Here is a 45,019-nt window from a genome sequence, read left to right as displayed (position 1 = left end):
ACAATTAAGGGCTACGCGACACCAGACCAAAAGACCCCGAACATGGCGAGGCGCGCTGAGATGAAAGACCTGAACAAAACCGACGATGAACAGGGCGGCTATGACCTGATCGTTCTTGGGGCCGGATCGGCGGGGTTCTCCGCCGCAATTACCGGCGCGGATGCCGGAAAGCGTGTCGCCCTCGTAGGACATGGCACCATCGGCGGAACTTGCGTCAACGTGGGATGCGTGCCCTCCAAGGCGATGATCCGTGCGGCAGAGGCCGTGCACTGTGCGGGGGCTGCCAAGCGGTTCCCCGGCCTGTCGGGACGGGCACAAGTGGATGATTGGCAGACGCTCGTTCAGTCCAAGGACGATCTGGTCACGACCCTGCGCCAGAAGAAATACGCGGACCTTCTGCCGGAATATGAGGATGTCGATTACATCGACGCCGGTCCCGCGCGGCTGATCGAAGGTGGCGTGACAGTCGGTGAGCGAACCCTGAAAGCACCGAGGACCATCATCGCCACGGGCGGGCGTCCCGTTCTGCCGACCATCGACGGCATCGAGGAAATCGGCGCGCTCAACAGCACCAGTCTTCTGGAACTCGAAGTACTGCCGAAAAGCCTGATCTTCATCGGCGCGGGCTACATCGGCGCGGAGCTGGCCCAGATGATGAGCCGCATGGGCGTGAAGGTCACGCTTGTCGCCCGTTCGCATCTGTTGCCCGGCGCGGAACCAGAGGTCTCGGAGGCATTGGCGGCGGCGTTCGAGGCCGAAGGCATCACTCTTCTGACCGGGTTAAGCTACGACACTGTGCGCCGCGACGACGCGGGCGTGACACTGCGCGTGATCCAGAACGGAAAGCCTGTCGAAGTGACGGCGGATCACCTCGTTTCGACCGCTGGCAGGCGGGCCAATACCAAAGATATGGGCCTGGACGCAATCGGCGTGGAAACCGACGCGCGTGGGTCCATCGTCGTCGGCGAGGACATGCAGACATCGGTGCGCGGCATCTATGCCGCAGGCGATGTGACCGACCGCGACCAGTTCGTCTATATGGCGGCCTATGGTGCAAAGCTCGCGGCCAAAAATGCGGTTCTCGGCGAAGACCATCGCTACGACAACGCCGCGATGCCCTGGGTGGTGTTTTCCGACCCGCAGGTCGCGGGCGTCGGTCTCGGTGAAGCCCAGGCGCGGGACGCGGGCCTCGACGTCAAGACGTCCATCGTACCGCTCGATCAGGTGCCGCGCGCACTGGCCGCACGCGACACGCGCGGATTGATCAAGCTGGTGGCGGACAGAAAGTCCGACCGGCTGCTTGGCGGCCAGATCATCGCGCCCGAGGGGTCCGATACGATCCAGACCCTCGTTATGGCGCTGAAGTTTGGCATGACCACAAAGGCGCTCGGGGAGACGATCTTCCCCTATCTGACGACCGTGGAAGGGCTGAAGCTGGCGGCGCAAACCTTCGATATGGACGTGGCAAAGTTGAGCTGCTGCGCCGGATGAAGATCAGGACAAGGACCGGAGAATGAATGAAGACTACGACCTGATCGTCATCGGGGCGGGCATGGCGGGCGTGGCCGCGGCCAACAAATGTGGCGCGGCAGGATGGCGTGTCGCCATTGTCGATGCGCTGCCCTACGGCGGCACCTGCGCATTGCGCGGCTGCGATCCAAAGAAAATCCTGCGGCGCGGTGCGGAAATCATGGACGCGGCACGGCTCATGCAGGGCAAGGGGATCGATCCCGGTGATCTGTCGATCAACTGGGCCGATCTGATGGCACACAAGCGTGGCTTCACCGATCCCGTGCCGGACAAGATGGAAAAGGGCCTGTCGGGCAACGGCGTCGAAACCCTGCATGGAGCCGCGCGGTTCACGGGAAGCAACACGCTGGAGGTCGATGGAACGGCATATCAGTCGGAACGGTTCCTCGTGGCCGCCGGTGCCATGCCCAGGCCGCTGAGCTTCACAGGGGCCGATCTCGTGATCGACAGCACGGATTTCCTCAACCTGGAGGCCCTTCCCAATCGGGTTCTTTTTATCGGTGGCGGCTTCGTGTCCTTCGAGTTTGCGCATATCGCCGCACGGGCCGGAGCCAACCCGATCATCGTGGATCGTGGCGCCCGGCCCTTACGCGGCTTCGATCCCGATCTGGTCGAAATGCTGATCGACCGCAGCGGCGGTATCGGCGTGGACCTGATGCGCGAAACCGAAATCGTGTCGGTCTCGGAAGCCAGTAGAGCATTCACTGTCGAGGTGAAGTCGGGCGATGAAACCCGAACAATCGAAACCGATCTGGTCGTGCATGGCGCGGGCCGTGTGGCAGCCCTGGCCGATCTGAATCTTGAGGCGGCTGGTGTTGATTACAGCGACAAGGGCATCGTTGTAGCCCCGCATCTGCAAAGCACGACGAACAGCGCGGTCTTTGCCGCCGGAGATTGCGCCGACACCGATGGCATGCCGCTGACGCCAGTCGCAGTGATCGAAGGGAAGGTCGCGGCCTCCAACATGCTCAAAGACACTCAGACCGCACCGGATTATGCCGGTATTCCTACAGCCGTCTTCACAGTCCCGGAAGTGGCGCGTGTCGGTATGTTGGAAAGTGAGGCAAGGGACGCCGGGTATGATGTCGATGTTCGGTTCACCGACACTGGCGATTGGTATTCGAACTACCGGATCGGCGAGACCTCTGCTGCCGCGAAGGTCCTCGTGGACAAGTCGAACGGCAAGATCCTCGGCGCGCACCTGTTCGGCCCGGAATACGGCGAACTGATCAATTTCTTCGGGCTGGCAATCAAGCTGGGCCTGGCGGCCAAGCAACTTAAGTCGATGACGGCGGCCTATCCAAGTGTTGGATCGGATTTGGGCTCGCTTCTCTGAATTTGAAAGATTTTTCGCAATAGACCCGATCCTCCTCGGAACGTATGTCTGGCCCGATGAAGACGGTTCTTATCTACTTCGCCGCTGCGCTGGCCGAAATTGCCGGATGCTTTGCTTTCTGGGCCTGGTTTCGGCTGGACAAGAGCGTGTTTTGGTTGGCACCGGGCATGCTGTCCCTTGCCGCTTTCGCCTGGCTACTGGCGCTCAGCCCCGCCGATCAGGCGGGCCGCGCCTATGCAGTCTACGGTGGCGTTTACATCGTATCGTCCCTGCTGTGGCTATGGGGCGTAGAAGGGCATCGCCCGGATCAATGGGATGTAGTTGGAGCGGTCATTTGCCTTGTCGGTGCGGGTATTATTCTCTGGGCACCGCGCAGTATTTGAGAGGCAGCCGCAGACGGGGTGAAGCGCTGAATCGTTCGATTAGATCGCCTTTTGGTTCACGCGTTCCGACAACTCGGCGCTGCTTTCCCTCCGCATCGCGGCTGCGATCAAGCAGGTTTTCTACCGCCCTCGAAAGCAGCGATACATCCTTTACGCAGCATCGGTCAAAGTGGGCTCTTCAGTTACATTCGCCGCGAGGAGAATGAACGTCAACTCCTGCGAAACTCATCCGTGCTCCGCGATGATAGCTCTCGTTGTCTGAACTGCCGAAGCAAGCGTTGTCCGGTCTGTGTTCGTGATACCTAGGCCCTCAACATCAAGCGACAGTTGACCTTGGCCACCTCCGCTTGCAGCAGCACGAGCCGCGCGGCCGCGGGCCTTCGCTGCGCTGACAGGGTCAGTTTTCGATGCGTTAGGCACATTGTGGCCGACTTCCCGCGGTCCCGCAGCCGCCCGCACTTCCTGCAGTTCTTGCTTCAACCTCTCCACCGTTTCCCGGGTCTCAGACATCTGCCGATCCCGCCGCAGGCCGTCCTCGTCCGGATATGGGAAGCTTCCCGATTGACAGGCGTGCAGAACCTTCAACGCCGGGTCCTCGAAATACTTCACCCTTCTTGCCCGGATCGGCATCTGCGCGTCGATCACGAGGATGACCTCGTCGAGGTCCATGCGTCGGGCCTCATCCTCGGTCAGGAGCGGGGTATCTTCTGTCCTCTCCGAGACGCTGCGCCCTTCGAATGGATTGCGTCCAACAGCACGGGAGCGGGTCACCACACGCTTGGTGGTCTTGCCGACAGCCTGGCTCAATTCCTCGATGGTCTTCTGCTCGGACGGGGTGAGGTAGAGCTTTACCCCGGCGCCGCCCTGCAGCGACCTGCGGGTGTTTTCACCATAGATCTCGTCCAGCGCCGGGATCGTCTGGGTCACGATGGCGAGGTTGCCGCCGAAGGAGCGCAGCGTCTTTATGCTTTCGGCGACGATTGGCATTTTCCCGAGCCGGTCAAACTCGTCGAGCATGATCATCACCGGCCAGGGCTCGTCATCGCCGGGTTCCTGTGCTTGCAGCGAGGCGATCAGGTCCGAGAAGAAGAGGCGGATCAGCGGGGCAAGCGGGCGGATCATCTCGGATTCGACCGCAAGATAGATCGCATGTGGGCGACGGCGGATATCCCGGAAGGAAAAGTCAGAGGTCGCGGTGGCCGCGTCGATCGCGCGGTTGTCCCAGGTGTCGAGACCCGATGTCATGAGAAGCGAGAGGTAGGAGGTGAGGGTGTCGTTGTTGGTCGAGGCCATACGCTCGAAGATCAGTTTGGCCGAGGTGTTCTTCACCTCCTGCGAACGCTTCAGATATTCCTTCTGCTTGTCGCCCCCCGAGGCGGTGATGCGGTAGATCTCGCCGATGGTCGGCACGCCGCGCTCGAAGGCCAGAAGACCGGCCGCCACGAACAAGTCGATACCGCCTGCGAGAAGGCCGCTCAGCTTTTCGTTGTCGGTCTGCAGGAAGAGCTTCGCGGTGAGTTTAAGCTCCATCTGCTGCCGGTCGGGGTTGGTCATGGCAGCAATGCGCGCCAGCGGATTATAGCGATGTGTTGGTCGGTCCCAGTCGGTCGGCGCGAAGCGGAAAACCTTGTCCCCCATGCTGGCGCGGAAGCGCGAGGTCTCGCGGAAGTTCTCGCCTTTCACGTCGAGCACCACGGCGGAGCCCTTGTAGGTCAGCAGGTTCGGGATCACGAACCCCACGCCCTTGCCCCGGCCTGTAGGCGCCACGATCAGCGCGTGGGGGAAGGTTTTTGAGACTAGGAACGGGCGCTTGGATTTCGGGGAGCCGAGCTTGCCCAGAAGGAAGCCACCGTCGGGCTTGGCAAAGAAACCGTTCCTGTTCATCTCGCTGCGGGTCTGCCAATGCGTCGTCCCGAAGCGGGTCAATGCATCCCCCAGAAGCGTGACGCTCAGCATCAGCGATGCCAGGCCGAAGCTGCCAAGGATGAGGTTCACCCAGAGGAAGTCTTTCGGTGCAGACTGAGACAGACCCCGATATTCGCGGGCAAGCAGGGTGACGTCGAAACGGGTGGGAGAAAGCCCATAGCGGAACATGACAAAGCCGGTCGCCACGACATAGCCCATGGCGAGACCGACCAGCACGAGGCTCAACACTCCTAAGGCAATCTTGCCTTTATCCATGGGTGATCCCCTTCTCGCCATCTGCCGCAGCGTGGCGTGCGCGCTGCGCCTCTATCTGTTCTTCCGCCAATGCATCGAGAACGCGCTCCATCGCCGGGCCGTGCGCAGTGACCTCGCTGCTCTGGAGATAGGTCTTGGCGAGTTCCAGCTGGCGCAGCGGATCCTCGGTGAATGTGTCCAGGACGTCCGCGTTACCGGCCCGCAGCGCGTCGATTGCGTCGTGGCTTAGTCGCTCGTTTATCTGCCGGACGATGTCCTGCTGCTCTGACTCGGAGAGCGGGCCCTCGACGTCGGCGTTTCGCACAAAGGCCATGACGGTTGGCGCTGTCTCTTCCAGATACCGGCGCTCGGCGTAGTCTTGTCGCGCCTGGTCCTCGATCTCGAAACTGCGCTCGCTGATATAGGCACGCGACGCGCCTAGCGAACGAAGGTGATTGATTTCGTCCTGGACGGCCTTCCCGAATTCATCATCCGGCATCTCCGTGCGATAGCGGGCGAGGGTGCGGAGCTCTTCGGCAATCGGACCGAGATGATCCGAAGGATCCCGCAAGGCGAGGTCCATGTCGCCAGCATGAAGCGTGCGGTCCTGCTCGGATACCGCATATTGCGGCGGCATTCGACTGTCGGTGATCTGTTCCCAGGCCATTGAGGCCAGTTCGGCATGTTGCGGCGATTTCTGCGCGTAGACGTCGAACGCGGCGCGGGCCTCTTCAACCTCCACGGCACCTGCCCGCCGGACGGACGGGTCGTCGAAGAACGGATGATCGAAATCCGTCCGGCGGAACTGCGCCACCAGCGCTCTGAACGCCTGCCGCTCCGATGGGGCAAAGATGTCGGACCCATCTTGCGCGAGATCACTCCCAGGTGTCGTCAACCGTTCACCAAGCGCTGCCTCAGCGTCATCCACCTCGTCGACCTCGGTTGGCGCGCGCAGGACGCGTACATCGGTCAAAACATCGCCCAGCCGAACATGCACGGCTTCCAGCCGGTCGAGCGCGTCTTCCCGGTCCGCAGATTTCTCCAGATCGAGGTCGCTTGCTTTGGCAATCCCCTGCAGATCCTGTGCCAGCCACTGGCGCTCCAATGCGGCATTGCCTGCCCCCTCCCGCAGGCGCGCGGCCACAGCCTCGGCATCGATGCCCGTGCCTTGCAACGCTTCGGCCAGCTTTGGTGCCACCTCTCCATCGTCAAGACGCGCGAGGTGATCTTCACTGGCGTTTGGCCTTGCATAGATGCCGTCCCGGGACGGAGCATCGACCAGGGCGGCGGAGCGATCCCCGAGCGGGTTCAAATGCGCGACCGAGGCCAGAACGTCGGTCAGCTTGCGCTCGATCACCGGCCTCTCGGCCGCCGGCGCCCTGTCGATCGCCGCCTCGATCTGGCGAATGTTCTGAGAAAACTCGGTGATCAGCGTGTCGAACGCTGCTTCGTCTTGGGACATGTAGATGGCTCCGTCAGCTTGCATCTGACCGCCACTGGCAAGGATGGTGCTGGCCCGCTCGAGCGCTTCGGCCACGTCGTCGAAATTCGAACGTGACGCCTCCGCCGCGAGCCCACGGTAGATCAACGCCTTGTGCCTGACGGTTTCCAGAGCGGCCCCCAGGTCCGCGCCGGTTCTCTGGCGCTCAACTGGGGGACGACCTTCGTCGCGAGCCTTGTAGATTTCATCGATCTCGGCGCGGTAGGTCGTGACGCCGCGATCCAGACGACGCGTCGCCTCAAGGCGGATCCCATGAACCCGGGCCGCCTCGACCATCGCCTCGCGAAAGGCGTCGTAGTTGAAGTGATGATCCTTCCCGAGAAAGAACATTTCGCCATCCTTGCTGCGGCGGTTCAGAACAATATGCGCATGTGGATGCGCGCGATCTTGGTGTATTGCAGCAATATAGTCGAATTGCGACCCCTCACCTTGAAAGAACTTCTCGCAGACCGCCTGGGTGATATCGCGCACCTCTTCACCCCTGGTCCCAACCGGGAATGCCATCAGCAGATGCGACGTATGGCCAAGCTTGGGGCTGTAGCGCTCGTTCCACTGGTTCTCGAACCGCCGCGCCACTCGGTTGATCTCGGCTTCCGAGAGCTGCTTCTTCCCGTCATGGGTGCCGCGACTGTCGAGGATATGGGTCGACTTTGTTGTGAGATATGTGAGCTGAGCCCGTAGCTGCGCCCCGGTGTGACAGCCCCCTTTCGAGATAGCCTTGAAGATCGCTGGCGAATAGCCGCGCGCGGCCCGAACCATCTGCGCGCCCCTGGAAAGCCCCTGCCAGGATCCCGAAACTCGGCTCCAGCCGCGGTCAAATAGCGCCGGGTCGATGCCACGGACCCGGTCACTCCGCGCCATTCTCATTCCTCTCGGCGAGGCCCGCCAGGGCAGAGCTGATCTCAAGGTCCAGCACGCTGCGCCGCGCACGCGACATCTCCTGGACCTGGTCGGCCAGATCGAAGACCAGACCCGCAAGGGCGCGGACGTCACGGTGACTTGAGGCCGGGTAGGACAGTCTCTCGCCCCGCACCTTGGCCTCGTTCAGACGTCGCGCGATCTGGTTCACGTTGTTGCCGACCCGGTTGAGCGCGGCGCCGAGGTTGCGCAACTCGTCACACATCTCGTCGTCGGGCAGGAAAACACCTTCGGCCGCCAGCATCAGGCGGCGCATGGCATCCGAGCGGTGCGCAATCCCGCGCCGCGACAGCGCCGCGTCGAACCGGCGCAGGTCGTCGTCCGAGACCCGGATCCCCACAACCCGCGATCGGCTGCCGTTCGCTGTCTGACGCTCATCCCAGTGGTTCACCACGTTGTAGATCGTCTTCAGGCTGACATCGTAGCGGGCTGCCAACGACACCGCGGAGACGCCGTTCCGGCGCTCTTGGGAGATGGTCGATCGTTCGATCACTGACAGTCTGCGGCGGCGGGGCATTTTGAAGTTAACGTTCCTATTTCTTGCCAACTTCGTACAAGCCCGCCGACTCCCAACGCAAGTGGAGTCGACCATAAGGGCTTGTACTCAATGTAGAAAATCGCCCTGCAGGGGCGATTTTCCGTCCTTTGTCAAATGGATCGCGCGTCGCGCTCATTGCACCACGCGATGCGGTCTCCGCATCGCGCATCGCGTCTTTCGCGCCCCGTCTCTTGCACCCCGCAAGACGGGTTTTGCTGCGTGCTAACCGGCTCGCGTCACCCGCAGAACGACATACGCGAGACTGCCTCCCGTCGTCTGGAGCGCGCTAACCGTCACCTGCATTCTGTCCGAAGCGCATCGCCAAGCGTATCCCGACACTTGGAGGGTGTGTGATGCCCCGCGGCGAATGCTGATGGCGCCACGGCAGACGTCGCACGGTCATCGCACAACGCCGCCCGCTGCATGCCAAACGCGGGTCGCATCCCGACTTCTGCTTGACCCCTCCGCCTCATGCGTTTAGCGACATTTGGGTATTATCGTTGCGATTCACTATTTTTGCGGAGGATCAGAATGCCGAACGAAAATCTTGTGGTGATCGCAGCGATGGCCCGGAAAGGGGGCAGTGGAAAAACGACGCTTTCGCGCGCCTTGATCAGCGCCGCGATCGCCGCCGGACGCAGAGTGATGTTGATCGACACGGACAGCACGAGAGTACTCGGTGCCTGGCATGCTCGGGCGGAAACCGGTGGGCTGAGTTCGCCGCTTCTCTGCTCGGTCACCGTCGAAAGCGTGGCGGGTGTCGAGGATCAGATCAATCAGGTCTACATGGCAGGCACGGCAGACTTCATCTTCATCGATACCGCAGGGGTCGGTGCCGAATGGTCAGACGGCATTGCGGTGCTTGCGGACCACATCGTGACGCCCGTCATGCTGTCGACGTCTGATTTCGATGTCGGAGCGCAGACTTCTGATTGGTTTGAGAAACTGAAATCCCGTGTTGACGACCCCTCCAGCCTTCCGCGCCACCACGTCGTCCTCAACATGGTCGACCCGAAAACGACCCGTGCTGACGCCGCCCTGATTGAAGAAGCGCTCACCCGTTTTCCGGTGATTGAGACCGTCATGATGCGACGAAACACTTACAAGGAGATGGATCAGAAGGGGCTTCTCCACGCCTTGGCGCTGGAAAAGCAATCCGATCCGAACCCCCTTATGCGTCCACATGTACGTCATGTCGTCGAGGCGCTTGAGGAGGCGACGGACATTCTCAACAACATTCTTGCTGCGTGAGGACAGTCGATTGCGCAAGAAGATCCCGACCATCACTAGGCCCGACCCAGCCTACGCCGCCACCCTGCAACAGGGTGACCGCGAGGTTCCCGAGAAGGAGGAAGAGGTACAGGTCACAGCAACAAAGACAGGCACCCCAGTCGCTGACGTTGGCGCTGATCGGCACGAGTCAGAGCGTGCGCCGAAAAGTGCCGTGGCGCCGCACCAAGTCACCGCGGAAAGCTCTGACCCGCATACCAGCCTGAGAGCTCCCGTTTCGGCACGAGCTTTGAGCCCGACCCGGAAGATCGACATCAGGGTCAACGCACTCGAACGACAGGAAGCAGCGCTGGAAACTTGTGGTGTTGAGCCGGCACATGTGGTGCGTGCCGCCCTGCGCCGTGCAGTCAAAGGCTGGCAACTGTCGCCGGTCTTCGCGCCAATTGCTGAGGAGCGGCGCACTCGAAACACGCAGTGGCAGGCCCGGACATCACTGGCAGTCGATGCGGCCAGCCTGGGTATGCTCCTTCGGGACCACGACCCCCTCGACGTCTTGAGTAAATGGGCTCTGATCCGCGGCCAAGTGGAACCACGCATATGGGGCGAGATCGACAAAATCTTGGAAGAAATTGCCGTTCGCGCTGCATCGCCGCATGAGCAGCACACACCGTAAGAGATCTATCTGAAAAGATAACTTGCATTTCGCCGGTGGATTTTCGCCCAACGGCAGAAGCTCGCCTTGCAGTTGCGGAAAACGTGGCGCTATTGAGCGTCATATAGATTTTCAGACCTCAGTGGTGACGAGTTACGAGGTCCATTTAGGAGGAACGCATTATGAACACGAAGCCCCGCCTGACTGGCGAACCGATCATGCGCATCCTCTGCAAGACATCTGAAAATCTGGTTGGCTACCTGTACCAATGGAACAATGGCGACGTGCAGCCTGCCTGGTTCGACGGCGCCATGGCGGACGTTCGCTATGAACCATTCATTCAAGCGACGGAACAGAACCCAGTCGATCCGAAGACCCCCAGACCGCGTCAGCAAGATCTGACGCACCTTGAAAAGGCCTAGCTCAAGGCCTCGCGTCGGTTTGTGGGTCATCCCATCCCGCAGGTCCTTTGAGCGATAGAGTTGACTTCTATGCCTCAAAAGTGATCTATCTGTGAGTTATAGAAAGGATATCTATAACTCATGGCTTGGAACTGGACGCTGCCTGATTGGCCGGATTTCCGGTATGACGCCTCCGCGCTGGAGCCGTTTGAGCAGACGTTCCTGCTGTCGTCCGGAGAAATCCTCGGCGCGGTCCATCATGTCAGCCAGCCGGAGCGCGAGCAACTCCGCATCGAACTGCTCAGCGAGGAAGCAATGCAGACGAGCGCCATCGAGGGTGAAATCCTCGACCGGCTCAGTGTCCAGTCTTCGTTGCGCCGCCATCTGGGCCTCGATCCGGACAGCTACCCTGCCAAACCGCGCGAACAGGGCGTCGCGGAAATGATGGTCGACGTCTATTCCAGTTTTGCAGAGCCGCTGACCCATGAGACGCTGTACCGCTGGCATCGAATGCTCCTGTCCCATGACAGTCGGTTGGAAACCATCGGGGCCTACCGACAACACGCCGAGGCGATGCAAATCGTTTCCGGCCGCCTTGACCGGCCCACGATCCATTTCGAAGCGCCGCCCTCGGAGCGGGTCATGCCTGAGATGGAGCGATACGCGGATTGGTACAACAAGACCGGGCCGGGGGGAGCAGAGCCGCTTCCAGCGCTGACGCGCGCAGGGCTAAGCCACCTCTATTTCGAGAGCATCCACCCATTCGAAGACGGCAACGGACGCTTGGGTCGCGCCCTCGCTGAAAAGTCGCTGGCGCAGAATATTGGCCAGCCGACCCTCATCTCGCTCGCCTTCACCATCGAGAAGCAGCGCAAGGCATACTACGACCAGCTCGAGCAGCATCAAAAAACGCTCGATGTGACCGATTGGCTCGTCTGGTTCGCGGAAGTTGTCTTGAAAGCCCAACAGGCAACACTCGACCGCGTCGGCTTCTTCATCAGCAAGGCACACTTCTACGATCGTCACAGAGACCACTTGAACGAACGCCAGGCCAAGGCCATCGCTCGAATGTTGCGGGAAGGCCCTGGCGGTTTCAAAGGCGGCCTCAGCGCCGACAACTACCTCAAGATCACCGGAACCTCACGCGCGACCGCGACCCGCGATCTGCAGGATCTGGTCGAGAAGGGCGTGCTCGCTCGAACCGGCGAGCGGAGGCACACGCGATACTGGTTGAAACTCGACTGGAGTGAATAAAAATTGCATGAAAACAACAATTTATAAAAAATCCGATAATTCGTTTTATGTAATTTTTTTGCCCTATTGATATTTGAATCGGGCTAGCTAAGAATCTGAAAAAACCAGCGCGGTAAAATAGCTCCAAGTAGCGCTTTATTGAGAATGCTTCCCCGGATTCAGCCTGTTTGAGCTGCAACGAGCATGACGATACAGGACGAAGGCCGCCTGAAGGCGGCATGGAACCAGAAGACAATCCCTGTCGCGCTTCGCCGTGACGGCAAGGGCGAACGGGTCAGGGTCCGCCTTCCTTATGCGGACGACAACTATGCCTGGCTCAGGAATGGCCGGCGTATCCGGCCAAGCTGGAACTCGGCACTGGGATGCTGGGAGAGTCCCAAGGCATGGTTCAATGACCTCGTGAACCGCTGTCTTCGCCGCTGGGGCCTGATCTATGTCATCCAACCCTACCGGGAGCAGGAGATCTGCGCTCCGGCCTGCATGAACGCCATCGGCCATGAGTGCCAGTGTTCCTGTATGGGGGCCAACCACGGCCAGGGCGACGATGGCGGCTGGTTCTCGACAAGCGAGGCCTTCGCGGCCCGATGGGGCGACCGTGAGCTCGCCTGTCGTCTCATGACGGTCAGCTCTGAAAAGTAGAGGCCCGGCCGATATGGCCAGGCCTGCGACAGACGTGCAGATGATGGTCATGACCAGACAGAGAGGCCCGTCGAGAACAAATCACAGCTTGGGGCGATCCTGTTCTGGAACCTCCCACGGGTCTTCCAGGGTGACGATGCCGTAGCGGACGCCGTCGTGGCCGGCCTTCGGAAGAAAGGTGATCATCCCGATATCCAGGATCATCCCCTTGTCGTGCATGTGCTGCTGTCGGAAGTGACCGAAGTGCATGAGATATCCGAGGCCCTCCAACTCGAGACACAGCGCAGAGATCGCGGCCGAATACTCAAGCCGCTGGCCGGCGCTGCTCATATCCCAGATCCCGTCCAGATCGGTCATCCAGTCCGAAATCGCGGCAGTCAGTTCGAGGGCATTGCCGGCCTCCACCGCGCCGGCGTTGATCAGGAGCCCGTGCCATTCGCGGTTACGGGAATAGAAGTCGTTGGGCTTCCTGATGGGGGACGTGGGCACAAGCACCGTCTTTTTCAGCGCGCGCTCCATTTCTTCCTGCTGGCGCTTCTCCTCCTCGGGGGTGGGCTTGGAGAAGACCTTGATGTCGAACCCGAGGCCGCGCGCGAGGCTTCGCAAGGTCTGCACCTCGGGCACGTGCCGTCCGCTTTCCACCTTCTGGATCGTGCGGACCGTCAACCCGGAGGTGTCCGCAAGGTTCTCCTGGGTTAGAGAGAACATCTTGCGGATATACTTGCACTGGTTGGCGATATACTCGGCGTCTCGTTCCATCGTTTCCATCAGATCACTCCATGTTGCTGACAGGAATAGCATGGCACGCCGGCTCTGGGGGGGCCCCGAACGCAACCCGAACGCTCGACTGTTATCCCGCCCCGGGGCCGCTGTCCTTGCACCAGTCAATCCGCCCCTGCCGGATCCAGAAGTGACACCGGCATTCGTTCGTCTGGCGGACCGACGGCGAGATGGTCGGGCGCCTCAGCCAGTCTGACATGGCCGTCCACCTGGGCCTCCGGTTCTTGCTGAGGGACAGTTTGATGGTCTCGCCGCACCCACCAGGGCAGTGGAAGCAGGCCCATTTGTCGACGCCATCGCGCACGATGGTCATCTCCCCCGGCACGATCTGATCCGGCGTCGGGTGTGTGGGTGTTACCCTGGCAAGCAGATCACTTCGTGGAATGAGGCGGAAGAGCTCGAGGCTCTTCCGCAGAATGTCGATCATCATCCCGCTCACCCGATGCGATCCAGGAACGGATCGATGTCGCCGAGACCCCAGTATTCCTCGCTGCCGCAGACCGGGCAGTCGGACCGGGGCTGCGCCGCCTGCGAACGCTCTAAACCCTTGTCGAGCTTGCGATAGCGTTGCCATGTCCATCCACCGCCGCCGCGGAAGTCGACGAGACCGGCAAGAAGTTCGTTCACTGCCATGGTGGCGGCCTCGGAGGTGAAGGTCACGACGGCCGGCGCGGGATTACCTCCGCCGCGGACGTAGGCTTCGGTCTTCTGCCGTTCATATTCGGCGGGGTCCGATCGCTGGAGGTCCTCCTCGCGAGCCCTGACGCGATCGACTGTGCCGCGGCAGCCGTGGCACGCCGACGTGGGAAACAGCACGCTGACCCGCGCGGCCATCTCGAGGAGGCCGGGCTCACCATCGTCACGGGGCATGAGGACCAGCCCGACATCGATGACCGGGATCAGGTAGAAGTGCGCCACGCGGTTCAGGTAGAGGCGCCCGGCGTGATCGTCCGTGCATCCGAAGATGACGTCGCAGGATTTCAGCGCGTCACGGATATGCGGCGCATCCACCCAGCCGTTCATCGACCGGATCTCGACGTCGAGGCCCATCATCGTCACCTCGCGCGCCATGACGTCGACCTTGGGCACCGCGTTTTCGGCATCCTTTCGGGTCGCGCCATACAGGCGGTTCAGGTTGGAATGCTCGACCACGTCATCGTCGATGACCAAGATGCGCCCCACGCCGAGGCGAGCGAGGAGATGGACCACCGGGCTGCCGGTGCCGCCGCAGCCGACCACGGCAACGGAGAGCTGTTTGAGGAGTCCGTTGACCTCCGGCCCGAAGGCCAGTGCCTGCCGGGCCAAGGCTTCCGACGGGGTCGGCACGTCGGTCGACTGGATCTCGAGCCGAATGCCGATGACGGTCACGCGGTGACAGGGCAAGGGTGCCATGTCGTCTTCCCAGACCCGTGCCCGGTAGAGGCCGTCACCGACTTGCACGACGCTCACCAAGCGTGTCCCCTCGCCGTTACGGTTCCGAGCCATGGTGAAGAGGTCGCGCTCGTTGCGATCGTCCTGGTCCGAGAAACCGTCGAAGCCTCCCGGGTGACTATGAACGATCGCCGGCACCAGGCCTTCCTCCTTGGCCCGGCGACAGAGCTGGGCGAAGGAGTTGGTATTCCAGGTGACGTGCTTGTCGCTGGCATCGACGCGGTCCTCCTGCGGGATCGCGATGACCTCGTAGGAGGTGTAACGGGTCCGCGGCTCGAGGTCCCAGGGGTCCTGCGCGATCTCGCTTTTGCCGAGCAGCATGTAGGCGGCGCCCTCGTGCCCACGGGGGTGCGCGAGCAGCGCCTGCAGCTTGTCGCGGTGACGGGCGTGGAGGGTGATGTCGCTGCGCTTCATGCCGCCACCTCCAGGGCCTCTTCGACCCGCTTCAGCATGGTCCAGATGCCGTCGGTGCCGGGACGCCACTGGTTGTTATGGCGAGACCAGCGCTGCCAGTTCTGGCCATCAAAGGCCTGGCGTGCCTGCGTGCAGCGGGGCTCACGCTGGCCGGCAAGGAGCTTCAGATGCGGCACGGCGTAGAACATGTCGGGGGCGACCTCGGGATACGAGGGCGGCAGCAGGATCAGGATATCCACCTGGGCGACCTGATACTTGCCTTCCGGCAGCGTGATCCCGGTGAGGATCACGCCCTTCTTTCCGCCTTCGATGACCTCGCGAACGGTGATGCCGCGACCCTCGAGGTAGAGGCGATCCTGACGGGGGAGGAGGCTCATGCCGCACCCCCTTCCGTGGTCTGGGGCACGCCGGTGAAGAAGTGCTCCAGGCCAGCATCCGCGAGGCAGATCAGATCGGTGTCGCCGACCAGGATGTCATCCTTGCCGGGGATCACCTGCCAGACGGCGAACTTCGCGGGATCGACCCCGGCCAGCTTCTTGAGCACGCGCCCGCTGATGACCTTGTGGCCCCACTCGAGGCGTTTGCCATCGATGTCGAAGCGGAAGGATTCCGCGCTCGGGAAGACCAGGAAGCGCTCGACCTGGCCAGGGCGCAGATCCGTGGTTTCCTCGAGGCGCAGTTCTTCAAGTTCACCGTTGCGCAGCACCTGGAACACGAGGTGTTCCTCGGCCTTACGGAAGTCGGCCCCCTCGATGATCTGGCGGCCGGTGGGCGTCGGATCGTCGATGACGGCGTCGGTGAACTTCAGGTCGTGGTCGCCGACTTTGACCTTGTAGGGTCCGTGGTCGCGGGGCTTGCGGCCGGCCTTCAGGGCGGCCTGGAGATCTTCGATTTCCATCTGTTCGGTAGTCATGGCAGCAAATCCTTTTCTTGTCTGCTCGACGCCCGCAGCAGGCGCCATCAATGGTGTATGCGCGGCACAAGAGTGTTCGCGTTCGTAGCCTTAATATTTTTTTGAATTTTCTTGACTGCGATAGGTCGCTGCGTGCGCATATGTATATTAAGAGCAGCGAAGATGGCGATTGGCATGGCGAAAGACACACCCCAAGAGTTCAATACCCTCAAGGAATTCACTGACGAACTGGACCTTCTCTTCCGCGATGATGTCGCACTCAGAAAGCTCCTTCAGAAGGCGCGTAACTGGTGCATTCGGAACAACCGAGTCGGCGACGAGGAGGAGGTCCTTCAAGAGGCCGTCATGAGGGTGATGAAAAGTGAGATCACCGGGACACGCCAATGGCCCAAAGGTGTTGCACTTATGGACTTTCTCTCCGGCGTGATGCGGAGCATTGCATCGGAGCGGCCTAAGATCGGGTTTCGCAAGAACGCCGACAAAGACATGGAGGCCGCGAAGGACATTGCCTCGTCGTGCAACCAAGAAGGGCAGCTCTTCGAGAAAGAATTTATGGCCCGCTTCATGGCGCTCTTCGAGGGTGATGACGATTCACAGCTATACCTCCTGGCTCTGGAGGAAGGGCAATCGAAGTCCGAGATCATGACGGGCCTCGACTGGAATGAAAGGGAATACAACACGGTGGTGCAGCGGGTCAAAAGGACACGCAACGCACACCCGGAAATGAAAGAGATGCTCAATGGCGAAGGATAAGAAAACCTTTCAAGATCGCCTGGCGGAGGAAATCGACGAAGCTATCACGAACGCTTCAGACGAGGATATTCGAAAAGAGGCTGAAGAGGCCGGGGAGGACATTGCTGCTTTCGGTGATCGCATGAGAGCTTGGCTGGAGACCGCGAAAGACGAGGTCGCCGAAATGGCAATGAAGGAAGCCAAGGCCGCAGCTGAGCAAGATCGTGCAACGCGCGACCAAAATGTCGTCTCCATGGCTCAACGCAGGCCTGCGAACAGGCCTGGCAACTTCATGCCCGATACGGTGGCCGCTCGTCATGGAAAGAAGCTGTCGGAGAGAGACAGAAAAGGGATCGAGAAGGACTTGGAAGACCTGTTCGACGATGACGCTTGGCCTGACAAAAACGGCGATGAAGAATGACTCATTCTCCGCGTCGTGCTGAGGAGATCCTCCAGGCTTTGCGCCTGAAGCGACCGGAAGACATCAACCTTGAAGCCATTGCCTGGCTTCAAGGTGCCAAGGTTGACTACCGGGAAATGGACGGATGTGAGGCTTGCATCCATGGTCGAGCTGACGTCGGCCGCGCGATAATCGCCGTGAATGACGCGCATGGAAATCTACGGCGCCAGAGGTTCTCCCTCGCACACGAACTGGGGCACTGGGAATGGCACAGGGGAGAACATCTGTTTTGTGCAAAAGAGGATATCGGGGGTAGCAAGGGGCGGGAACGAGGAATGTCCCGAGAGAAGGGCGCCAACCGGTTCGCCTCAGAGCTGTTGATGCCGGAGTTCATGCTCAAGAGCGCTCTGAATGACTTCAAGAAATTCGATATGCGCACCGTCCGTCTTCTTTCGGACGCCTTTTCTGTCAGCAAGACGGCCATGGCGTATCGCTTGGTGGATCTGGATTTCGAGCCGAGCCTCCTGGCCTCTTACAGCCGCGGCGGCCTCAACTGGTTCAAGAGATCGAAGAGCGTCGGGGAGCGATGGTTCCTGCGTCGAACACTTGACCCGCAGAGCAACGCTCACGATATCCTGCACAAGGGAGCCCGGGACGACATCTCGCTGTCTCTTATGGACGCGGACACCTGGTTCGATACAGAGGGCGCCGATCGGTATGAGCTTGCTGAGCAGTCGTTCCGTGTGGGTGACGACGAGGTCATGACCTTGCTGGTCCTGAAGAGCGAATACATGATGGCGCGATAAAAATTCACAACTTCAATAGCTTCTTCACCCAGCAAGTGCTCAAGCTGACTTAAATTTACCCACGCTGTATTGACGAGATGCCTCAGACTGTCTCCCAAGCATGCGTTCGTACACCTGCCGCTCCTGCTCTAGATCACGTGCTTGGTCGGCTTGCGCTTCACGTTCACAGCCTTTCGCGTATCGCTTCAAAGCAATACATCTCTTGGGAAATGACCGTGCAGCGTTTGAGTTCAAAGTCAGTGGCTGCATCGGGCCGCTTCTTCAAATTTCGCCCAATAATTTGTAGCCCCGCCGCTTCTTCGTCGCCGACAGCTTCATCAGAGCGTTGACCGCCCTGCCCTCGTCATCATGCTGTTCGATTAGCATCTGCCCTCGAAGCCCGATACGGCCCCATTCCCGCACAAGGCATGCGCCGCCAAACAGGTCCGGCTGAACGCTCATTCGATAGAAGCGCCGCATGTTGAGAGACGGGTCGATCCGCTTGAGATCGACCGTTGTCGGGAACACTTCCATTTGCTGCGACGTGTCGAACATGTTGTTGGCGCCTCTCTCCAGACCACAATATCAAGCGCTCTTCGACGTTTCCACATTGTTCTGTCCCGAAAAGAAAGAGAGGGCTCACGCCCCCTTCTCGAACTTCATGACCGGGATGCCGAGCTTCTTGGCCTTGTCGGCGAGGTTTTCCTGGATACCGGTTCCGGGGAAGACGAGGACCCCGACCGGGAGCACATCCAGCATCGCGTCGTTGCGCTTGAAGGGCGCTGCCTTGGCGTGCTTGGTCCAGTCGGGCTTGAAGGCCACCTGCGTCACGCTGCGAGCCTCGGCCCATTTGGCGGCGATGAGCTCTGCGCCTTTGGGGCTGCCACCGTGCAGGAGGACCATGTCGGGATACTTGGTCCGGACCTGGTCGAGCTTGCCCCAGATCAGGCGGTGATCGTTGAAATCGGTCCCGCCGGTGAGGGCGACCTTGGGACCAGCGGGCAGCATCACTTCGGTCTCGGCGCGGCGCTTGGCGGCCAGGAAATCGCGGCTGTCGATCAGAGCGGCGGTCATGTGCTGGCGGTTCACGATTGATCCGGTGCGGGGGCGCCAGGTCGATCCCGTGTGATGGACGAACTCGGTGGCGGCGTGATCGCGCATCATGTCCATGCAGTTGCGCCGTTCAACGAGAGTCAGGCCTTCGGCCGTCAGGCGCTCGAGTTCGACGGACTTCACTTCGGAGCCGTCCTGCTCGCGCTGGAGGCGGCGCTGCGCCTGCTCGTTCTCATCGAGCGTCCGCTCGATCCGGGCCGTGGCGCGGTGGAAGAGGTTGACCTGGCCCCAGAGCACCTCTTCGAGGTCGGGTTCCATACGGGTGTCTTCCAGGGTCGCGACGAGGGCGTCGAAGATGTCGGCGACGGCGACGGCGAGGCGCTGCCCATCGGGCATCGGGCGCGGATCGGGCCCGTCAAAGGGGCGATAGCCGTAGAGCTGGAGCTCGTCGAGCGCATGGGCGGTCTGGGATGCGCTATGGGCGGGTTCATACGCGTCGTCGTGGGTGTGGATCGTCATCGGTTTCTTGCCTCCGGGCCTGTCTCGTCCGCGCGTCATCCCGCGCGGCCTTCATGGGCAGACCCGAGCCGTCGGGGCGGTTGCCCCTTCACCCCGGCTTCACCGGGGCCGGAACAACGTGGAGGAGGTCGGCAGGGAAGCTATTTGTCTCGCGATGCAAAGGCGGCTTTGCCGCCGGCGGAAATAGCTTCCCTTCCGACCTTGCAGGGGCAACTGCTTTGACGGCCTGCCCATCTCTTGAAGGCCGCTCGGGTGACGGGTGGATGCGGAAGGCCCGGGATGGGGTGAGGACGACGATCCAAAGCCACGACTGGGATGCAGCCCCCTTCCCCGTACTCCCAGCCCCCCCTGCGCGATGCAGCTCAGCTGGGCAGGCGATGCCGATCCTCTGGCCCGATCTGACCCGCCAGATGCTGGCGCAGCGCGTCCTTGCCGTTTGCCCGAAGATCATCGTTGAAATCCCCGAGCCGCGGCTCCAGCACGCGCACGTGCACCCCGACCTCGGAGGCTCTGGCGCTCAACTTCTCTGCCGCGCGATGCCCGGCCGGATCGCGATCGATGGCGATGTAGAGGCGCTGGAGCCCCTCCGGCAGCAGAACCGCCCCGAGGTGTCCCGACGAGAGCGCCGCCCAGACGGGCAGACCTGGGATTGCCTCGGACAGGGACAGCATGGTCTCGATGCCTTCGCCGATGACGAGGATGTCATCCTGCGGGGTCAGCCTGACAGCATTGCCGAGGAGGTGACCCATAGCCCGACGCTCTGGCTTCACTGCCGCCTTCCCCTGCCCGTCAGCGGCCAACCAGGTGCGATGCACGCCCTGAACGGCCCCTGCCCCATCGGTAACCGCCGCGATCATCGCCGGTCTGGGGATGTTCCGGGTCTGCCCCTCTTCCCGATGCCAGCACTTCGGGTGGAAGCGTAAGGCGCCGTTCGCCCCGAATTGGGTGATGCCTCGGGAACGGAGGTAGGTCTCAGCAAGCGTGCCTGTGATCGGGTTCGAGGCAGCGAACAAACGCGCCGCCGCCGCAGGAGTGCCACCGAGCGCCTTGGCCTTCCTCGGCTCTTGCCTATCCGGGACGACCGGCTGCGGACGGCCAAGATGCGCTCGGGCCTCGGCGAGAAGGTCGGGGAAGCGCGTGATCCCCATCCGGGCGCGGATGATGTCCAAGAGATCGCCATGCTCGCCTGTGGCCCCATCCGTAAACTTGCCCGCTGCCCCTGGTCCCGACGCAGGGCCCGTCAACCGCACGAAGAGCGACCGGCCGGGGTTGTTCTGCAGATCGCCGACGATCCAGTAGGATCCTTCCCGCCGTCCGGCGGGAAGGTAGGCACGACAGACGCCTTCGGCATTTTCAGCCAGATCGCGCACGAGGTCTTCGGTCTCGGAATACATGGGTCAACAACCTCCGCGATCATGTAGCCTTGCGACAGGACAACGTGCAAGCAGACGATCCAGTATCTCGATGCCATCGGCGTCGGTCGGGCAAAACAGCCGAAGCTTCCAGCTGATGATCTCCGAGAAGAAGCCATCGGCCTTGAGCCGATCCTTGGCGGCCTCCGAGAAGCCCGAGAGTTCGATCCGGTTCACGCCCATGACACGGGAGCGGTGCAACTCCATCCCTTCGGCCAAGCGCACCACAGTCTTTCCCTCCAGAACGAGGGCATGGACCTGCGCGGCCGAGAGCTTGGGCGCATCGGCGGCCAGCGTGGTCGCGACCCAGGCAGGCGAGACTCGTCGACCGATGATGCGCTGACCGTCATCGGTCTGCAGGCGGTAGACGCGGGTTTCATCCTGGGGGAGCTGCTTCCAGATCGGCAGCAGCAGACCTGCCACGATGTGCAGTGTGGAGACCGAAAACTCCGGCACCTCGGCCAGTTCCGCAGTCCACGCCGCAGTGAAGGCCGCGCGGTCGGCCTCGAGCCAGTGGGTGTCCTCCATGACCTTGGCCGGGACCGTGCTGGCATCAAGCGGGCGGATCAGGCGCAGGCGCGGCTCGATGGTGCCATCATCGAGCATCAGGCTGGTGGCGGGCACCTGCACTGCAGCCCGACCCGAGCGGCTGTTGACCAGCAAGCGTGCCTTCGGGTCATCGAGCCAGTCCAGCGCATCCGCGAGCGCGGTAGGCGTGTTGCGGCGCTTTTCCGCGATGGTCAGCAGCTGGGTTTCCGCGCCGGAGCCCGGATGGGTGTAGATGACCTGTACGTCGGTCACCCGGAAGCTCTCGGCACGGAGTGTCTCGAGCCCGAGATCATAGACCCCGGCGGCGATGGCGCCCTCAATTCGCTGATCGAGGAGTTCTTCGAAACCCGCGAACAGCACGGCCTGCATGTCGATCGTCAGCGCCAGCAGGCGATTGAGGAAGGTCGTGATCGGCGGCAGGTCATCCTTCAGCCCGTTTTCATCGGTCAGGCTGAGCCCGGTCGCATCCTCGAAAGCCCCGAGCGAACATCCGGCCAGATCGCCGCGATAGATGCGGCGGTAAAGCTGGCGCAGGGCGTCGCGGGCGTAGGGCGACTCGAGGTTGTCTTCGGGCCGGAACAGCCCTTGCCCGCCGGTCTGGCGCTGGCCGCGCGTTATAGCGCCAAGCGTGTCGAGACGTCGCGCAATGGTCGACAGGAACCGCTTTTCCGCCTTCACATCGGTGGCGACCGGCCGAAAGAGCGGCGGCTGCGCCTGATTGGTGCGGTTGGTGCGCCCGAGGCCCTGAATCGCCGCGTCTGCCTTCCAGCCGGGCTCCAGGAGGTAGTGGACCCGCAGGCGCTGGTTCTTCGCCGCGAGATCGGCGTGATAGCTGCGCCCGGTGCCGCCGGCATCCGAGAAGATCAGGATACGCTTTTCGTCATCCATGAAGGCTTGGGTTTCCGCGAGGTTCGCGGCTCCAGCCCGGTTCTCCACCACGAGCCGTGCCGAATGCCCTTCGCCCTTCCGCACGATGCGCCGCGAGCGCCCCGTGACTTCGGCCACGAGATCCGTGCCGAAGCGCTGGACGATCTGGTCGAGTGCACCCGGCACCGGCGGAAGCGAAGCCAGTTTCTCGATCAGCGCGTCACGACGGCGGACGGCTTCGCGGCACTCCACCGGTTGGCCGTCGCGCGTGACGGGGCGCGACGAGAGGTTACCCTCGCTGTCGGTGAAAGGCTCGTAGAGCTGCACCGGGAAGGAATGGGCGAGGTAGTCCAGAACGTATTCCCTGGGCGTGATGTCGACCCGGATGTCGTTCCACTCCTCGGTCGGAATCTCCGACAGGCGGCGTTCCATCAGTGCCTCACCCGTCGAGACGATCTGGATGACCGCCGCGTGACCCGCAGCCATATCTGCATCGATGGATGCGATAAGCATGGGGGTCTTCATCGAGGTGAGCAAATGGCCGAAGAAGCGCTGCTTGGCTGACTCGAAGGCTGACCGCGCAGCGGATTTCGCCTGGCGGTTCAGCGTGCCCGACCCGCTCGGCCCGTCGGCCGCGCCAGAAATGTTCGCCGCCTCCAACGCCGCGGTCAGGTTGTTGTGAATGATGGCGAAGGCCCCGGCATAGGCATCGTAAATGCCGCGCTGCTCGGAGCTAAGAGCATGTTCCAGCATCTCGTATTCGACACCGTCATAGGAAAGCGACCGCGCTGTGTAGAGGCCGAGCGCCCGGAGGTCGCGGGCCAGAACCTCCATCGCCGCGACCCCGCCAGCCTCAATGGCTTCCACGAATTCCGACCGGGTCTGAAAGGGGAAATCCTCCCCGCCCCAGAGCCCGAGACGCTGAGCATAGGCAAGGTTGTGGACCGTCGTCGCGCCCGTGGCCGAGACATAGACCACGCGGGCATTCGGAAGTTTGTGCTGCAGGCGCAGACCCGCCCTGCCCTGCTGCGATGCCATGGTATCGCCCCGCTCGCCTTTGCCCCCGGCGGCATTGGCCATGGCATGGCTTTCGTCGAAGATGATCACCCCGTCAAAATCCGTCCCGAGCCAGTCGACGATCTGTTCAACGCGGGATTTCTTGGCCCCCCGTTCTTCCGAGCGCAGCGTCGCATAGGTGGTGAAGAGAATGCCCTCGGTCAGAGGGATGTCGCGCCCTTGTGCGAAACGCGACAGCGGCGTCACCAGAAGCCGCTCCTGGCCAAGCGCCGACCAGTCGCGCTGCGCATCCTCCAGAAGCTTGTCGCTCTTCGAGATCCAGAGCGCCTTGCGTCTTCCTCGGGCCCAGTTGTCGAGCAGAATCCCGGCCGACTGACGGCCCTTTCCCGCCCCGGTGCCATCGCCGAGGAAGAAGCCGCGGCGGAAGCGGACGGCGTCAGCGGCATCGTCCGGTGCAGCGGAGACCACGTCTCCGGTCTCATCGACGGTCCAAGACCCAGTGAGATGCGCGCCATGCGCCTCGCCCGCGTAGATGACGGTCTCGAGCTGCGCGTCGGACAGCAGGCCGTCGCGCAGGACGGCCGGGGGCAGCTTGGGGCGGTACGTGGGTTTCGGCGGTGCGACAGAGGCCATGGCCGCCGATTGCACAAGCTTGGTCGGGTGCGATGCGGCGTCTGGGATGTCGATAGCCTGCAGACGGAAGGTCTCGTAGATCGCATCGGACAGCCGTGCGGCGTCTTCGTCCTCGGCGGCGTCGCGGAGTGCGTAGTTTAGGTCCTCGGCCTCAGTCTGGGTTTCAGGCTTCGCCGGATTGGCTGCAGAGGTCGCGTGCGGTCGGCGGACGGGTTTGCGGGTGGTGAGGTGAGAATTTCCCGGAAAGGGGGAAGAATGGCCCTGCCCCGCAGCAGGAGCTAGATCCAGTTCGAGGCGCGGCGGAACCTCGGCAGTGACCCGGGACATCAGATGTGCCACGTCCGAGGATGTGGGTTGGCGCAGGTCTGCGGTGATGCCGCCCGGCTCACCGCCGCGGCATTTGTCAAAGACAGAAATCCGCGTCTCGAAGCTGGTGCCGTGCTTGGCGAAAGCCGCGCCCGACACCGCGCCGGTGAAGACGAGATGGGCGGTCTCGGTCAGACGGCCGAAGGTCTCGGCCCAGGCAGGCGCATCCGGCGCGAAACCGGCTCCGGTGATGGCGACGAGCCGTCCGCCGGGAACTAAGCGCGCAAGGGCCGAGCGCAGATGTCGGGCCGTCGCCTCGGTCGACCGACCATCGACATTGGCTTGGGCCGAGAAGGGCGGGTTCATCAGAATGACGCTCGGGCTTGAGCAGGCATCGAGATGATCGTCGATCTGCGCGGCATCAAACCCCGTGACTGGTCGGCCCGGGAACAGCAAGCGAAGAAGGTCGGCGCGGGTGTCCGCCAACTCGTTCAGAGCCAGAGTGCCGCCGGCGATCTCGGCGAGGATCGCCAGGAGCCCGGTCCCGGCAGACGGCTCTAGGACAAGATCACGGGGCGTGATCTGTGCTGCCGCCACAGCCGCGAGCCCCATGGGCAGCGGCGTCGAGAATTGCTGAAAGCGCTCCATCTCTTCCGACCGCCGGGTGTGCGTGGGCAAGAGGCCTGCCACCTTGGCGAGGATCGGCAAGAGCGCCGCAGGCGCGCCGGCACGCGCGAGCAGCGCCCGACCGAACTTTCGCAGGAAGAGGATTAGCGCCACCTCGCCCGCCTCATAGGCGAGCTTCCAGTCCCAGGCACCGGTCGCATCGGAACCGCCAAAGGCATGTTCCATCTCGCGGCGCAGGCGCAGCGCGTCGATCTGATGCCCTTGCGCCAGATCGGGCTGCAGCGCTTCGGCAACAGCAACGATCGCAGGGGCAGGATTTGCTGCCAACGGGACAATAGGCGCAGGCAAGGACGCCTGCGCAACGGGGGCAAGATGGGTCATCGGGAAACTCCGGAATGAAGGACAGGATCAGGCCCGGACACCCTCTCTCGGGCAGCCTCGGACCTGATCTTTCCCGGCCCCTCTCTCCCTCTCGCACCAAAGTGTTCCCGACGCTTAGCTTGATGTTGTTCTTGTTATGTTCTATTTTGGAGCCAAGCCAGAAAGGGGGTTTCACCATGGAAAGCACCAAGCACGTCCTGCCCGTAACGCCCAAGCAGATTGCCTATGCGCGGTCGCTCGCCCTGCGCAACCGGACGCTCCTGCCCTGGGAGGTTCAGCTCTTTGAGCGCTTGGATCGAGGCTCAGGCCCAGCTGAAGCCGGTATCGGACATGGACCAGCTGCCCACGTCCAAGCAGGTGGCCTTCGCTGAGAAACTCGCCCGGATCAAAAGGCGCGCCGTACCGGACGAATGCTTCCGCGACAAGGGGCTCATGTCGAAGTGGATCGACGGGAACAAGTGACAGGAACGGGGCGCTCGCCCCCCGACGAACGGGGTCACAGGCCTGCGGTATCTTCACACGTCATAACTCTGAGCTTGGAAAAGCTATTCCTGGTGAAGGTCGACTAGAAGCAGAATAGTGGGATGACCAAGCGCCACCGCACCATATTGGGCTGAGAGTTTGCCTCGCCAAATCTTCTTGGATTTCCGTAAGTAGATGTATAAAAAGCGAAAACCCGCGAGGACCTGTAACGGCTGTCGCGGGCTTCTAAGGGTTTGAAGGCCTGACTTTGCCTTCGATTGCTCTCATATATGGGTATCTTCGCACGACTGTCAAGCGCAGTGTGAAAGTCGTGCGAACAGTCGATCGGAGCATTAAGTACTTGGTAACAAATATAATTTCTCAAGAACGCCTCACGAAGTACCTCGTTGCTGCTGGTCACAATCCAGATCGCGCTCTCGCCCTCTATGGCTGGAACATTCAGCTCAGTGAGGCTTTCTTCCCTGTACTGAGCGCAGCCGAGGTCAGTCTAAGGAACATAATCGTCGTTCGCCTCATCGCGCTCTATGGTCCGCAATGGTGGGATGACCCTGCCTTTCTCTTGCAGATCAAGAGCCACGGCAAGCGCATAGTAAAAACAGCACGCGACAAGCTCGTCACAACGGGCGCGGTTACCTCAGGGCGAATGACCGCAGAGCTTAATTTTGGATTCTGGGTGAAAATGCTGCTGCCAAGGCACGAACCCGTCTTCTGGGCAAATCTGCATGGAGACTTCCCTCACCTGCCGGGGCCTGTTTCCTATGCACAACTATACAAGCGCTGTGACGATGTCCGTGAATTTCGCAACCGCGTCTTTCATCATGAACCAATTCTTCATCGAAATATCACCGCTGAGTATAGTCAGATCATGGAACTGATCAAATGGTTGAGCCCAGATAAGGCCATCTGGATCAAACAATATTCCCGGGTCATGACGGTCGTGCGGCAGAAGCCGTGAGCATTGCCGACTGACAACAGACTAGCCCCCGCTTGTCAGCGTGGAACGAGATCAGCTCACCCGAACCGCCGCCCTCCTTCCGTGAACGTATACGCGTTGACGATGATACCCTCCTCGATGGCCTGGTCCGAGGTGAGGTGGTCGTATTCGGCTTCAAGCTGGCGGTAGAGCCAGCGGGCCAGATCACGCAGCGCCTCGGTCACGACTTGTTCCACGTCCTCAGTCGGCGGCTGCCAGGTCGCGCTGTCCCGCGTGATGTCCACCGACATGGTGCATTCATGGTAGTAGCGACCACGGTGGCTGGCCTCGGCGGCGAGCTGGTAGAAGTTTCGCCGCTGGATGGCCTGCAGCCGGTCGGCGATGCCGTGCAACGTCGCGTCCGTGGGCGCGTAGTCCCGAATGCGCGCGGCCGCGCCCTTGGCGTGGGACCAGTATCCTTCGAAACAGGCCCCGTCGCCCTGACTCCAGAACCCGGAGAACCAGATGCATGGCTTTTGGCGCGTCCCGCCGCCCATCAGGCGGACGGGCGTGGTCTTCAGGCTGATGCCGAGGATTTCGCAGACCCGCTCGAAATCTTCATAGACCGCGTCCCACCAGTCGTCGTGGGGCCCGAGGTCGCGATACCAGCATCGGGCCTTCTCTTTGGCCGCATCCGAGAGCTCGGGGAACTGGTAGACAGTGGCGCAGATGATCTCAGGCATCGGCGTCCTCCCCGTTCAGCGCCGCGACCAACCATTCTTGCGTGCTGGACCAGCCGATGGATTTACGAGCGCCGAGATCGATGGCATGCGCACCGCCGCCAAAGGCGTCGAGCCGCGGCCGGGAGCAGGTCAGAGCATACTGGAACCCCCAAAGGCCGGTGAGGTCGAGGTCTTCGGCGAGCCGCAAGACGAAGCGGATGACGGCTTCGACATCGCCGTGTTCGTCGTCATGGATCCAGAGGCTGCTGCCCTCGGGGGCATCCTGGTGCACGAGATCGAAGCCAGCGACATCTGGGTCGTCAGCGTCCTGATCCGCAGCGCGAAGTTCCTGAAACAGTGCGAGCGCGCGGGCGGCCTTGTCGGGGCTGCCGACGTCGATCAGGCATGAGAAATGGGTGAAGTAATCCGCCATGGGGACCTCCTTAATGGGGAAGACCCGGCCAGGAGGCCGGGCGATCGATTGGGATGAAGGGGTAGTTGGGAACGATCAGCCGGTCGACGTGTCGCCCGCCGCCTGTCGTGCGGCATGAGCGCAGAGCATCTGCCGGTAGAAGCGCTTGCGCGCCAGCCGGAGACTGCAAACAGCGCGCGTGTCGGGGTGTAGCGCCCGGACCGCCGCGCGAACCACTGCCAGTCGCGAAGCGGCCGGCGGCAAGCCAAGACGTCGATAAGTGGGATCGGTCATGTCACATGACCTCGACTACGGGCGAAGCGAGATACGGATCGACCTGTGCCTCGATCCGTTCGGTTCGACCCATCCAAGGCTCAGGCCGAATGGCCTTCACCCAATCGGCGAAGCTCGGGATGAAGCCGAGGTCCTCCTTAACATGCTGCTCGCCGACCCACCGGGTAGGGATGATGCGCCCAGTCGAGAGCGTGAGGGTCTGACCAAAGATGGTCTCGGCCATGAAGATGCCCTCGGCATGGTGGCGCAGCGCCCGGTGCCGAAAATCGGCTGTGATCTCCTTGCTCTGGTCGAACCAGGAATGCACGGCGAGGAAATCCTCGACCGTGCCGCCCCATTTCTTCACCGAGGACAGGGCGTGGTGGTAGGGATGTGCCATCGCCGCCCCCTCAGAAATCGTGCGTGTAGAGTTCGGACGAGGTGAAGCGCTCGTTGAACTCGAGGTGAATGGAGCGAGCGCGCGCGTCGAAGCAGAATTCGCCGTAGGCCCCGTCGTTGTTTTCCCAACCGCCGTGAGTGTCAGACAGCAAGTCGTACGCCAGTTGCTCCACGACATCTTCGAGCGAAAGCGCCCGCATCTCGACTTCGGGGTCGTCCCAGGTCAATGCGGCATAGGCGATCTGGGTCTTGGGGAAAGTGACTTCGGCGTCGCCAGCGTAGGCTTCGATGCTTTCAACCTGGCCGCTATCGCCATAGCCGTCAAAGCTCACGGTCACATGGGTGATGCCCGCGGCAGTCAGGCCATCGAAGAGGCGCTCCTTGTTGGCCGGACGCAAAGCTGCGATCCGCGCGTCACGCTCGGACTGCCGAGCCAGCACGGCGGCGAAATCAATCCTGGACGGCGCCATCGGCGCGGCCAGAGTGGGTTCGATCTTGGACATTGGAAACTCCGAAATGAGGGAATGGATCTGAACCCCGAGGCTCTCTCTCGTCCTCCTAGGCTCACATCCTCCCCAGCCCTTCTCTGACTCTCGGGCGTCACGCCGCGATCTGCAGGGCGCGAGACGCGAAGACACGCCAGAGCGGATCGACAAGACGGGCATCGAGAACGTCGGCGTGGTGCCGCAGCCGTCGCGCGAGGCCATGTTCATGCCATTCGGCGCCCGCATGGCCTGCGCGCGGGTCTGGCTTGCCTCGGACACGACGGCGCGGGCTTCGGCGGCATCCGAGACCGGGTGGCACCATGCGACCCCGCCATCACAGGTAGCTCCGGCCAGAACGAGACGGCCCTCCCGATCGAGGATTGCCAGGATGCGCGGAGCGTCTTCAGGTGTGATATCTTCGGCGTGAACGATTGCCCCCTGCATGGCCTCGGCCAGCGTGGCAAACCGCTCCAGTACCATGGGGTGTGCCTGCCCGGACATGAGAGCCCCGGGCGTATGGCAAGTCGTCGTGAGCGCAAACGGCAAGTCTTGATCTTTAAAATCGGTCAGGAGGCTCGGCGGCAAACTTGTGTTCTGCGTTTCCGGCTGAGTTTGGCAAGGAAGGTCGAACATGGGCATATCTCCGACGGTGCGGAAAGCCTCTCTCACCGCTTCAAACCGTCAAAGACCGAACCGCCGCCCTCTTCCTCGAAGGGGCGACGGCGGCGGGTACGAAAGGCGCGTCAGAGCTTGCCCAGGGCCCGCAGGCTCAGTTCCGTCCCGGCGCCGACGATGATGTGGTCGTGCAGCGTGAGGCCGAGATAGCGACAACCCTTCTGGATCTCCTTGGTCATGCTGAGATCGGCCTCCGACGGCGTTGGATCTCCCGACGGGTGGTTGTGGATCAGGATCAGGGCGCTGGCGTTCAGCATCAGAGCCCGTTTGATCACCTCGCGCGGATAGACCGGGACATGGTCGACCGTGCCGATCGACAAGAGCTCATCGGCGATGATGCAGTTCTTGCGGTCGAGATAGAGAACGTGGAACCGCTCGATCGGCCCGCGCACCGTCAGCGCGCAATAGTCAAGAAGCGCCTGCCAGCTGTCGATGACGGGGTTTCGGCTGAGATAGCGGCCGAGGATGTCTCGGGCCTCGAGGATGACGGTTTCTTCCTGGGGGGTCATGGGGGTCTCGCTGAGTTACCCACCTCGACGCCCCTTCCCTCTCGGGGCGGGGCCGGTGGCGTGCATGTGGAAGAGGAAAACGCGACCGCCGCGGATGCAGGCGGTCGCTGTGCCGGGCTTCGCGTCAGCCGACCCGGTCGAGGAGCTTCTTGGCGCGCCCTTCCATATCAAGGCGGGCATCCTGCTGGGTCTTGTCTCGCGCGAGCCGCGTGATGCCCTGCACGAAGTCGAAGATGCTTTCCGGCGGTCGGCCTTCCTCCATCAGCACCTTCTCGATGATCTTGCCGGATTCGGCCTTCGAGAAGCCGCGCTTGCGCAGGAAATCCGCGCGGTCCTCGTCGCTGCGCGCCACGACTTGCTGCCGTGCCGCCCTGATCCCATTCACGAACCCCTGCGGCGAGGAGTTGGCAAACCGCGTCAGCGCCGGGGCCGCCTCATGGGCGAAGCGCGAGGCCGCGTATTTCGAGTGGCGGATTTTGATCTCCTGGAAATCCTCGACGCCCCAAAGGTTGCGGTTCTGGCACACCGCCCGAAGGTAAAAGCTCGCCATACCGAGGGTCTTCGCCCCAACCTCGGAGTTCCAGCAGTAAAACCCCCGAAAGTAGAGGTCGGGAGAGCCGTCCGCCAGCTTGCCCGCCTCGATCGGATTGCGATCGTCGACGAGGAACAGGAAGACGTCGCGGTCCGAGGCGTAGAGCGTGGTCGTGTCGCGGCTGATCTCGACATCGGGGTTGTAGACCCCGGTCGACCAATCCAGCACACCCGGCACCTTCCAGCGCGTATCGCTCGTGCCATTGCCCGCGATGCGCTGCACCGCCTCGACAAGCTCGAAGTCGTGGATGCGGCCGTAGTCGGGACCGGTGACGGCGCGCAGTTCCGTGCGGCCATCCTCAGTCTCGAAGGTCTTAACCTGCTCGGCACGGTGGTTTGTCAGACCGTACTGCAGGTTGATCCCCGCCAGCGGCGCGGGCAGCTGCCGCAGGTAGGAGGCCGGAGCGCCGACAATGCTGGCAAGCTGGCCAAACGCCCAATGGGTAGGCACGACCGGCTCATGCGCCTTCGGCAGGACCAGATGCAATCGCTCGGCGCTGTCGCGCGCGGCCTCGACGCGGATGTCCGCTGTCTGCACCACGCGGCTGCGGCTGCGCTCGGAGCGACCCTTCACGCTCGCCCAGAGATCGTCGAGCGACAGATACCGCTCGTCATCGGGCCGGTTGAACCATTCGGACGACACCCGCCCGTTCCGCTCACCCCGGCTCACATCCACCTTCCAGCCACCAGCCCGCGTCGGCTGTACCGGATCCAGAACTTCCACAACGCCCATCGGCATTCCTCCGCGACAGGCGCCGGGAGCCACTCTCCCAGCCTTTAACCTGTCGCGAAAGCAATCAGCCTTTCTCTCACTCTTCAAAAGAGGCACGAGCGGCGGCAATGCGGGACGAAGCGGGCGCTCGCTGCGATTGCGCAATCGCCGAATTTCCTACCCAGATTCGGTTGTTCCAGCGCAGTATGTGTCCATCTCTAGATGTGCGTGGGAATCTCAGACTTAGGGGGTGAAAGGTGAGCAAGTTGCAGGATGAAGAGGGCAAGACCGACGAACTGCCACAAGGCATTACGATTCCGAGCGACCTTCAGTTTTCCGCCAGAATGTTTCCAGACGAGGACTACGCCAAGGAGGCGATGTACAAGTTGCATTCCGTTCTCAGCGTCATCAGTCAATCCATCGACCTAACTAACCTGGATGGCGTGACGGTCGCCTTCGACTACGACGAAGCACTGGCTGATCTTGATCGTGGATATGAGACAACCTACACACTCACCGCCACCAAAGGTGTCGCCATCGGTGTTGCAATGGCGCCCACGGTAATTCGCGACGGTGTGATCAAAACGCATCTAGTACTTAACGCGAACTACGCGCTCAGCATCCTAGAAGGACCTGGGGAGGAAACCGAATACTTTTGGCAATCACTTCACCTAATTGCACACGAATGCGCGCATGTGGAGGTGACAGCAGCATTTGACAAGTCGTTCCCCGGGTTTCTTCTTCAGAAAACACACAGCAATATCCTAGATAACATGCGCTGGCAGGTTATTCTGGCAACGTGGGATGAGTATGCTGTATGCCGCATCGCCGGCTCCATTGGAGATGATCCCGTAGAGGGTTACCTCGAAACCTTGGTCAAGGTGTTGGGCGATACCAGGGGCCAATGCTGTGAGCTGATTAAGGCATATCGGACCCACGGGGATGTTGGGCAGATTGTAGGGGAAGTATATGGGAAGCTCGGCGATCTGCTGAAGTATTCATCTTACTTTGTGGGTGCTGCAGCAGCGCAGGAAACCCCAGAAACGCATCCGCCTGCTCTCACCGATGAGGCTGAGTTTGGGTGGTTTTCTCCGTTCTACGAACGCTTGATTGAAATGCAGGAGGCGCTTTGGAACGAGTTTGGGAGATGGAAGAATTTGGATGCCTTCGAGGCAATCGGCGATATCTTAGAGGACATGGCTGAGAGCATTGGTGTCGAAGCGTCGCGCGAGTCCGACGACCTGATCAAATTCAATATTCCATACCGACCGGAAAGCATGCCCGACATTGCCATGACGAACCCGTTAATGCGTGCACTGCTCGGCAGATAGCTGCATTGCATCATCGGCCAAAGTGGGCTCGAAGCTACATTGTAGCAGTGCAGCGAACCCGGCGGGTTTCCCCGCCGGGCCTGAGGGGGGGAGACCCCGTTCCTCAGAACGGGATCTCATCGTCGCGGTCGACCAGTTCGGGGTTTTCGTTCTCGGCCGACTTCGGGCGGCTCAGGAAGTCGACCTTCTCGGCAATGATCTCGCAGCCGTAGCGGTCGTTCCCCATGCTGTCGATCCACTTGGTGTAGTGGATGCGGCCGTGGACGAGGACCTTCATGCCCTTTTCGCAATGCTCAGCGACCGTCTTGCCGAGACCGTTGAAGCAGGTGATGCGGTGCCATTCGGTGTCCATGACCCGGTAGCCGTTCTCGTCGCGCATCACACGGCCTTCCGAGAGGCGGGGGCGCGAGGTGGCGAGGCTGAAGTTGGTGATCTTGGTGCCGCTCTGGGTGGTGCGGACTTCGGGGGTCTGACCGATGTTGCCGGCGAGGATGACGATGTTCTGCATGATAAGCTCCTGTGTGTCCTGTCTTCGGGACCGTCCCTTCGACAAGACCCTGAAAAAGCCCGTCGGGTGACGCGTGCACGGTGGACAGCATGGACACCGGAAACCCCCAAAGGACCGGGGTGGAGCGGGCAGGACGCCAAAGGCGGCCAACACGGCCCGGACTGACGCGGGGTTGCGCGCGAGAGCCCGAACGGGATTAGGGGATTGTCAGTCGAAGGGATGGCCCAGAAGACAGAGAGATGCGGGGAGCCCTTGCTAGACCATGTCCCCTTGCCAATCGGGACTGTTTGACCCAAAGCCCAACTCCCCACCAGCGGCGCAAGTGTCCATCACCGGCTCTCGCCCCCCTGCCCTTCCCCGCTGGGAAATGCAGGGCCTTGCCGCGACAGGCTATCGATACCGGAATATTCAGGACACGGACCGCACCCACTAGCTGAGTGGGATCTCGGGACGTTGTCGCTTAACGCGGACAGAAAATGCAGAAGGAAGTCGCCGGGGCATTCTTCACGGTCTTGGATTGGCAGATGGCGAAAGGTTGCACCAAGGCGGAAGTTATCGCCACGGGATGGACCACTTCCTGGCCGAACTGATCGGGGAGAATGGAAACCGCTTGTGCGCCGGTATCGCAGGGTTTCCGGCATTCTGAGCTTTTGGCGCCGACCTGGTCCGGTCACGGCCGAAAACTACGGCTGTTCGTCAATGTGGCGACGATAGATTGACGGCGGACGACATGGCTGCATGGAAAACTCCGGGTTCAGTCTGGGTCGGACGGATCAACTGCGTCCAACTCGAAAATCGTTGCCTCGGGTCTTGGTCCCATCACACGCGTTGGCAGATTAGGCGCAGGCAATTGCCCTCTGTGGTGCCCCTTCACCAACACAACCTTACCGCTGCGATAGCGCCGCTCATGTTCGCTCACCCAATGGCGAACAGGGCCGCTTCGCCCGTCCTGGACCTGACGCTCGAACTCAAGGCGAGCCTGCCGCTCCTCCATGTGAGCCGCGGCCTGCGGACCAATGCGGATTGTAAGATGGGATTTCTGCGCGCCTAGAATCCAGGACTTCCCGAATTTTCGAGCGGTCTTGGCATCCTTGGCTGTGAACGTCTCGTTTTCCGTGGGAATGATGCCACCCAAGTCCGGGGAAGCCAGCATCGCAAAGAGCGCGTAGGGGATGAAAAGATCGTAGCCTGTTTCAACTTGGTGCACCGTGCGCCGACCGTTGATCATTTCCATCGTATCACCGCTCCGCACACGGAATTCGACCATGGAACGGCTCAACTCGATTTCGACGTTGTCGTAGTTCAACTCGCCTGTCGGAGTTCGCTTCACGAGCAAAGCGCAGATTGGATCGACGACCCTCGAATTGTCGCGGCGATGGAACATCGTGATGCGCAAGTGGCCATTGTTTCGATCATCGATGAGATAGCCGCGTAGACCAGTGCCTATGGGTTTGTCGTCATGTCTCGTTACATGTGAAGCCCGTTCAAAGCGCGCGACACCCAGCTCTCGATCGTCAAATTCGACCCAAACAACGTCGGCGGGGAGCTTTACCTCACCCAGAATGGCCATTGCGGGAAGACCGGTTTCCGAAGCCTGCTTGGCGACTGCGTCATGAAGCGTATCGGCATAGGCTGCAGCCATATGGTCGAGCAGGTATACTTTTGCCTGCTGTAGGGCATCGAGCGCATACTCGCGAAAAAGCCTCAGATCCTCGGACGGCGTAAAGTGCCAAACCAGGTCGTCAGCAGGAGCCGATTTACCCGCAAGCGATGAACCGTATAAGGAAATCAATGATTTGTAGAGCATGCGACGTGACCCGAACCAAATACAACGCAGTGTCCGACGAACCCTGACGATGTTCAAGCTGCATTCATTGCACTGCAATTGACCGCTGATGTCTGTGCAAAGCCAGATTGGCTAACGCTCGAGCTTGTTTTCTTAATGCAAAGGCATGCCGACCATCGTCGGCTCATTCTGCCGGTCGGCCGGAACGGTGGACAGGCGAAAGGCCCGGATCGGAGCCTTGCTCCGAACCCGAGCCGTCTTCGATCCCGTGGGCGTTACGCCCAGGGGTCGATCTCACCCACCACCTGTACCTCGTCTCCGTCGATTTCATCGGCGGGGACGGCGCCAAAGGTTCCATCACCTGCCTGGAAGACGACGATCGAAACCATGAGCGTGGCGGCGAGGGAGGCGGCGAAGGCATGTGCATCTTTGCGGGACATCTGTTTGGCTCCTGTCTTGGAGGCGGAGGACCATCCCCCGCGCGACAGGACCCCGCTGGCCCGAAAACTGGCTGACATCACCGGGTGCGTTCGGCTCGTCCGAATCCACCCGGCGGCACGGGCTCGCCCGTAGTCCGACCCCTCGCGGGTTGATCTCGAAGACTGGATTCGGGGCAAGGAAGGGAATGGCGAGCGGGGGATGGTGCGACCGCTGACTGGAGCCGGGTGTCCCGCTGATGCTATCGCTGCCAGCCTCCCGGCAGACATTTGGTAGAAGACCTCCTTCCGTGTTGGATTGGATCCTATGGTGCTCCGCGATTTCGCGGGACAGGGTCGTGATGGGTGAGAGGCCCGCGCTTTGGCGGGCCCCGTGGGTTCTACGTAGGCTCAGGCGGCAAGCTCCGCGCCCCCTGCCCTAGCAGCGCCTTCTTCGCCGACAATCTCCAGCCGCGCATTGCGATAGCCTTCTTTGGCGATCCAGAGCTCGGCAGCCGTGACAGACTCGGCCAGGTGGAGCAGCTCCGTGCAACCGCCGAAATCCAAAAGGACGCGAACCTGCCCGGGCTGTGGTTCCTCAGCGACCTCGAAGGTCAAGGCGCTGTCAGCCGAATGCGTTCGCATGATCGTCACGAGAATGACTCCGTCCGAAGAGAAGTTCCCCTCGTGCAGCGTGAACGACGCCGGCGCCGCCCGGGTCGGATAGGGTCGCGGCGGCTCCTTCTTGACGAGACGGCCAACGCCGTTCGAGCGTTCCCAGGCCGCGAGCTTCTTCGTGAAACGCGCAGGTGGTTTCGGACTGTTGTCGGTGTAGCGAATGAGCGCCCCTAGCGGCGCGGTGTCGAGAATGGTCGATGCAGACATGATTCCTCATCCTGAATGCGTGATTTTGCATTCATCATATTGATATTGTTGTATTTTATGTGATCTAGGACGGGTTTCCCCGCCCTCGGATGGCGCAGATCACTCCGCAGCTATCATCGATGCCTCATTGCTCGGCAGGTCAGCGGTGAGGAAGGCGGGAAGGTCGACATCTTCGGCTTGCTCAGCGTCGGAAACGAGCTCAGGCGCCCCCTGCCCTTCCGCGCCATCGAGTGCTGCCAGATCGTGACGGCGCAGAACCTCCGGCAACCAGCCGCTGCCTTTCAGCAGACGCTCGGCTTCACTCGCCATCTCGCCCTTCTTCAGGTGATCGAGGAGTTGCGCCGTCCCCTCCCCTTTCGCCTCACGCACGGCCTCGAGGATCCGGGCCTTGGGCACGCGGTTCAGGTAGGTATCGGCCGTCGGCTGCCAACCCGCCTCGACCATGTCGAGTTCGACCGCCTGGGCGACCAAGTCAGACTGGGTCATCCGCCTGGTCAACCCGCTGGCGGAGATACCGGCACCATAGGGGTTCACCTTCTCATGGAGCGCGTTGACCCCGAAGCTGAGGCAATGCGCGAGCAACGACAGCCGGCTCCTTGATCAAGGGAGGTCAGGTAGTCCCAGAGAGCGGCATCGTCGCCGAGCGGCAAGTCGGCCTCCCACTCGGCGTGGCGATCGTCGACCAGCTTGGCCACCACGCTGTCCTTCAGATCGCTCGCCTGCGCCGACATGTAGACGTGACGGACCGAAGCCTCGAGGCAGCTGCCGGCCGAACTGGACGTCTGGAAGGTGTCACCCACGAGCTTCAGGAGCAGCAGCGTCAGCGCGACGTCGGGGGAGCGCCCGACAGCTTCCCGCAGTGCCACTGTCCGGTGCGCCGTCAACTCCATGACCAGCCGCTCAGGCAAGGGCTTCAACGCACCATCGTCCTCGTCGTCGGGCACGTTGACGCCAAGCGCTTGACCAGCAGAGGTGATCACCGTGCTGTGGCCGATACCGTCCACATTGCTCCCCGTTGAAAGCTCCACGCCCGGCCCGTCTGCTGCCTGTTCACCGCTGTGGACGTCGACGTCTGTTTTTGGCTCATCCTCGGGCCGCACAAAGCCCCGATAAACGGCAAGCTCGCCATAACGGTCAAGCGTCACGAACGCCCCTGCCCTCGCGATCTCCCCCGCGTCGAAGATCAGCGGCCGGGTCTCGAGCTTCTCCATCGCGACTTCCAACTCGCCAAGACGCGCGTCGATCTCTTCGGGGAATTCATCCTGGCCCTCGTATTCCTCTTCGAGCGCTCGGTATTCGGCAAGCAGCCTGGCATGGGCCGCGCCTTCGTCATCCGTCATCGGCGCCGGGTCTCCGTTGAGACGCCGCAAGCCGTGGCTGTAGCCATAGGGCAGGTCGAGCGAGACCTCGATCCATTTCCAACCTTCGGTCGCTATGACTTCGGCTTCAGCCTGAAGCTTCTCGCTGACCAGACGATCGAGCAGGGCAGGGTCTTCCAGCCAGCCCCCGTCATCGCCCTGGAAGAGGTCATGCAACATGGTGCCGCCAGCAGCCTCATAGGCATCGACGCCGACAAAGACGGCACGACGATCGGAGGCCCGCACCGAGGTTTCCGTCAGTATGCGCCGGATCTGATAGGGCTCCTTGTTCCAGGACGACTTGATCGCCTCCCAGACCTGAATCTGACGCTCGTGATCCGGATTGACCGTGAAGGCCATCAACTGCTCCAGCGTCATTTCATCCTCGGCATAAAGCTCAAGCAGGGCAGGGGCCACGGCGGCGAGTTTCAGGCGCTGTTTGACCACCTGCGGCGTGACGAAGAAAGCGGCCGCGATCTCTTCATCGCCCTGACCCTTCTCCCGAAGCGCCACGAAGGCGCGGAACTGATCGAGCGGATGCAAGGCAGCGCGCTGCATGTTCTCAGCGAGCGAGTCGTCTTCGGCGAGGATGGTGGAATTGGCATCCCGAACAATGCAGGGAATGGGCGTCGTCTTGGCCAAGCGTTTCTGCTTTACGAGGAGAGACAGGGCCTGAAAGCGGCGACCGCCCGCGGGAATTTCGAACTTACCGGTCTCGGACCCATCATCCGCCAGAACGGGCCGAACGCTCAGGCTCTGCAGCAACCCGCGGCGGGCGATGTCTTCGGCCAGTTCCTCGACCGAGATGCCAGCCTTGATGCGCCGGACGTTGGACTGGCTCAGCACGAGCTTGTCGAAGGGAATGTCCCGGGACGGGGACAGGGTGACTTTCTGGGCAGATTTCGCCATCAAATCTTCTCCACGACGGGCGCCGGAAGCCACTCTTCCGATCTCACTTCCCGTCACCCCTCAAACCAACAAACCTTTCCCTCTCCTGTTCTGGCGCTCCCGAGACCGGACCTTAACAGCTGTTAAGTCGTCAATCCCGAGGTGGCGGAACAGTACGCAGTCTCTCAACCTTAACAGCTGTTAAGCTGCAGATCGTCGCCCAATCAATGCCATGACCATCGGCCCACAGGAAAACTCACCGGCCACAGCTTTGGCAGTCAGAGCTCGCAAGTATCCACCAGGCGATCTGATGTCCTCAAAGCGTTCCAGCATGGCAGAAACGACGATCGACGCTTGCTCCGGACCCATGAACCGCTGCGCTTCTTCCCATGCAGATGCACTGATCCCCATGGCTGGTCGCACATGGCATGCCGCATCGAAAAGCTGGTGCCAATGCCGGATTTCGCCTTGGTAGAAGGTCTTGAGCGAGGGACATGCCGCGATCACCAGGTGCAGCGGGATCTTTGGCAAGTGTCTTGTGTCCTGTTCATCGACGTCAGCCACGGGCTCATTCCTGTCCACATCTGGCACGTCGGCCGCCGCCCCGCTTTTTTCTAAAGCAGGTTCAAGATCTATAGATTCTTTATTTGAATTATGATGGTGACGCTCAGATCGAGCATCATTGGTGTTCATTTCTTCTGTTTCAGAGCCATCAATGATGTTGCGTGCCTGATCGAGGAGAGCTTCAAGATCTGCTCGATAGGCCGCGAGGTCCTCAATTGAAAGCTTGCGGCGAAGCGCGCGCGCTGTGAGGATAGCTTTGTCACGAAGCTGGTCCCAGATGCCTAGGCCTGGCTGCATCTCGTCTCCGAACTCTGCGAGGGCCGCGAGATCACGCCGCATGAGGCTTACAACCTCTCTCAGACGCCTGACGCGCTCCTCAGCCTCACGTACGGCCTCTGCGGCCCGTGCTATCTCCTCGGACTGGCAGTAGAGCGGGGAAAGATCGAAGCCAAAGGCGACGCGCTCTTCGCCGTGCTTGCGGACGTAGCGCTTTCCATTGGGGCTATCACGCCGCTGGAGCAAACCAGCCTCGACAAGACGCGCGAGGTGACGACGCATAGTGGAGCAGGGCATACCATTCAGGCGCTCACAGATCGCCTTGTTCGAGGGGAAGACTACCATCTCGGCGTTCCCGCCAAGTGCATCGTCTGGAAAGAAGCTGAGGAGCCCCTGCAAAACAGTCAAATCACGTTCTGACACGCCAAAGGCCGCTTGCGCCTTGGAGAGCTCGCGCAGGAGTTCCCACTTGTTGACGGGTCTGCCCGGAACAGATGCATCGGGTCGCTCGATCACGCGCAGATGGGCGTGCGAGATCGGCCGCATAAACGGCGAAATCGGTGTGTACTCCATGAAAACGTTCACGAAGGCAAAATTTCTACGGCCCGCGAATCGCTTTGCGCTTGCGGGGTAGGGGCCAGAACGCTACATTCAGAAGTGCGAAAACTGAGATTTTGTAGCGGGCTGGTCCCGGTGCGAAACCTTACAAAGGTCTCGTGAAGCTAGCTTCTCGGGGCCTTTTTCTTTTTGCCTGTATCGTGCCTCCTTCTTGTTGGTTGCTCTTCCTCAGTCTCCTGAACGCTTCCAGCGCTCATGAAGCTCGGTAATCAGCTTTGGGGCATTACCCTCCAACCAGCTGATAAAATCAGGTTCATCCGTAGTCAGATCGAGTTTAAGCTGCTTGCCTTGGCGGCCGGTCTTGACCGTCGCAGCTCCGACACCGGGGATCGCCACAGTAGGCACGCCCTTTCCAGACGGGTTTGCTTTCTTCTCTGGGCTCTTCGCAGCTGCCAGAACTGCGAGAAACGCGCGCTCAGAAACCTCATCGACCGAGCCGGAACTTTCGGACTTGGCTGCATGAGCTACGGCTTGCAGTTGGTCTCGATCACCGTCGTAGGCACCCAAAGCCTTTTTGAGCTCTTCCCATCTCGGGCGACCAATCCCGGGAGCCGCACCAATTGCCTGGATGAGTTCCTCGCCGACCGTCCGAACGACACTCAAGAGCTGTGAAACCCCAGCTTCGTGGAGGTTAAGGACTTCGGCGACACCTCGATTGGTGCGCTCAGCCCCTTCCAAATGGTCACCGTCCAGAAGCGCCGTCGCCACAAGCGCACGTTCAATAAAGCTCAGATCACGACGCTCTTGGTTCTCGAGAAGCTGATCTCGAAGCGCTTGATCACCCTCAACTTCAGTGACGATGGCTCGAACTTTGATACCGAGTTCGCGACATGCTTCTAGGCGCCTGCGGCCATAGATCAGGTTGTAGCGATCGCCTTCAAGTGGGCGGACCAATACAGGCACACGCTGACCGTTCTTGGAGATAGAGTTCTTCAGGCCCTCAACTTCAATCTGAAGCCTGTCATCCAATCGTCCTTCGGTAACAATCTGCGCCGGATCGATCTCAAATACACCGCCACGCAGTCGGCGCCCTTCAAGAGCGTCAGGAGCGTTGCGAAGGGTCTGCAGCGGCAGGCCGAGTTTAGGCTTTCTTGCCATTCCGCCCCCATGTGTTCTGGATGATTTCAGCGATCTCATCGTTGACTGCGTTCATGGATTCGATCGCACGATCAAACGTCTGACGCGTGAAGTCCTTCTTGTCAGCTTCATAGAGCGTTTGCTTGGTCAAGCCGGCATCAGAAATTGCGGTCGATTCAACCATGTGATTGGTCAGGACGGACCTCCCAAACAGCCCGCGAATGAAAGCGATGACTTCGGTTTGTGGCGCGTCGCCGACTTTGTATCGCGTTGGCAAAAAGCGCAGCCAATCGAAGCGCAGATTTGCGCCTGCATCCCTGATCACTCCCAGGAGATCCGCAGTCATTCGCAGGAATTGGGACATCGACATGAGGTCAAGCATCTGCGGGTGAACCGTCACGAGAACACCCGAGGACGCGGAAAGTGCTGACATCGTCAAGAAACCAAGCTGCGGCGGGCAGTCGATCACAACAACGTCGTAGTTCGCTTCAACACTATCGAGTGCGTCATGAACTCTCGCGAAGAACGCTTTCGCTCCGCCTCGCTGGATAGCAGCAGGCGTCTCGTGCTCGAACTCCATGAGTTCAAGGTTGCCCGGGATAAGATCAAGGCCGCGGATGTAGGTCTTGCGGATCACTTCGGCGATCGGAACCGGATCGTCATAGCGAACGGCATCATAGAGGGTTCCGCCCTCCATAAGGTCGAGTTCTGGCTGGATTCCGTGAAGAGCCGAAAGAGATGCTTGGGGGTCGAGATCGATCGCAAGAACCCTGTACCCCTTGAGCGCCAAGCGCTGAGCGAGGTGAGCAGACGTCGTCGTTTTGCCGGACCCGCCCTTGAAGTTCACCACTGAAATAACTTGAAGGTCGTCACCGTCGCGACGCCCAGGCACGTAAGTTCCAGACTTTTTTGCGTTTCCTTCAAGCGTCTGCCGGATTTCCCAGATATCGTCGAGCGTATAGCGACGATGACTTCCAGCCGTCGTCTCAACGTCAACGATCTTTCCTTCTCGATGAAGCTTCCGAAGATAGGTATGGTCGACGCCAAGGAGCTCAGCAGCTTCACCGCTGGTCAAAGTGCGCATCACCTTCTTTGCATCCGGAGGGAAGTGTGCGGCGCGCTGAGCATGCAGGTTCGACGCGAGAAGTTCCGCGTAGTGCCCGATGGCGATGTCTAGATCCTGCTCTACTTCGCTCATGTCTGCCCCGATCCGTGGGCGCGTTTTTTATGTGACCGCGCGTTATTTTTCGAGACTATTGCCCGACCAACCAGATTCGTGCAAGCACTTTCTAGATTTAGTGGCAATCGGTTAGGCCAACACAAGTGTGATCCTCAGAGGAGCCCCAGCTTTTCAGCACGCTCCAGCAGCATTCTGACTGAGGAAGGCTGCCAGCTGGTGCGACCGCGAGGGGTGCGCTCACGCATGGATTCCAGTCGGTCGCAGATTGCCTGCAAGGTGATCTCCGGGTCAGCACCTTTGATTGCGGCGACAATCGCAGGCAGGCGATCGTCGGTTTCGCGACGTCCAGCGCGTCCAAGCACTTCAGCAGGCAGGAATCCGTCCACCACGTATGCCTTCACGGCGCGGAGCAGGCGGCTTTGCGTCCAGCGCCGATCATGGGGCAGGGGGCCATTGATGATCCGCAGGACGTCTTCCCAAGCCATATCGGGGCGCAAACGGCGCACATGGGGCACCCAATCCTGCGCAGTTTCGTTCAAGCGCTCCATGTAGCCGTCCTGTCGCGCCAGCCGCACCTTGCGCAGCGCTTCAGGGTCCTTGGCGCGAAGACCTGGGTTGCCGCCTACGCGGCCCTTTGAGCGTGCCGAGGCAAGTCCGGCTTTGGTACGCTCGCGGATCAGAGCGCGTTCGAACTCAGCCGCAGCGCCCAGAACCTGCAACGTGAACTTGCCCTGGGGCGACGCAGTGTCGATCGGGTCCTGGAGCGAGCGGAAGAACGCCCCCTTGCCTTCCAGTCTTTCGATCACTTCAAGTAGGTGCGACAAAGACCGCGCAAGCCGGTCGATCCGCACGACGACCAGCGTGTCGCCCTTGCCAATCCGCTCCAGCACACGTGCAAGCACGGGCCGCGCGCGGTTGCCGCCCGAGGCGTGCTCTTCAAAAATCTCGGCGCATCCCGCAGACTGCAGTGCCTCAGACTGGGGCAGGGGGGTCTGATCCTCGGTGGAGACGCGCGCATAGCCAATCAGCGGCATGAAACTGGGCCGTTTGCAATTTTATGTACCACCAATAAACGACCGTTTTTAAACGAATGCAAGTAGGTGCTCTCTCGTTTTGCTCGTCCCGAAACCCTTTGTTTCCCTGTACTGAGCGCGATCTGAGAGGTTCCACCGGCAGTCGCCCGCGCACACTATATAAAGAGCGAAGGCAACCGCCACAAAATCGCTTGGGTAATGTGCAAAAGAAGAGTATTTTGCACATATGAAACCCCAAGGAGCCGCTTTGACAGATGATTTCGATGACCCCCTCATCACCATCGAGGAGGATGAAGAGGCTCACGAAGAGGATCTCTGGTTGTCGCGTTTAGTTCCCGATTTCAATTGAAGCAGTAAGCTGAAACTGAAGCGCTGGAATTTCACCTTAGCGCTTCACCAATGGGTCAAGAATCCTGAGCTTCACAGCCCTGCGGCTTTGGTCAGGTTCACCCGGAACCTGTCGCGCCTGCGCTGATAGCGCCGGGTCATCTCGGCCGACGCATGTCCGAGTTGCTTTTGAACATAGCGCTCATCAACCTCTGCCGACGAGGCGAGCCCGGCACGCAAGGAATGCCCCGAGAACATTGCCAACCGTTTGGCTTCCGGCAAATCGGATCTGATGCCACTCTTCATAACGGTTGCCTTGATCAGTCGCGCTATGTGCTTGTCGGAAAGGCGGGACTCGAGGGCACGCTTGCCGTCCCGCGAGGTGCGCACGAAGACCGGCCCAAAGTCGATCTTCGCAAAGTGTAGCCATTGCTCAAGCGCGTGGACGGGACAGGTCTGGCCGCTTGAGCCACGCCCGACCTCAACCTCGCGCCATCCGGTCTTGGCATTGAGGGTGAGCAGGGCGCCGCCGTCGAAGACTTCGACCCAGCCGCCGGAGTCCGGTGTATCGTCCTTATGCACATCGAGGCAGACCACCTCCGACCGGCGCAGGCCACCTGCATAGCCCAAAAGCAAGATCGCCCGGTCTCGGAGCCCGCGGAGATCGTAGGAAAGGGTGGCCACCATGGCCTGGATGTCCTCAGGCAGGATCGCTTCCTTCTGGACCGGCGGGCGCGCATGCTTGCGTTTGATCCCGGCCAGAACGGTGGCGATATGCCGGTCCTTGCGATCAAGAGTGAACCCGCGCTGTCTGTAGTTCCAGGCAAGCCCCGAGAGACGGCGCTCGATCGTGGAGACCGAAAGGGTAGGGGCCTTCCCGGTTGGTGCAGCCAGATCAGCCACATAAAGTCCAATCATCTCGGGCGCGGGGGGCAGAGGTTCCGTGCCTTTCAACCGGCACCAGCGGCTGAAGTGTTTCCAGTCGGCCGCATAGGCCTTGTTCGTGTTCCCGGCTGTCGAGGCCTCGGCGTAGCCACGGGCGGTATCGATCAGCCGGTCGAGTGCGCCGGAGCCGGCCACATTGGCGGGCAGGGCGATTGAGGCTCGGTCCCGAGAGGTTCTCTTGTCGTGTTCGTCACCGTTCAACGAGTCATAGGACGCTGAGCTCGAAATCTCTGCGCCAGACGCGTCGGAATCCTCGATTTTGGTGCTGTTTGTCGGTCTGCCGGAATTCTT

The 45,019-nt window shown here is 61.2% G+C and carries 41 protein-coding genes and 3 pseudogenes; 14 read left to right on the top strand and 30 right to left on the bottom strand.

Annotation, left to right across the window (positions count from 1 at the left end; all coding sequences use genetic code 11):
- The first annotated feature begins 60 nt into the window (after positions 1–60).
- From merA to C8029_RS11300, 3 genes are read left to right on the top strand one after another with little or no spacing between them, the layout of a single operon-like run.
- On the top strand, positions 61–1,491 hold the full coding sequence (merA, locus tag C8029_RS11310) for a mercury(II) reductase (RefSeq protein WP_040545982.1): 1,431 nt from the start codon (positions 61–63) through the stop codon (positions 1,489–1,491).
- A 22-nt stretch (positions 1,492–1,513) separates the two neighbouring features.
- The gene (locus C8029_RS11305; protein ID WP_007803574.1) at positions 1,514–2,866 is read left to right on the top strand and encodes a dihydrolipoyl dehydrogenase family protein; all 1,353 of its coding nucleotides are present in this window, start codon (positions 1,514–1,516) and stop codon (positions 2,864–2,866) included.
- Between the two features lie 56 nt (positions 2,867–2,922).
- Positions 2,923–3,249, top strand: coding sequence for a YnfA family protein (locus C8029_RS11300; RefSeq protein WP_040546036.1), 327 nt, complete (start codon positions 2,923–2,925; stop codon positions 3,247–3,249).
- Positions 3,250–3,474: 225 nt separating this feature from the next.
- Here C8029_RS11300 and C8029_RS11295 read toward each other — a convergent pair whose 3' ends face one another.
- The 3 genes from C8029_RS11295 to mobC are packed head-to-tail and all read right to left on the bottom strand — an operon-like array spanning position 3,475 to position 8,321.
- A complete protein-coding gene (locus C8029_RS11295; protein WP_040545947.1) occupies positions 3,475–5,430 on the bottom strand; it encodes a type IV secretory system conjugative DNA transfer family protein in 1,956 nt (651 codons plus the stop codon).
- Positions 5,423–7,771 carry a relaxase/mobilization nuclease domain-containing protein gene (locus C8029_RS11290; protein WP_007803321.1) on the bottom strand — a complete coding sequence of 783 codons (2,349 nt, stop codon included), beginning with the start codon at positions 7,769–7,771 and terminating at the stop codon, positions 5,423–5,425. The genes C8029_RS11295 and C8029_RS11290 overlap by 8 nt, the downstream gene beginning before the upstream one ends.
- Positions 7,758–8,321 carry a plasmid mobilization relaxosome protein MobC gene (gene mobC / locus C8029_RS11285; protein ID WP_007803319.1) on the bottom strand — a complete coding sequence of 188 codons (564 nt, stop codon included), beginning with the start codon at positions 8,319–8,321 and terminating at the stop codon, positions 7,758–7,760. The genes C8029_RS11290 and mobC overlap by 14 nt, the downstream gene beginning before the upstream one ends.
- Before the next feature lie 576 nt (positions 8,322–8,897).
- Between mobC and C8029_RS11280 the strand changes: the two genes are divergently transcribed.
- From C8029_RS11280 to C8029_RS11260, 5 genes are all read left to right on the top strand, one after another.
- Complete coding sequence (locus C8029_RS11280) at positions 8,898–9,617, top strand: ParA family protein (RefSeq protein ID WP_007803318.1); 720 nt, start codon at positions 8,898–8,900, stop codon at positions 9,615–9,617.
- Between the two features lie 10 nt (positions 9,618–9,627).
- A complete protein-coding gene (locus tag C8029_RS11275; RefSeq protein ID WP_040545943.1) occupies positions 9,628–10,269 on the top strand; it encodes a hypothetical protein in 642 nt (213 codons plus the stop codon).
- A 161-nt stretch (positions 10,270–10,430) separates the two neighbouring features.
- Positions 10,431–10,670, top strand: a complete 240-nt coding sequence (locus C8029_RS11270; RefSeq protein WP_043754644.1) for a hypothetical protein — start codon at positions 10,431–10,433, stop codon at positions 10,668–10,670.
- 120 nt (positions 10,671–10,790) lie between these two features.
- A complete protein-coding gene (locus tag C8029_RS11265; protein WP_007803314.1) occupies positions 10,791–11,903 on the top strand; it encodes a Fic family protein in 1,113 nt (370 codons plus the stop codon).
- A 183-nt stretch (positions 11,904–12,086) separates the two neighbouring features.
- Positions 12,087–12,542: a hypothetical protein gene (locus tag C8029_RS11260; RefSeq protein ID WP_009574178.1), complete on the top strand. Its 456-nt coding sequence runs from the start codon at positions 12,087–12,089 to the stop codon at positions 12,540–12,542.
- A gap of 81 nt (positions 12,543–12,623) precedes the next feature.
- Here C8029_RS11260 and C8029_RS11255 read toward each other — a convergent pair whose 3' ends face one another.
- The 5 genes from C8029_RS11255 to C8029_RS11235 all read right to left on the bottom strand — a co-directional run bounded on the left by C8029_RS11255 (position 12,624) and on the right by C8029_RS11235 (position 16,080).
- Positions 12,624–13,310, bottom strand: a complete 687-nt coding sequence (locus C8029_RS11255; protein ID WP_040403100.1) for a helix-turn-helix domain-containing protein — start codon at positions 13,308–13,310, stop codon at positions 12,624–12,626.
- Between the two features lie 82 nt (positions 13,311–13,392).
- Positions 13,393–13,752: a ubiquitination-like system serine protease family protein gene (locus C8029_RS11250; RefSeq protein WP_226946310.1), complete on the bottom strand. Its 360-nt coding sequence runs from the start codon at positions 13,750–13,752 to the stop codon at positions 13,393–13,395.
- 5 nt (positions 13,753–13,757) lie between these two features.
- Complete coding sequence (locus C8029_RS11245; RefSeq protein WP_009574181.1) at positions 13,758–15,167, bottom strand: ThiF family adenylyltransferase; 1,410 nt, start codon at positions 15,165–15,167, stop codon at positions 13,758–13,760.
- Entirely contained in the window at positions 15,164–15,544 is a 381-nt protein-coding gene (locus tag C8029_RS11240; RefSeq protein WP_040403102.1) for an E2/UBC family protein, read from the bottom strand. Before C8029_RS11240 ends, C8029_RS11245 begins: the two co-directional genes overlap by 4 nt.
- The gene (locus C8029_RS11235) at positions 15,541–16,080 is read right to left on the bottom strand and encodes a multiubiquitin domain-containing protein (protein ID WP_051130673.1); all 540 of its coding nucleotides are present in this window, start codon (positions 16,078–16,080) and stop codon (positions 15,541–15,543) included. The genes C8029_RS11240 and C8029_RS11235 overlap by 4 nt, the downstream gene beginning before the upstream one ends.
- 162 nt (positions 16,081–16,242) lie before the next feature.
- On the opposite strand from C8029_RS11235, the gene C8029_RS11230 reads away from it, so the two are divergent.
- The 3 genes from C8029_RS11230 to C8029_RS11220 are packed head-to-tail and all read left to right on the top strand — an operon-like array spanning position 16,243 to position 18,018.
- The gene (locus C8029_RS11230; protein ID WP_009574182.1) at positions 16,243–16,833 is read left to right on the top strand and encodes a hypothetical protein; all 591 of its coding nucleotides are present in this window, start codon (positions 16,243–16,245) and stop codon (positions 16,831–16,833) included.
- Positions 16,820–17,233, top strand: coding sequence for a hypothetical protein (locus tag C8029_RS11225; protein ID WP_074646428.1), 414 nt, complete (start codon positions 16,820–16,822; stop codon positions 17,231–17,233). The genes C8029_RS11230 and C8029_RS11225 overlap by 14 nt, the downstream gene beginning before the upstream one ends.
- Complete coding sequence (locus C8029_RS11220) at positions 17,230–18,018, top strand: ImmA/IrrE family metallo-endopeptidase (RefSeq protein ID WP_009574185.1); 789 nt, start codon at positions 17,230–17,232, stop codon at positions 18,016–18,018. The genes C8029_RS11225 and C8029_RS11220 overlap by 4 nt, the downstream gene beginning before the upstream one ends.
- A gap of 261 nt (positions 18,019–18,279) precedes the next feature.
- Here C8029_RS11220 and C8029_RS11215 read toward each other — a convergent pair whose 3' ends face one another.
- The 4 genes from C8029_RS11215 to C8029_RS11200 form a co-directional block, all read right to left on the bottom strand.
- Positions 18,280–18,552 (bottom strand): WGR domain-containing protein, encoded by a 273-nt coding sequence (locus tag C8029_RS11215; protein WP_074646427.1) that lies wholly within the window; start codon positions 18,550–18,552, stop codon positions 18,280–18,282.
- An 84-nt stretch (positions 18,553–18,636) separates the two neighbouring features.
- The gene (locus C8029_RS11210) at positions 18,637–19,569 is read right to left on the bottom strand and encodes a DUF2493 domain-containing protein (RefSeq protein WP_009574188.1); all 933 of its coding nucleotides are present in this window, start codon (positions 19,567–19,569) and stop codon (positions 18,637–18,639) included.
- 362 nt (positions 19,570–19,931) lie between these two features.
- Entirely contained in the window at positions 19,932–20,963 is a 1,032-nt protein-coding gene (locus C8029_RS11205; protein ID WP_074646426.1) for a DUF7146 domain-containing protein, read from the bottom strand.
- A gap of 3 nt (positions 20,964–20,966) precedes the next feature.
- Entirely contained in the window at positions 20,967–25,361 is a 4,395-nt protein-coding gene (locus C8029_RS11200) for a bifunctional class I SAM-dependent methyltransferase/DEAD/DEAH box helicase (RefSeq protein ID WP_090062984.1), read from the bottom strand.
- A 176-nt stretch (positions 25,362–25,537) separates the two neighbouring features.
- Here C8029_RS11200 and C8029_RS11195 point away from each other — a divergent pair.
- Both C8029_RS11195 and C8029_RS11190 read left to right on the top strand, forming a co-directional pair.
- Positions 25,538–25,823, top strand: a pseudogene (locus C8029_RS11195) (hypothetical protein).
- A 361-nt stretch (positions 25,824–26,184) separates the two neighbouring features.
- Positions 26,185–26,799 (top strand): Abi family protein, encoded by a 615-nt coding sequence (locus C8029_RS11190; protein ID WP_226562389.1) that lies wholly within the window; start codon positions 26,185–26,187, stop codon positions 26,797–26,799.
- 56 nt (positions 26,800–26,855) lie between these two features.
- Here the strand turns inward: C8029_RS11190 and C8029_RS11185 are convergent, their stop codons facing one another.
- The 8 genes and pseudogenes from C8029_RS11185 to C8029_RS11150 all read right to left on the bottom strand — a co-directional run bounded on the left by C8029_RS11185 (position 26,856) and on the right by C8029_RS11150 (position 31,556).
- The gene (locus C8029_RS11185; protein WP_009574194.1) at positions 26,856–27,500 is read right to left on the bottom strand and encodes a DUF8835 domain-containing pootine; all 645 of its coding nucleotides are present in this window, start codon (positions 27,498–27,500) and stop codon (positions 26,856–26,858) included.
- The gene (locus tag C8029_RS11180) at positions 27,493–27,912 is read right to left on the bottom strand and encodes a hypothetical protein (protein ID WP_009574195.1); all 420 of its coding nucleotides are present in this window, start codon (positions 27,910–27,912) and stop codon (positions 27,493–27,495) included. The genes C8029_RS11185 and C8029_RS11180 overlap by 8 nt, the downstream gene beginning before the upstream one ends.
- 75 nt (positions 27,913–27,987) lie before the next feature.
- Entirely contained in the window at positions 27,988–28,185 is a 198-nt protein-coding gene (locus C8029_RS11175) for a hypothetical protein (RefSeq protein ID WP_009574196.1), read from the bottom strand.
- Between the two features lies 1 nt (position 28,186).
- A complete protein-coding gene (locus C8029_RS11170; protein WP_009574197.1) occupies positions 28,187–28,564 on the bottom strand; it encodes a DUF6915 family protein in 378 nt (125 codons plus the stop codon).
- A 10-nt stretch (positions 28,565–28,574) separates the two neighbouring features.
- Positions 28,575–29,066 carry a DUF6878 family protein gene (locus C8029_RS11165; RefSeq protein ID WP_009574198.1) on the bottom strand — a complete coding sequence of 164 codons (492 nt, stop codon included), beginning with the start codon at positions 29,064–29,066 and terminating at the stop codon, positions 28,575–28,577.
- Between the two features lie 97 nt (positions 29,067–29,163).
- Positions 29,164–29,681 (bottom strand): annotated as a pseudogene (locus C8029_RS11160) (DNA repair protein RadC).
- A gap of 110 nt (positions 29,682–29,791) precedes the next feature.
- Positions 29,792–30,232, bottom strand: a complete 441-nt coding sequence (locus C8029_RS11155; protein WP_009574200.1) for a JAB domain-containing protein — start codon at positions 30,230–30,232, stop codon at positions 29,792–29,794.
- A 124-nt stretch (positions 30,233–30,356) separates the two neighbouring features.
- Positions 30,357–31,556, bottom strand: coding sequence for a hypothetical protein (locus C8029_RS11150; RefSeq protein ID WP_009574201.1), 1,200 nt, complete (start codon positions 31,554–31,556; stop codon positions 30,357–30,359).
- Positions 31,557–31,792: 236 nt separating this feature from the next.
- On the opposite strand from C8029_RS11150, the gene C8029_RS11145 reads away from it, so the two are divergent.
- Positions 31,793–32,866: a hypothetical protein gene (locus C8029_RS11145; RefSeq protein ID WP_143093134.1), complete on the top strand. Its 1,074-nt coding sequence runs from the start codon at positions 31,793–31,795 to the stop codon at positions 32,864–32,866.
- Positions 32,867–32,969: 103 nt separating this feature from the next.
- On the opposite strand, the gene C8029_RS11140 is transcribed toward C8029_RS11145, so the two are convergent.
- From C8029_RS11140 to C8029_RS11100, 10 genes and pseudogenes are all read right to left on the bottom strand, one after another.
- Positions 32,970–33,374, bottom strand: a complete 405-nt coding sequence (locus C8029_RS11140; RefSeq protein ID WP_008335991.1) for a single-stranded DNA-binding protein — start codon at positions 33,372–33,374, stop codon at positions 32,970–32,972.
- A 754-nt stretch (positions 33,375–34,128) separates the two neighbouring features.
- Complete coding sequence (locus C8029_RS11135; protein ID WP_074646411.1) at positions 34,129–35,181, bottom strand: hypothetical protein; 1,053 nt, start codon at positions 35,179–35,181, stop codon at positions 34,129–34,131.
- Between the two features lie 254 nt (positions 35,182–35,435).
- Positions 35,436–35,600, bottom strand: a complete 165-nt coding sequence (locus C8029_RS22040; protein ID WP_008335988.1) for a hypothetical protein — start codon at positions 35,598–35,600, stop codon at positions 35,436–35,438.
- Positions 35,601–35,987: 387 nt separating this feature from the next.
- Entirely contained in the window at positions 35,988–36,461 is a 474-nt protein-coding gene (locus C8029_RS11130; RefSeq protein WP_074646410.1) for a UCP036055 family protein, read from the bottom strand.
- Positions 36,462–36,560: 99 nt separating this feature from the next.
- A pseudogene (locus tag C8029_RS11125) lies at positions 36,561–38,728 on the bottom strand (ParB/RepB/Spo0J family partition protein).
- 180 nt (positions 38,729–38,908) lie between these two features.
- Positions 38,909–40,120 carry a plasmid replication protein RepC gene (repC, locus tag C8029_RS11120; protein WP_074646408.1) on the bottom strand — a complete coding sequence of 404 codons (1,212 nt, stop codon included), beginning with the start codon at positions 40,118–40,120 and terminating at the stop codon, positions 38,909–38,911.
- A 213-nt stretch (positions 40,121–40,333) separates the two neighbouring features.
- Positions 40,334–41,263, bottom strand: a complete 930-nt coding sequence (repB, locus tag C8029_RS11115) for a plasmid partitioning protein RepB (RefSeq protein WP_074646407.1) — start codon at positions 41,261–41,263, stop codon at positions 40,334–40,336.
- Positions 41,247–42,440 (bottom strand): plasmid partitioning protein RepA, encoded by a 1,194-nt coding sequence (repA, locus tag C8029_RS11110; RefSeq protein WP_074646406.1) that lies wholly within the window; start codon positions 42,438–42,440, stop codon positions 41,247–41,249. Before repA ends, repB begins: the two co-directional genes overlap by 17 nt.
- Positions 42,441–42,574: 134 nt before the next feature.
- Positions 42,575–43,456: a recombinase family protein gene (locus tag C8029_RS11105; protein WP_074646405.1), complete on the bottom strand. Its 882-nt coding sequence runs from the start codon at positions 43,454–43,456 to the stop codon at positions 42,575–42,577.
- 420 nt (positions 43,457–43,876) lie between these two features.
- Entirely contained in the window at positions 43,877–44,929 is a 1,053-nt protein-coding gene (locus C8029_RS11100; protein ID WP_226946311.1) for a tyrosine-type recombinase/integrase, read from the bottom strand.
- Positions 44,930–45,019: the final 90 nt, after the last annotated feature.

Origin of the sequence: Roseobacter sp. TSBP12 (assembly GCF_009129705.1) — a bacterium.
GTDB classification, from domain to species: domain Bacteria; phylum Pseudomonadota; class Alphaproteobacteria; order Rhodobacterales; family Rhodobacteraceae; genus Celeribacter; species Celeribacter baekdonensis_A.
This window is presented reverse-complemented; position numbering and strand designations above follow the sequence as displayed.

What these genes read in the sequence shown, in the direction of transcription:
- C8029_RS11170 (WP_009574197.1), bottom strand. Translation starts at nt 28,564, where the DNA reads ATGGCACATCCCTACCACCACGCCCTGTCCTCGGTGAAGAAATGGGGC.
- C8029_RS11130 (WP_074646410.1), bottom strand. Translation starts at nt 36,461, where the DNA reads ATGTCTGCATCGACCATTCTCGACACCGCGCCGCTAGGGGCGCTCATT.
- C8029_RS11240 (WP_040403102.1), bottom strand. Translation starts at nt 15,544, where the DNA reads ATGAGCCTCCTCCCCCGTCAGGATCGCCTCTACCTCGAGGGTCGCGGC.
- C8029_RS11305 (WP_007803574.1), top strand. Translation starts at nt 1,514, where the DNA reads ATGAATGAAGACTACGACCTGATCGTCATCGGGGCGGGCATGGCGGGC.
- C8029_RS11220 (WP_009574185.1), top strand. Translation starts at nt 17,230, where the DNA reads ATGACTCATTCTCCGCGTCGTGCTGAGGAGATCCTCCAGGCTTTGCGC.
- C8029_RS11165 (WP_009574198.1), bottom strand. Translation starts at nt 29,066, where the DNA reads ATGTCCAAGATCGAACCCACTCTGGCCGCGCCGATGGCGCCGTCCAGG.
- C8029_RS11140 (WP_008335991.1), bottom strand. Translation starts at nt 33,374, where the DNA reads ATGCAGAACATCGTCATCCTCGCCGGCAACATCGGTCAGACCCCCGAA.
- repA (WP_074646406.1), bottom strand. Translation starts at nt 42,440, where the DNA reads ATGAGCGAAGTAGAGCAGGATCTAGACATCGCCATCGGGCACTACGCG.
- C8029_RS11230 (WP_009574182.1), top strand. Translation starts at nt 16,243, where the DNA reads ATGGCGATTGGCATGGCGAAAGACACACCCCAAGAGTTCAATACCCTC.
- C8029_RS11235 (WP_051130673.1), bottom strand. Translation starts at nt 16,080, where the DNA reads ATGACTACCGAACAGATGGAAATCGAAGATCTCCAGGCCGCCCTGAAG.
- C8029_RS11105 (WP_074646405.1), bottom strand. Translation starts at nt 43,456, where the DNA reads ATGCCGCTGATTGGCTATGCGCGCGTCTCCACCGAGGATCAGACCCCC.
- C8029_RS11295 (WP_040545947.1), bottom strand. Translation starts at nt 5,430, where the DNA reads ATGGATAAAGGCAAGATTGCCTTAGGAGTGTTGAGCCTCGTGCTGGTC.
- C8029_RS11150 (WP_009574201.1), bottom strand. Translation starts at nt 31,556, where the DNA reads ATGGGCGTTGTGGAAGTTCTGGATCCGGTACAGCCGACGCGGGCTGGT.
- C8029_RS11175 (WP_009574196.1), bottom strand. Translation starts at nt 28,185, where the DNA reads ATGACCGATCCCACTTATCGACGTCTTGGCTTGCCGCCGGCCGCTTCG.
- C8029_RS11270 (WP_043754644.1), top strand. Translation starts at nt 10,431, where the DNA reads ATGAACACGAAGCCCCGCCTGACTGGCGAACCGATCATGCGCATCCTC.
- C8029_RS11185 (WP_009574194.1), bottom strand. Translation starts at nt 27,500, where the DNA reads ATGCCTGAGATCATCTGCGCCACTGTCTACCAGTTCCCCGAGCTCTCG.
- C8029_RS11205 (WP_074646426.1), bottom strand. Translation starts at nt 20,963, where the DNA reads ATGTATTCCGAGACCGAAGACCTCGTGCGCGATCTGGCTGAAAATGCC.
- C8029_RS11300 (WP_040546036.1), top strand. Translation starts at nt 2,923, where the DNA reads ATGAAGACGGTTCTTATCTACTTCGCCGCTGCGCTGGCCGAAATTGCC.
- C8029_RS11260 (WP_009574178.1), top strand. Translation starts at nt 12,087, where the DNA reads ATGACGATACAGGACGAAGGCCGCCTGAAGGCGGCATGGAACCAGAAG.
- C8029_RS11155 (WP_009574200.1), bottom strand. Translation starts at nt 30,232, where the DNA reads ATGACCCCCCAGGAAGAAACCGTCATCCTCGAGGCCCGAGACATCCTC.
- C8029_RS11210 (WP_009574188.1), bottom strand. Translation starts at nt 19,569, where the DNA reads ATGACGATCCACACCCACGACGACGCGTATGAACCCGCCCATAGCGCA.
- C8029_RS11225 (WP_074646428.1), top strand. Translation starts at nt 16,820, where the DNA reads ATGGCGAAGGATAAGAAAACCTTTCAAGATCGCCTGGCGGAGGAAATC.
- C8029_RS22040 (WP_008335988.1), bottom strand. Translation starts at nt 35,600, where the DNA reads ATGTCCCGCAAAGATGCACATGCCTTCGCCGCCTCCCTCGCCGCCACG.
- C8029_RS11200 (WP_090062984.1), bottom strand. Translation starts at nt 25,361, where the DNA reads ATGACCCATCTTGCCCCCGTTGCGCAGGCGTCCTTGCCTGCGCCTATT.
- C8029_RS11255 (WP_040403100.1), bottom strand. Translation starts at nt 13,310, where the DNA reads ATGGAAACGATGGAACGAGACGCCGAGTATATCGCCAACCAGTGCAAG.
- C8029_RS11215 (WP_074646427.1), bottom strand. Translation starts at nt 18,552, where the DNA reads ATGTTCGACACGTCGCAGCAAATGGAAGTGTTCCCGACAACGGTCGAT.
- repB (WP_074646407.1), bottom strand. Translation starts at nt 41,263, where the DNA reads ATGGCAAGAAAGCCTAAACTCGGCCTGCCGCTGCAGACCCTTCGCAAC.
- C8029_RS11290 (WP_007803321.1), bottom strand. Translation starts at nt 7,771, where the DNA reads ATGGCGCGGAGTGACCGGGTCCGTGGCATCGACCCGGCGCTATTTGAC.
- repC (WP_074646408.1), bottom strand. Translation starts at nt 40,120, where the DNA reads ATGGAGTACACACCGATTTCGCCGTTTATGCGGCCGATCTCGCACGCC.
- merA (WP_040545982.1), top strand. Translation starts at nt 61, where the DNA reads ATGAAAGACCTGAACAAAACCGACGATGAACAGGGCGGCTATGACCTG.
- C8029_RS11245 (WP_009574181.1), bottom strand. Translation starts at nt 15,167, where the DNA reads ATGAAGCGCAGCGACATCACCCTCCACGCCCGTCACCGCGACAAGCTG.
- C8029_RS11265 (WP_007803314.1), top strand. Translation starts at nt 10,791, where the DNA reads ATGGCTTGGAACTGGACGCTGCCTGATTGGCCGGATTTCCGGTATGAC.
- C8029_RS11280 (WP_007803318.1), top strand. Translation starts at nt 8,898, where the DNA reads ATGCCGAACGAAAATCTTGTGGTGATCGCAGCGATGGCCCGGAAAGGG.
- C8029_RS11250 (WP_226946310.1), bottom strand. Translation starts at nt 13,752, where the DNA reads ATGATGATCGACATTCTGCGGAAGAGCCTCGAGCTCTTCCGCCTCATT.
- C8029_RS11180 (WP_009574195.1), bottom strand. Translation starts at nt 27,912, where the DNA reads ATGGCGGATTACTTCACCCATTTCTCATGCCTGATCGACGTCGGCAGC.
- C8029_RS11135 (WP_074646411.1), bottom strand. Translation starts at nt 35,181, where the DNA reads ATGCTCTACAAATCATTGATTTCCTTATACGGTTCATCGCTTGCGGGT.